This window comes from Streptomyces roseochromogenus subsp. oscitans DS 12.976, assembly GCF_000497445.1.
Classification (GTDB): domain Bacteria; phylum Actinomycetota; class Actinomycetes; order Streptomycetales; family Streptomycetaceae; genus Streptomyces; species Streptomyces oscitans.
In genome coordinates this window covers 6812597-6867973 of sequence record NZ_CM002285.1, presented here as the reverse complement: position 1 = coordinate 6867973, position 55377 = coordinate 6812597, and the positions used below count along the sequence as shown (strand labels likewise).

Below are 55377 nucleotides of genomic sequence, written 5' to 3'. Positions count from 1 at the left end.
GCATCCAGCTCAGCTGGCTCATCGCCCCCGCCTACGCCTGTGGATGCGGGGCGATGGTGCCGGACCCGGCGACGCGGATCTCCGTGGCCGGCGAGCAGTCCGTACTGCGCTGGGACGGGCGCCAGGAGCAGATCGTCATGCGGCTCACGGTGAACGGCGACGCGCGGCACGCCGCCTGGATCATGCCCGTCCCGCACCGCGCCACCGTCGCCCTCGGCGACCCCGCGCTCTTCGACCAGCTGGCCCAGGCCATCCAGCCCGTCCACCGCACCCGGTATCACTTCTGGCCGGAGAACGGCGACTGGCCCTTCGACGACCACGACACGGCCGCCAAGGCCCCCGCACCCGCCGGCGCCGGCGCCGCCGTCGGCGTGGTCGGCCGCCAGCGGCTCGGCCCCTTCGACGTGGCCCGGCTGACCGCCACCGACCCGGCCGCCCTCGGCGACTGGCTGCACACCCACGGCTTCTCGCTGCCCGCCCGCCTGAAAACGGCCCTGCAGCCGTACGTCGACCGGCACTGGGAGTACGTGGCCGTCCGCCTCGCCCCGGACACGGCCGGCACCCCTCTGCACGGCGCGCTGGACCCCCTCCACCTGACCTTCGCCACCGGCAGCCCCGTGTACCCGATGCGGCTGTCCCGCCTGGCGAGCACCCCGCAGTCGCTCGCCCTGTACGTACTCGCCGCGCACCGCATGGCGACGCGCACCGCGATCGGCGGCCTGCCGCCCGGCGTGGTCTTCGCGGGCCGCGTCCACCCGCACGACAGCATCCTCGGCAAGCTGGCCGCCGGCACCCCCTACCTGACCGCACTCACCCAGCAGTTCCCCGAGCCGGCCCGTATCTCCGGCGACCACGAGCTGGTCCGGGCCGCCGCCGACACCCCGGTCCAGCAGGTGATCTACGAGGACCGGCTGCGTGAGGTCGCCGGGATCCCGGCCTGGCTGCTCACGGTGGGCGGTGCACTGGTACTGGCCGTCGCCGTGATCGTCGTACGGCGACGGCGGCGGCCGGTGATTCCGCCGCCGCCCGTGCAGCCCCCGCCGCCTATCGCCCCGTCCGCGCCCGCCAGCTGAGACGATGTCGGCGGGAAGGGCAGACACTCGGGAAAGGCAGCAGGTTCATGAACGACTCCCGGCTCTGGGACGACGTCGACGACTACTTCATCAGCCAACTCGCCCCGGACGACGAGGCGCTGCAGGCGGCCCTGCGGGAGAACGACGCCGCCGGGCTGCCGCACATCGCCGTCACGGCTGCACAGGGCAAGTTCCTCCAGCTGCTCGCCCAGGTGCAGGGCGCGCGGCACATCCTGGAGATCGGCACACTCGGCGGGTACAGCACGATCTGGCTGGCCCGCGCCCTCCCGGAGGACGGCAGACTGGTGTCGCTGGAGTACGACGCCAAGCACGCCGAGGTGGCGACCCGGAACATCGCACGGGCCGGCCTGGACCGGATCGCGGAGGTGCGGGTGGGCCCGGCCCTGGAGACGCTGCCCAAGCTCGCCGACGAGAACCCGGCCCCGTTCGACCTGGTGTTCATCGACGCCGACAAGGCCAACAACGCGCACTACGTGGAGTGGGCGCTGCGGCTCACCCGCACCGGCAGCGTGATCGTCCTGGACAACGTGGTGCGCGACGGCCGGGTCGCCGACGCGAGCAGCACCGAGCCCGACATCGTGGGCACGCGTGCCGCGATCGAGCTGATCGCGTCCCATCCCCGGCTGACCGGCACGGCGATCCAGACGGTCGGCAGCAAGGGCTACGACGGCTTCGCTCTGGCCCGCGTACTGGCGTAACCGGGCGCACGCGGCCCAGGGCGCGGAGGCCGGGTGCGCTCAAACCTCGTGATAGAAGCCGACGTTGACGCTGCGCGGCGCGGTGCGGTCCTGGACGACGATCTCGCCGGACCCGCCGTGCGGCAGCCGTACGGTCGCGCCGTAGCCGAGGGGCTGCGCGTACTCCCCGGCGACCAGCCGCACTTCGGACGACGGCTCGGGCTGGGAACCGCGCAGCCAGGTCAACTGCCAGCCGCCGTCCGGGCCGCAGAGGAACTCCAGGTGCACGCGGGAGACGAACAGCCAGTCCTCCGGCGTGACCAGTCGGCACAGGTTCGCGTCCCGGCCGATCCGGAGCACGGCGCCCGGCTCGCTCGGCGCGTCGGCCATCGTCATCCCGGCCGTGGCCCCCGAGTCGGCCCCGGAGACGGTGGCCATGGTCAGTTCGAGCACGCGCGTTCCCCCTGAATCATCCGGCCGTGACGCCGGTCGGTCTGCCGCCGCATGATAAAACGCCCGGCGGGGCGCCGTCCGGCACAATGGAGTCATGACCGAGCGAAAGCCACCGGGTGTGCCGTTCGACTCGTTCGTCGACAAGCAGATCCGTGACGCGCAGGGGCGCGGTGAATTCGAGCGGCTGCCGGGCGCGGGCGAGCCGCTGCCCACCGAGGTCGACTCGACCTACGACGAACTGTGGTGGATCAAACGGAAGTTGGCGCGCGAGGGCCTGTCCGTGCTGCCGCCCGCCCTCGCCCTGCGCAAGGAGGCCGAGGACGCGCTGGAAGCGGCGTACGCGGCGCCCTCGGAGCGGATCGCACGGAAGATCATCGAGGACGTCAACGTCAAGATCAAGGACATGATGTTCAAGCCACCGCCCGGCCCCCCGCTGGGCAAGAAGCCGTACGACGTCGAGGAGGTCGTACGGGAGTGGCGGCAGCGCAGGGCCGCCACCACGGAGTAGCGGGGACCGGTCAGCCGGCGAATCGGCGCAGACCGGTCACCGACCAGACGGCCGCGATCCGACCGTCGGCCCGGGTGCAACCGTCGCTCGATGCCGACGTTGGCTGCAACTCCCCAGGGGCGCGGGGAACTGCGCGATCAGCCACAACGGACCCGCACCCGGCGAACGGCAGTCACCCCTACGGCGCTTGCCGCTGCACTGCCGTGTCGTGGGGGCGTTCGCGTTCGGTGCCGCAGAGTTCGCCGGTGAGGTCCTTGACGAGCTGGGTCAGGTCGGTGGAGCGGCCGGGCTGCCACCAGTCGCCGAGGAGTTCGGCGAGGGACTCCTCGCGGGCCTGGGCGAGCCGTTCGGCGACCTCGCGGCCGGAGCCGGTCAAGTACAGGTCCAGGCCCCGGCGTTCGGCGAGGCGCCGTTCCTCGACCTGGCGGGCGGCGGCGAGGACGACGTCGAGCGGGACGGGGCTGCGCTCGGCGAGCACCGCCGGCTCGACGGAGCCGTACTTGCGGATGCGCAGCAGCATCCAGCTGGCGGCGGGCAGCAGGTCGTACCCGGCTCTTTCGGTGATCTTCCGGTAGACCTCGCGGCGGCCCTCGCGGGTGCCGAGCAGGGACAGGGCCCGGCTGCACTCGTCGTAGGAGGACCGCTGGACCGGGTTGGGCGCGATGGTCTCGGAGACGTCCGGCGCGGTCACCGAGCCGCGCAGCCGGTCCTCCTTCAGGAACCAGGCCAGCAGGAAACCGAGGAGGGCGACCGGGGCGGCGTAGAGGAAGACGTCCGTGATGGCGGACGCGTACGCGTGCAGGGCCGCGGGACGCAGCACGGGCGGCAGGGCGGCGATGCCGCGCGGGTCGGACTTCAGGGCGTTCGCGGAGACCCCCGGAGGCAGGCTCACCCCCTTGAAGGCGGCGGCCAGCTTGTCGCCCAGGCGGCTGGCGAAGACCGTACCGAAGATCGCCACGCCGAAGGAGGCGCCGATGGAGCGGAAGAAGGTCGCGCCGGACGTGGCGACGCCCAGGTCCTCGTACGACACCGCGTTCTGCACGATGAGTATCAGGACCTGCATGACCAGGCCGAGTCCGAGGCCGAACACGAAGAAGCAGGCGCTCATCTCGGCGGTCGGGCTGTGCTCGTCGAGCCGGTGCAGCAGAAGCAGTCCGAAGGCGGTGACGGCGGTGCCGGTCACCGGGAAGACCTTCCAGCGGCCGGTGCGGCTGACGATCTGCCCGGAGGCCGTGGACGACAGCAGCAGCCCGACGACCATGGGCAGCATGTGCACGCCGGACAGGGTCGGCGAGATGCCGTGCACGACCTGGAGGAAGGTCGGCAGATAGGTCATCGCGCCGAACATGGCGAAGCCGACGATGAAGCTGATGACAGCGGCGAGGGTGAAGGTGCGGATGCCGAACAGCTTCAGCGGCAGCACGGGTTCGGCGGCGCGCCGCTCGACGGCCACGAACGCCACGGCGAGCAGCACGCCCAGCACGGCCAGCCCGATGATCTGCGGCGAGCCCCAGGCCCAGGTCGTACCGCCGAGGGAGGCGACCAGGACCAGGCAGGTGGCGACGGCGGCGATCAGGAAGGTGCCGAGGTAGTCGATGACATGGTGGGCGCTGTGGCGCGGGATGCGCAGGGCGGTGGCGATCACGGCGAGCGCGACCACGCCGACCGGCAGATTGACGTAGAACACCCAGCGCCAGCTCAGCTGCTCGGTGAACACCCCGCCGAGCAGCGGGCCCAGCACACTGGTGGCGCCGAACACGGCCCCGAACAGCCCCTGATAGCGCCCGCGTTCGCGCGGCGGCACGATGTCGCCGACGATCGCCATGGACAGCACCATCAGCCCGCCGCCGCCCAGCCCCTGCAACGCCCGGAACCCGATCAGCTCACCCATGTTCTGCGCCATGCCGCACAGCGCGGAACCGACGAGAAAGATCACGATCGCCGTCTGGAACAGCCTTTTCCGCCCGTACTGGTCGCCGAGCTTGCCCCACAGCGGGGTCACGGCGGTCGAGGCCAGCAGATAGGCGGTGACCACCCAGGACAGATGCTCAAGACCGCCGAGGTCGCTCACTATCGTCGGCAGGGCGGTCGACACGATCGTCTGGTCGAGCGCGGCGAGCAGCAGCCCGAGGAGCAGGGCGCCGATCGAGACGAACACATTGCCGGAGACGTGCTCGGCGGCCTGCGCCTGCTTGTCCGTGCCGTGCGTGTCCAGGGCCATGGAGACCTCCCGGGGCTCGGGTGCACCTTCCATCGTGGTCGGTGTCACCGTTTATGGCCTGTTGAGTCCGGCGTTTCCGGGGGCGGATGCGAAGAAGTTGCGCATAGGCTCGGAAGTTCGTGAGGGGAGGGACGAACAGGTGAGTGATTCCGGAGGCCATACCTGCCCGGAGTGCGGCGCGCCGAGGGGGCCGGACCGCAGCCCGTCCTGCGACTGCGCCGAACGCGCCGCCGAGGCGCTCCGCGAGACGCGTACGGCCGAGGCGGCAGCGGCGGAGGACTTCGATCCCCTGCGGATACGACCGTATGTGCAGGTCGACGAGCCCCACCCCGCCGAGCCACCGGAGGCCCGCTCGACGCCGGGCGCGGCCGCCGAGACCACGCTGCCGTTACGGTCGGCGGCGGGGCCTAGCACGGATGACCTGCGGATATTCGAGGTTGGTGGGACGGACGGCACGGATGGGGCGGACGGCACGGAAGCTCATGACCCGGTCGGCGAGCCGCCCCGCCGCCGAGCACGTCGTACCGTCCCGCTCTCGGTCGCCGGCGCCGGCGTGGCGGTCGTTGCGGCCGCCGGGTTCGCGAGCGGGCTGTTCTCGTACCACACGCCGTCCCGGGACCCGGCGGCCCAGGAGGTCAGGGAGAGCGTCCCGGACGTGAGCGCACCGGGCTCGGCATCATCGACGGCCTCACCCTCCCCCACCGTGTCCCGCCCGCCGGTACCGCCGTCCCGCTTCACCTCGACGCCCCGTCCGAGCCCCCCGCCCGCGACACCGACGTCGGCTTCACCGACCCCGACCCCGACGCCGACCACTTCCGCCGCCACGTCCCACCCGGCCTCCCCCACTCCGGCCACGACGGCCTCCGCCGCGGTCGCCCCGGTACTCCAACGCGGCGACCGCGGCCCGCAAGTGGCTGAACTCCAGTATCGGCTATGGCAGTTGAACCTCTACGACGACCAGATCGACGGCGACTACACACGCCAGGTGGAGGACGCGGTACGCACCTACCAACTGGCCCGCGGCATCCAGGACGACACCCTGGGCGTCTACGGACGGGCGACGCGGAAGAGCCTGGAGGCGGAGACGTCCGCGCCGTGAACGCCGGGCGATCTCAGGCCGACCGGGGTCCAGGAGGCAGCGCCGCCTGACGGGGGCGAACTCACCACCGCGGTCAGCCGATGTACAGCCGAATCGTCCCGTCCCCCACCGCTTCGACCCGCACCTGCGTGAGGTCGGACACGGCCACATCAGGACCGTGCACCCCGGCACGAGGACCGACCCCCACCACGGCCATACCCGCGGAGCGCCCCGCCGCGATGCCGGCCCCGGAGTCCTCGAAGACCACGCAGCCGGCCGGGTCCACCCCCAGCTCGGCCGCGCCCTTCAGGAAGCCCTCGGGATCGGGCTTGCTGGCGCCGACCGACTCGGCGGTGACGCGCACCTCCGGCAGCGGCAGCCCGGCGGCGTTCATGCGGGCGGTGGACAGGGCGACGTCGGCGGAGGTCACCAGCGCGTGCGGCAGACCGCGCAGCGAGGCGAGGAAGGCGCTCGCACCGGGGATCTCGACCACGCCGTCGGTGTCGGAGGTCTCCTCGGCGAGCATGCGGGCGTTGTCGGCGAGGTTCTGCTCCACCGGCCGGTCGGGGAGGAGTACGGCCATGGAGGCGTGGCCCTGCCGGCCGTGGACGACCTTCATCACCTCGTCGCCGTCCAGCCCGTGCTGCCCGGCCCAGCGGCGCCAGATGCGCTCGACGACGGCGTCCGAGTTGACGAGCGTGCCGTCCATGTCGAGAAGGAGGGCACGGGCGGTCAGGACGGTGGGCGCGGCGGTGGCCGTCATCGGCAGCTCCAGGAACGAAAAGACCCCAGGTCGGGAGGGACAAGGCGGCCCCGCCCGCCGGTCAGGGAAAACGGGCGGGAGCCACTTTGTTCCTCCACGGTACAAAACCGGGCCGCTTCCCGCCACCGTCTCCCGAAAGGGTTCACCGAGCGTTCAGCTCGCCCGGACGCGGCCGCCACGGCCCGCCGGACCCGGCCGACCACCGTCCGCCCGGCTCAGCCCGCCACCGCCTCATAGAGGCTCCACACGCCCAGGCCGAGCATCAGCAGGGCCGCGACCCGCGTGATCAGCCGCAGCGGCACCCTCTTCATCAGGGCCTTTCCGCCGACGATGCCGAGTCCGGCGACGGCCCACAGGCCGAGCACGGCGCCGAGGCCGACGGAGATCGGGTCGTTGTAGCGGGCAGCGAGGTTGGCGGTCATGATCTGGGTGAGATCGCCGAACTCGGCGACGAGGATCAGCATGAAGCCTGTACCGGCGACCTTCCAGAAGGACTGGTCGGCGGGCTTCTTGATGTCCTCCTCGTCGTCGTCCTTCTTCATCAGGAGCACGGCGGCGCCACCGAGGAAGAGGACACCGGTGATCGCGGAGACGATCTGCCGCGGCAGCAGGGTCAGCGCACTGCCGGCCGCGACGGCCAGCACGACGTGCAGCAGGAAGGCGGCGGCGACACCCGCGAAGACATAGCTCGCGCGGTAACGGGTGCCGAGGACGAGACCGGCGAGCGCGGTCTTGTCCGGTAGTTCGGCGAGGAAGATGACGCCGAAGACGAGCGCCGTCACGGTGATGCTGATCAAGATTCCTCAATCGGTCGGGGCTGCCCCACCGAGAGTGTGGTACGTCACGCGATGACACCTCGGCATGGCAGCACACTCGGCGTCCATGTCGCGGTCCTTGCCGCGGAACATGGACGTGCACTGCTTGCCGAAGGTCTCGCTGGCGGACCTCGACAAGACTCGGCGGTCCGCCTCCGGGCGCCGGCTCAGGCTCGCTGAGCAGTATGTCGACGGTCCGGCGAAGAGCTACTCCCCTTCTGCGCTCCCCATCGTAAGGGATGCGAAGGTTCAGTCGTATGACGAACTACCTAACGAACTGCTGACAGACCTCGCGGGCCCGCGCGTCACGCGCCCGGCAAGCCGCTCAGGAGGCCGGCCGCCGCACCAGATACCCCGCCACCGCACCCGCGCCGAACAACGCGGCCAAGGAAACGGCCGTAGCGATCCATGTCGCACCGAGCCACTGCGCGCCGTAGTACCCGAGGGCGACGCTATAGGCAGCCCAGGACAGGCCCGCCAGGGCGGACCAGGGGACGAAGTCGCGGGCGCGGCGATGTGCGGCACCCGCGCAGAGGGAGACGACCGAGCGCCCCGCCGGGGCGAAGCGGGCGAGCACGACCAGCGCGCCACCACCCCGGGCCAGCGCATCGCCGAGACGTTCCTGCGCGGTGGTCAGCCGCCGGGATCGGGCTATCGCCCGGTCCAGCCGCTCACCGCCCCGCCAGGCCAGCCGGTAGGCCACGAGATCACCCAGGACCGAGGCGGTCGCCGCCGAGCCGACCAGCGCCAGCAGATCCGGCACCGCGTGCGCGACCCGGCCACCCGCCGCGCCCGACCCCGCCGCCGCTGCCGTACCCGCCATGATGACCAGCACGCCGCTCGGCAACACCGGCACGAACACGTCGAGCAGGACGGACACGGCCACCGCGGCATAGATCCACGGTCCGGCGGCCAGTGACCCCAGACTCTCGAACACGACGACTCCCGTTACTCCCCCGATGACAGCCATAGAGCGTACGCGGGAGGTGTGACAGGAGGGTCTCGGGGGGCTCATTGGACCCATGGGGCTCATGCCACGCATGGGACTTACGGTACACACAGGGCATTACGGAGCGCTTTCACCCGAGCAGCCCATCGTGACCGGCGGGGCCGCCCCGCGTCCCGTAGCAAGGGAGAGGAGGCCCGTCCACGGACATGAGGCCGACATCAAAACAAAACGGCGCATAAGCGCAGAAGGTGGTGCACATCATGGTCGCAGCCGTATACGCGAGCGCTCTCGCCGCAGCCCTGTTCGCGACCGGGAGCGCAAGCGCTCCCGGTGTCTCGCTGGAGACCGTCGGCGAGTTCGCCCCACCGGCCGCATCCGCGACGTCGAAGGCGGTGACGTACGACCAGAACCTGGTCCCGAAGGGCGCGTGGATCCGGGTGCGGCAGCACACCCAGCGGAACGGTGCCACCACCGTCCAGCTGCGGGTGACCGGCGTCAAGCCCGGCCACGTCTTCGGGGTCCACGTCCACCAGAAGGCCTGCGGCGCCGACCCCGCCGCCGCCGGCTCGCACTACCAGGACAAGGCCGGCATGGACGCCGGCCACGTGAACGCCACGAACGAGGTCTGGCTGGACTTCACGTCCGACAGCCACGGCTCGGGCATGGCCACCGCCCAGCACAGCTGGGCCTTCCGGAAGGGCGAGGCCGGCTCGGTGGTGATCCACAGCGAGCCCGGCACCAAGGGCAGCCGGGCGGCCTGCTTCACGGTCCCCTTCGGCGCAAAGTCGTAGGCGGACTCGTAAGCGGACTCGTAGGCGGGAGTGGACCGAAGGCGAGGCGAACGCAAGGCGGTGCCCTCCCCCCTGGTGACAGGGGGGAGGGCACCGCACGCGTCAGGCCGCTATCGGGGCCCGCTCGGTGACCGCCCGGTCGTCCGTGGCGGTGCGGCGGACGACGAGGCGGTCGAGACCGAAGGCGCCGGAGCCGGTGAAGACCAGCAGCAAGAACGCCCAGCAGAACAGGACCGCCAGCTCACCGCCGTTCTGGATGGGCCAGAGCGCGGCCTGCTGGTGGATGTCGAAGTAGGCGTACGCCATCGAGCCGGAGGCGATCAGCGCGGCCCCACGGGTACCGAGGCCGAGGAGCACCAGGGCGCCGGCGACCAGCTGGATCACGGCCGCGTACCAGCCGGGCCAGGTGCCGGTCGGGATGGTGCCGCCCTGGGTGCCGACGGCGCCGCCGAGGACGCCGAAGAGGGACGCGGCGCCGTGCGCGGCGAAGAGCAGGCCCACGACGATGCGGAAGAGCCCGAGGACATAGGGCTGAGCGGAGTTGAGACGTGCGGTCATGAGGGAGTTCTCCTCTTCGGTGTCGGTCGGGCCGGCCGGGGACGTGTGGCGTGCGTGGCCGGTCGTGGGGGACGGCGGGTACCGAATGAGAAACAGAGGCGCTGGAGCGGGAGTGGGGCCCCGGTACGGGCACCGACCCGGGGCCCAGGTTAGGCCCCCCTAACCGTTGCTTGCAAGTTCAACATTTGGCCATACCTTCCGCTCCCGCCCGCGGCTCCGCTTCGGAGACGGCCACCCGCAGGACGGCCCGCGCGACCGCGTCGGCGTCCGACAGCGTGACCGAGTCCACGCCCGGCCGGGCCCCGGCCGCCGTCACCCAGTGCACGCCCTCCGTGGGCACACCGAAGGCGAACCGCCTTGCGTGCACGGCTCCTTGACGATCTATCAGGCGGTACGGCCGGCGCGTCACGTCCAGCCCCCCGGTTTCGTAACCCTCCACCGTGTGCGGCCGGCAGCCTCCGTCCGCGAGCAGCCCGGCGAGCAACTCGTCGGCCGTGTGCCGCAGATCCGGCTCCGGAAGACGTGCCTCTATGAGAGTCGTCACACGAACGCCGGAGCCCGGCACATCCGGCGAGGAGGCCAGCCAGGCTTCCCGCTCGGCCCGCACCTCAAGGCGCGGGCCGATCACCTCCACCACCCCCGCCTCCAGCAGAGCCGCCAGTTCCTCGATACGGCGCCGGGGCGGCCCGATGGACAGGAAGGCGTTGAGCGGTGTGTACCAGTGGTCCAGATGTGTGCGCCGGGAGGCGCCGCTCAGCCCGCCGTGGTCGACCACCAGCCGTATCTCGTTGCGCAGGTCGCGCAGCACGTCGAGGGCCGCCTTGAGCGGGCCGCGCACATTGCCCAGCGCGGCCTGCGCGGCGTCCTCGCGCAGATACCCCAGGAGCCACGCCCGCCACTCCCCCGGATCCGCGAACTCCCGGTCCCCGTACGGCCGCGACACCCGCTTCCAGCACCACCGCTCCCGCGCCCCGACCCCGAACTCGTCGAGCAGCAGCGCCTCTTGGGGATCGCCGTGGGGTACGGCGAGAAAGCGCTCGGCGAAGGCGGAGCACCCGGTGCGGTCCGTACTTTCCGCACGCCCCGTATGCCCCGCGCTCTCGATCAGCGCCCGGTAGTAGACCGTCTCCACCTCCTTCGCGACCAACGGCCATATCTCCGCGAGGAAGTCGGGCGCCTCGCCGGAGTCGGCGCGTTTACGGAAGCCCGCGATCACCTCCGGTGTGAGCAGCAGCGGGGCGTGCCGGCCGTACGGGCCCTTGGCGTTGTCGCCGCGCGCCTGGTACGGCACCCCGCGCCGGGAGCCGGCGTACAGGCGCGGTTCCCGCCCGGAGGGCAGATAGCGCAGGGTGCCGTCGGGTCCGTCCCGGACGAACCGGCCGCCCCGGCCGCTGGTGAAGAGCGCCAGGTAGTCGAAGAAGTTCAGCCCCAGCCCGCGCAGCAGCACGGCCTCGCCCGGCCGTACGTCGCCGAGCTCGACGTCGGCCGGATTGGCGGGCGGGACGTGGGTGAGGCCCGGCCGGGCGGCGTACGCGGCGTTGCGCCGCTGCTCCTCGCCCTCGGCGGTGGGCAGATGCCCCTGAGCCAGCACCACCGCGGCCAGCCCGGACAGCACCCGGCCGTCGTCGAGGGTGAGCACCTGCCGGCCGTCGGCAGCGGCGTCGTCGTCGTCGAACAGCCGTATCGCACGGGCCCGGTGGGTCTCGACGCGTATCTCCTCCGGCGCCTCGCGGAGGGTGCGGGCGAAGACCCACTCCAGGTAGTGGCCGTAGTGCGCGCGGGTCGGATAGTCGTCCGGGCCCACCTCGCCGTCCGCCCACTCGTACAGACTGGGTCCGGGGCGGACGGGGCCCGCGCAGTCCACGCTGTCGTCGGTGAACAGCGTCACCTGGCTCGCCACGGTGTTCATCAGCAGCTCGGCCGGCTGCGCGGTCCGCCAGACCTGCCCGGGGCCGGGGGGCGCCGGGTCGATCACATGGACCGTCAGCCGGACACCGGGCGCGAGCAGCTCCGGCGCGGAGGCGCAGAGGCGTTCCAGCACGCTGGTTCCGCGCGGCCCGGCCCCGACCAGGGCGACGGAGACCATGGGGAATGCGGAGACCGTGGGGGATTCCTGGCTCGGTGCAGACAAAGGAGGGACTCCCGGGCATTGGGGGCGGGACGGCCTCCGCCGGCGTGAGCCGTAAGCGGACGGCGCGCTTCATCATGCCCTGTGCACCCCAACCCCCCTTGTCCGAAATCCGAGTTATCCGTCATGCCGGATTGCGGGAGGTGGCACTTCGCGCCGGCTGGACGCTCCGCACCGACTGGCCCCGCACCTCCAGCCCGCCGAGAAGCTCGGCCGTGGCCTCGGCCACGGCGGCCACCGCACGGTCGAAGACCTCGCGGTTGTGCGCGGCGGGGGCCCGGAATCCCGAGACCTTCCGCACGTACTGCAGCGCGGCGGCGTGGATGTCGTCGTCCGTGGCCTCGTCGGGCAGCACGGGCGGACGCAGCGTCTTGATGCTCCGGCACATGCCCCCAGTCTCACGCACACCACGTCCCGGTGCGACGATCACTGCGAAGGCGGCCACCGATCCCCGGGGCCGACCGACGAAGGGAACAGCCTTATGGCGACCAAGAACACCGTGGCCGTGCTCGGCCCCGGCGGCACCGGCGGCCTCCTCGCCGCCCTGCTCTCCCGCTCCGGCCACCGTGTCATCTGCCTGGCCCGGGACGAGACGGCCGAGACCCTGCGCAGCACCGGGATCCAGGTCCGCAGCGGCCAGTTCGGCGACTTCACGGCCCCCGTCGAGGCGGACACGGAGCTGCGCGAGCCCGTGGACGCCTGTCTGATCGCCGTCAAGCACACCACCCTGGACGCCGCCCTCACCCGGGTCCCGCCCGCCGCGCTCGGCGACGCCCTCGTCGTACCGCTCCTGAACGGCGTCGAACACCCCGCGGCCCTGCGCGGCCGCTACCGCCCCGACCGCGTGGCGCCCGCCGTGATCCGCGTGGAGTCCACCCGTCTCGCCCCGGGCGTGATCCAGCACGGCAGCCCGTTCACGGAGATCGACCTCGCCGGCGACACGGTTCCCCGTCCCCGCCTCGATCAGCTGGCGGCGCTCCTTACGTCCGCCGGTGTGACGGCCCGGGTACGGGAGGACGAGACGGCGGCCCTGTGGGCCAAGATGGCGTTCCTCGCCCCCTTCGCCCTGCTCACCACCCGGTACGGCCTCCCCCTCGGCGAGGTTCGCGCCCGGCATCGTACGGAACTGGAGTCCCTGGTCGCCGAGGCCGCCGCCGTCAGCCGCGCCTGCGGCGCCCCCGCCGACCCGGACCAGGCCCTGGCCCGGTACGACGCCTTCCCGCCCGGGGCCAGGTCCTCCATGCAGCGCGACGCCGAGGCGGGCCGCCCGCTCGAACTCGACGCCATCGGCGGGGCGCTGCTGCGCGCGGCCGGCCGGCACGGCGTACCGGTACCGGTGACGACCCGCCTGCTGGACGAACTGCGGGCCGCCGGCCACTGAGGCCCCCATCGGCTCACCCCCGTCGGCTCAGTGGCCCAACAGCCACTGAGCCGACACCAGATGCACCGCGGCGAGGGCGCCCGCGGTGATCAGCATGCCGGTGTTTGCGGCGGGCGGCGCCGACGGCGGCGTCGCCCGGCTGCGCCAGACCCGCGACGATCAGCACGGGACCGGGGGAGTCCCAGGAGCCGGCGGCGAGCAGCACCAGCACGGCCGCGCTGAGCGGGACGGCCCGGACGGCGTAGGCGCGGGCTGAGAAGACCAGTCTCGGGCCTGAGGTCGTGGCGCTCGATGCGCTGGGCGAAGCGGTCGCCGACCACTGCGCCGTTTCCGCCGTCGTCAGGCCGACCCGGCCCGCGCCGGCGCTCGCGGCGGGAGAGCCCCTCACCTCGGGCGGCGGGCCGCCTCGGCGCACCGCTCCGAGGGACCCTGCGCGACCCGCTCGGCCACCCGTTCGGCTGAACCTCCCGCCAGCCCCACGAACGCACTCGCCACTCAAAATCGAACAGGCGTAGCATTGCCGCGTGGCGACGACCTATGAATTCCCCAGTGACCTCCTCGCCGGTCAGGAGGAGCTGCATCAGGTCCGGTCCGAGCTGTCGGCTCTGCTCAAGCGACTGCCCTGGTCGGTGCAGCCGATGGACGGCATCAGCGACGACACCGGCTGGCGCAAGGTGGAGCGGCCCGCGTCCCCGGGCTGGACGGCGGACGAACAGGCCGAGGTGGAGAAGCTGCGCCGCCGCGAGCACGAGCTGGCGGTGTTCGTCAGCACGCACCGCTTCTGGGCCGAGGTCGCGGCAGCGGACCGCATGGAGGCCCGCACCGGACTGAAGCACGCGCACAAGCGGCAGCCGCGAGGAGAGGGAACAGAAGAGGAATGAGAAGAGCCCCAGCCGTACGGCCGGGGGCTCCATCGGTGGGCGCGGACGGTTTCGAACCGCCGACATCCTGCTTGTAAGGCAGGCGCTCTACCCCTGAGCTACGCACCCGGACACCCGGGCTGTGCGCCCAGGACGAGTCGACAGCCTACCTTGCCGGGACCGGTGCACCGCAAACCTGTGACGCCGGGTCACGGCATACGGGGGTTAACCCCACCCCCGGTCCGGGAGACTGCCGGATCGGGGCACGGGTGATGATCACCTAGGGTCGGCGGAGACCGAGTTGGTCCGGCCGCCGTGACCCGGCGGACCGGTGCAGGGGGAGATCCGTATGGCCCGTTCCGTTCCAGTCCGCGCCGCCGCCATGGCCGTCGTCACCGGCGTGCTCGTCGCGGGGGTGAGCGCCTGCGGCGCCGACGCCAGTGACGACACGCATCCCGACCACCGGTCCTTCGCGCTGCACGGCCGCACCCTCACCGTCGACTCCGACGACTCCGCCCTGGAGGTCGTCGCCGACGGCTCCGCGAAGTCCGGGACCGTCGAGGTGACCCGGTGGTTCCAGGGTTCCGTCGTGCTCGGCGGCAGTCCGGCGGTGCGGTGGTCCTTCAAGGACGACCGGCTGGTGCTGCGCGTGCACTGCTCGGGGTTCATCGCGGACTGCTCGGCCCGGCACCGGATCGTGGTGCCGCGCGGGATCAGCGTGAAGGTCGACGACGCGGACGGCAGCGTACGGGCGCAGGGGTTCCGGGATCCGCTGAGCGTCGACACGGCGGACGGCGCCGTACACGTCACCGACTCCAGCGGGCCGCTCGACCTGAGGTCGGCGGACGGTGCGGTGCACGCCGACGTCTCCTCCCGCCAGGTGAAGGCGGACTCCAGCGACGGTTCCGTGTATGTGCGGCTGTCCGCCGTACCCGACCAGGTGGACGCCTCCAGCGCCGACGGCGCCGTCACGGTCGCCCTGCCCAAGGGCGCGTACCGGCTGTCGGCCGGCTCCGACGACGGCGGGGTGTCGGTGTCCGTGCCCCGCGACGACACCAGCCCGCACCGGGTCTCGGCCCATTCCGCGGACGGGAAAGTGACCGTCAGGACGGGAAAGTGACCGTGCGCAGCGCGAACTGACCGGCCCGTGTGTTCGTCTACAACGGGTGGGAGAATGACACCACCCACGGCGAACCACACCACGGGAGAGGGATGTGACGGCGACACCGGGCACGCCAGCGAAGCGGTCGTACCCGCATCCGCCGTCGACCGTGCGGATCCGGGGCGGGTCCTCGGCTCTGCGCGACACACTCACCCTGATGACCCTGCCGGTGCTGGCCGCGCTCGCCCTGCCCGCCGCGTTCGCCGGCGGGGGCACCCGGCGCTGGTTCGGCGGCCGGGCGGAGAGCCAGCGGGCCGAGGCGCAGGCCGCGAAGGACGCCGCGGCGGCCGCGTTCTACGAACTGGACACCGCCCAGCGGGACCTCAGGATCTCCATCGAGACCATCACGGCCGTGGACGACTCCCCCGCCGCCCGGCGTGCCGCCACGGACTTCGAGACGCTCGGCCGGCGCATCGACGAGGTCAGCCAGCGCTACATCCAGGCCGTCGACGCCCATGATCTCGACCGGGACGACCTGGAGGCCGCGGCGGCCTCCCGGGCGCGCTCGGAGCTGACGTCCGCCAAGGACGAGCTGATCCGGGTCAGGCAGGACCTGGACCGGTTCGGCGGTTCGCTGGGGCCGCTGCTCGGCAAGGCCGAGACCCAGCTGGCCCGGCTGGCACCCGCCGTGGAGCGGGCCCGGCAGGCGCTGCTGGGCGCCAGCAACGCCCTGGACTCCGTACGGGAGAAGGGGCTGCGGGCCGATGACCTGGCCGGCCGGCTCGCCGCACTGTCCCCTGAGCTGACCAAGCTGAACCAGGGCGCCGGGCAGCACGGGGTGCAGCAGACCGTGGAGCGGGCCGAGCGGGTGCAGCGGGAGGCCGGAGCGATCCGGGCCGAGGCCGAGCGGCTGCCGCAGAAGGCCGCCGAGATCGATCACCGGCTGGTCAGCCTGCGCACCCGGGCCCAGGCGCTCACCACCCGGGCCGGGCAGGTGGACCCGGTCCTGAGCGAGCTGCGGCGCCGGTTCGCGGCCGCCTGCTGGCAGGACCTGCAGCAGGTGCCCGAGCAGGCCGCGCGGGACGTACGACAGGCCGAGCTGAAGCTCCGCGAGGCGCAGGCGGCCCGCGACGCCCAGCACTGGCCCGACGCCACCTCGCTGCTGTCGACGGTACGGGCCCTGCTGAACACCACCGACGAGGCCGTGTCGGCCGCCGGCGACCGGCTCACACGGCTGAACGCCGTACAGAAGGATCCGCAGGCCGAGATCGAGCGCACCCGGTTCGCGATCCGGGACGCCCAGCGGCTGGCCATGTCGGGCCGTACGACGCCGGATCCCCGGCATGCGCGGCCGCTGGACGACGCGGTGGGGCGGCTGGAGCGGGCGATCGGGACGCTGGAGGCCGGCCGGCATCCCGACTATTGGCACTTCCTGAGCGAGACGGAGGCCGTCCGGCAGATGGCGGCGCTCGTCGTGGCCCGGATTCGTGAAGAGCGGGGTGGGCCACTGAGCGGGGGCTCGCGCCCCTAGGGGTTGCAGTCCCGTCGGTTGCAGGGCGCCGTCGGGCAGGCGGATAGTTGGGGTGGACGTTTGGCCTCCGCTAGCGCCCGAGGGAGGCGGATATGGCCACACACGCAGCGCAACCACGTCAGCGGCAGCGGATCCGGTTCGATCAGCATCTGCCCGTCGACCACCGGCTGAACACGGTCTACCGGATCAGTGCGGGGCTGATCGGCGCGTTCCTCGTCGCCTTCGGCATCCTGGGTCTGCTCCACAACATCGGCTTCTTCAGCACCGGTGGTGCCGAGGTCGCCGGGCTGAACACCAACGACACGCTGAGCGTGCTGTCGATCGTCGTCGGGGCGATCCTGCTCGCCGGCATGGTGGTCGGCGGAAACGTGGCATCCACGCTGAACATGGTGTTCGGAGTGCTGTTCCTGCTGAGCGGCTTCCTGAACCTCGGCCTGCTGGACACACCACAGAACTTCCTGGCGTTCAAGATCCAGAACGTGTTCTTCAGCTTCGTCGTGGGCCTGCTGCTGATGACCTTCGGCATGTACGGCCGGGTCGGCTCGACCCTGCCGCACGACAACCCGTACTGGCGGGCCCGCCATCCCGAGGCGGCCGAGCGGGAGCATCCCGCGGACGACGGCTAGTCTGTGCCCATGCCTCGCTACGAGTACCGCTGCCGGACCTGCGGCGACACGTTCGAACTCAGCCGGCCGATGGCGGAGTCCGCCGCCCCCGCGCAGTGCCCTGCCGGGCATGACGACACGGTGAAGCTGCTGTCCACCGTGGCGGTGGGGGGCGGTACGAAAAGTGCATCCGCCCCTGCGCCGCAGGCGGGCGGCGGGGGCGGATGCTGTGGTGGAGGGTGCTGCGGGTAGCTCCACTGTGGGCGCCACGAAATGCCGTCGTCTCAGGGTGCTGTCCTGCGCGTCGCTTTCAGGAACTCCCGGAGGATCCGCTCGCCCGCCAAGACCCCCCGCTCCGGCAGTGCCGCGATCTCCGGTGCCGTCCACCCCGTGTCGGCCAGCTCGCCATGTCCCGGGCGCCAGCCCCGGTCGGCGGCAAGGAGGAGGTCGGCGTCGAGCAGGGAATCCCCGGCTGCCAGCGTCAGCTGCGCGCCGGTGCGGCGGGCGACCTCCCGTACCGCCGCGCTCTTGGTGAGCGGCTGCGGGACGGCGTAGATCTTGCGGCCCTGGAGCGAGACGGTCCAGCCCCGGTTCTCCGCCCAGACCGCCAGCTCCTTCACCCAGTCCTCGGGCAGCAGCTCGCGCTCGACCACGAGATAGGCGAACAGGTCCTCGGCGACCCGGTGCTTGCGCACCCACGCCGGATCGGCGGTCCGCGCCAGGTGCTCACGCACCTCCGTCAGCGACGCGCACTCCTCCGCCAGCCGCGCCTGCACACCCGCGTGCCAGTCGGCGTCGGTGACCCCGTCGACCAGCAGATGGCCGCCGTTGGCGCAGATCGCGTACTTCGGAGGCGGTCCGGGCAGGTTGATCCGCTGGTACTGCTTGCGCGTCCGGGTCGTCGTCGGCACGAAGACGGCCGTGTCGCCGAGGTCGGTCAGCAGCTGCGCCGCCGTCTCGGTCATGTAGGAGAGCGGCTTGGCCTCGTGCACCTCCACGCACAGCAGCCGGGGCGCCCGGGCGTCCGGCATGGTCAGCGCGAGGGCCGCCGAGGAGTAGATGAGCGTACGGTCGAGGTCGCTCGCCACCAGCACCGGCATCAGACGTTCACCGCCTTGCCGTCGGCACCCGTGGCACCCCGCGTGTACTGGGGGTGGATCAACCCGACGCAGGTGTACGGCAGTTCGCCGACCTCCTCGACCGGGACGCCCCTTTGTCCGGCGAGCAGGCGGACGTGATCCAGGTCGGCCCCGGCCCCCTTGCGGGCCAGGATCTTCCAGGGCACCCGGCGCAGCAGCACCCGGGTCGTCTCGCCGACGCCGGGCTTGACGAGGTTCACATCATGGATGCCGTACTCCTCGCTGATCCGCTCGACGGCCCGCCAGCCCGCCCAGGTCGGGGTGCGGTCCTCGGCCATCAGATCCTTCACCGCCTCCTCGACGGTGTCGGTGACCTCGGAGAAGCGCGCGGTGACGGCGTCGAGGAAGCCCGCGGAGACATCGGCGCCGGCCAGTTCGCGGTAGAACTTCGCGCCGTGGAAGTCGTCCGGGCCGACCAGGTCGGCACGCAGGACCGTACGCGAAATCAGGCCGGAGACGGTCGAGTTGAGGCAGGCGGAGGGGATGAGGAAGTCCTCACGGGTGCCGTAGGTGCGCACACAGGAGCCCGGGTCGGCGAGTACGGCGATCTCCGGGTCGAAGCCGCTGATACCCTCCGCCTTCTCGAACTCCTCGACGGCCTGGGCGAGTTCACGGGTGATGGCGCCCTTTCCGGTCCAGCCGTCGACGAACACGACGTCACCCGGGTCGTGGTGGGCGGCGAGCCAGCGCAGCGCGTTGGCGTCGATACCGCGGCCGCGCACGATCGACACGGCGTAGTGCGGCAGGTCGAGGCCGTGCCGGAACCGGGCCCAGCGGCGCATGAGGATGCCGACCGGGGTGCCCGCGCGGGCGAGCGAGACCAGCACCGGGCGCGGTGACCGCTCGGCGATGACGGCCTCGGTCACCACGCCGACCGCCTGGGCGAGCCGGGCGGTGGAGACGTCGAGGGCCGTGTGGAACAGCTCCTGGTACTGCTCGCTCGGCTGGTACTCCACCGGCAGCGACTCGGCGTAGTGCGCGCCGCCGCTCTGGATGGCCTCCTCCCGCTCCTCGGTCGGCGCCTCCAGCGTGACGTCGGAGAGGTCCTGGAGCAGCCAGCCGACCTCCTCGGGCGCGTACGAGGAGAATGCGGGGCCACGGAGGGGCTCGGGCAGCATGGCCGGCCTTTCGGGAGCGTGCGGAACGTACGACGGGACGACCGCGAGCAGGACGTGCGGGGTGTGGGCGGCGAGGCGGGCCAGCAGGCCGTCGGGCGCGTGCAGGGCCGGGGTGTCGGCGACGGAGTCGACCACTGCTACGACGGCGTCGAAGCCACCGCCCGCCACGTTGTAGGCGTAGCGCTCGCCGGGGCCGTCCGCCGGGTCGTCATGGGCGGGGAAGGCGAGGCGGGTGCGGATGGCGTAGCCGGGGTCGTCCACCGCGAGGACGGGCGAGCGGGTGGTGGTGGAGAACCGCACCTCCACGTCGGCGCCCTGCTCCAGCTCGTGTGCGAGCCGCAGCGGGGCGTACATCAGCTCTTCGAAGCCGAGGACGAGCACGCGCCGGGCGCCGGGGGGCAGGGCGTCGCGAATTCGGCCGGCCATGGCGGGCAGCGCGGTTTCGAGACGGGCGCGGTGAACGGGGGTGAAGCCGTGGCGCCCGCCGTCGGGAAGGCCGGCCGGCCAGTGCAGGTCGAGCCGACAAGGAGCGCGGTGGACGGCGCGGGCAGCCACCACGGACCGGCACCCGGCGGACTCGTACCGGGCCACCAGTTGCTGCCCCTTCTCCAGCACGCCTTCCGGCAGCCGTACGCCCCCGGACGCGGAGGCGATCAGATCCACCCGCGCCCCGATCTCACCGGCGAACCGTTCCATCCGAGCAGCGTCCTCGGGCGAGCGCATATCAACCAGCGCCACCACCACATACCGCCGCCGCGGATACCGTTCATGCAGGTCGCGAATGGTGTTGAGGACGGTGTTGCCGGTGGAGAACTCATCGTCGACCAGCACAAGCGGACCGTCACCGGCCAGCAGCGCGGGATCCTCCGGCAGCAGCAAGTGAGACGTGGCATGAGAATGCGACTCCTCAAAGCCGCCCGCCCGGGCAACCCCGGCCACCGACCGCCGCGTGGAGTGCAGATACGGCGCCGTACCCAGACCGTCCGCCACCGCATGGCCGAGCCCCGTCGCGGTCTCCGCATACCCGAGGACGACCGCGGCACCGGCCTCCGTCTCGCCGAGCAGCTCGGCGACCCGTCGGCCCAGGCGGTGGCCGTACTCGTAGACCACCGTCGGCGACTGCGGCACGTGCTTGCCGAGGACGTTGGACACCAGCAGATGGGCCCGCCTGGGATTGCGCCGCAGGGCGAGCCCGAGCAGGGCCGGCAGCACCTCGTCACCCATGAGTTCGACACCGAGCCGCTCGGCGACCCAGCTGCCGGTCCAGACCCCGTCGCTGCCGGACCAGACCCCGTCGTTCACCGCGTTCTTCATGCGTTCCTTATTCCGGCAGCAAGCAGCTCCACGAAGCCCACGTCCTCGTGGGCGACGCCGAAGACCTCGGCGCGCAGCAGGGTGCGCTCGGCCCAGGCCCGGTGCGGCTTCACCTCGTTCATCTTGTTCGTGTAGGACGACCGGAGCACACCTCCGCCGCCGCGTTCCGGCCGCAGGATGTCCTGGGCGTCGCTGTACTCCTCGTGGCTGACCACGGACAGCGCGTGGACGGGCAGCACATGGGAGGGGTGGATGCAGGTCTTGCCGAGCAGACCGTTGGCCTGGTCGAGGGAGATCTCCCGCAGCAGTCCGTCCATGGCGTGCTCGATCAGCTTCTCGCGCAACTCCACGGCCTGTACCTCCAGGAAGGGGCTCTGCCTCAGCTGCGGCTTGAACATGCGCTCGGAGACCCGGAAGTACTCCCACACCGGGCCGGTCACGGTGAATCCGGTGCCGTCGGCCCGGCCCAGCATGTTCACGACGTCGGCGATCACGGAGGCGACGATCTGGACGTCGTAGGCGGTCATGTCCGGGGCGCGGCGCAGGCCGTAGGAGGAGCAGAAGTCGGTCACGCCGAGGCGGAGCGCCAGCACCCGGTCGCGGTATTTGTCGACGGCGCGGGCGATGCCTTCCAGGGTCTCCACGCGGGACTCGCGGTAGAGCAGCTCGGGGGACTCCAGGACGGGCATGGCGAACAGCCGGCGGCCGCTCTCGGCCTCGGCGGCCGTCAGGGCCTCCAGGAACGGGATGCCGCGTTCCTCGGTGAACTTCGGCAGCACGAATCCGGACAGCAGCCGGATGGACGGGCCGAGGCGGCGGGCGAGGTCGGGGATCTGCTCGGGGGCGCGGACACGGATGAACAGCAGTGGCGGCTCGGCTCCGGGCCGGGCGGCCAGTTCGGCGAAGTGCCGGACGAGGTTGTCCTCGCCGGCCCCGACGTCCGCGTCGTCGATCGAGTCCTCCAGGCACAGCACCATCGAGACCACGCCGTTCCCGGCCTGTTTGACGATGTCGTCGGCGAGCCACGGCCGGGTGGCCGGGCTGTACAGGGTGGCGCCGAGGGCGGCAGCGAGCAGCCGGGCCGGGGAGTCGGCGGTGAACGCGCCGGGCTCCCGGTGGAAGAGGCGCTGCCGCACCTCGGGGGCGATGTGCCCGAAATGACGCATAGGACTCCCTCAAGGGTGCGAGCCGAGTCTGTGTTCGATACCAGGGTTCGGTAAAAGGTGGCCGGTAATAGTACGTAGAGACCCATGTCAGGGGTTCCCTGCGGGCATGAATTTCTGGTAACTCGCCCGTGTAGGCAGCGCCGTGGGACACCACCCCCCGCATTGTCGTGGCCAAGACCGAGCAGGCAGGATGACCGCATGACGCACGCGATGCTGAAGGGGTCGAACATCCCGCTGGCGGCCGAAACGGTCCGCGCCGAACTGCGCTGGACGCCCGGACAGGGGGTCCCGGACGTGGATGTCTCGGCGCTGCTGCTGGGCCCCGGCGGCCGTGTGCGCTCCGACGAGGACTTCGTCTTCTACAACCAGCCCCGGCACCCCTCCGGGAAGGTGTGGCGGCTCGGCAAGAAGCGCGTCACCGAGGGCCTGACCGACACGATCCAGTCGGATCTGCCCGGTGTCGAGCCGGACGTCGGCCGGATCCTGCTGGTCGCGTCGGCGGACGGGGTCACCTTCGACCAGGTGCCGGCGCTGTGCATCCTGCTGTACGACGCCTCGGCCGTCGACGGGGAGCCGCTGGCCCGGTTCGAGATCAAGCCGGAGACGGGTGCGGAGACCGCGCTGATCTGCGGTGAGCTGTACCGGCGCGGAGAGGGCTGGAAGTTCCGCGCGCTGGGCGAGGGCTACTCCAACGGGCTGAAGGGGCTCGCGACGGACTTCGGTATCTCGGTCGACGAGTCGGATGTGGAGGAGTCGCTGCCTCCGGTTGTGCCGCCATTGCCTCCGGCGGTTCCGCAGCAGCCACCGGCGTACGGGTATCCGCAGCCGGCCTCGGCCCAGCCGGCGTACGGGTATCCGCAGCCTCAGCCGGTTCCGGTGGGGCCGGCGGATCCGAACTTCCGGCTGCCTCCGCAGGGGCCGCAGTTCATCGGGCGGTGAGCAGGGCTGCCCAGGGCGCGGGACTACATCGGCAGTGCGCCCCGAGCCGGTGGGCGACTCAGCGCTCCGCCTTCGTCTTGTAGCCTCGCCCCCACTGCAGCCCCCACCCGTACAGCCGGTCCAGCTCCCCCTGGAACCCGTACACGAACTTCACCTCGCGGCGGACGACCAGCTCGCCCTTCACATTCTCGATCATGACGACCGCGCAGGAGCGGGCCTGGGGGTGGCGTTCGTCGAGGCCTATCTCGATGCGGGGGCCGTTGCTGGGGTACAGCGTGACGATGGCGTGGGTGCGGTCGAAGGCCGGGGTCTGGTCGTAGATGTAGACGAAGACCAGCAGGCGTTTGATGGCGTCGCGGTGGTCGAGGTTGATGTACATCGTCTCGCCGGACGCCGAGCCGAACCGGTCGTCGCCGCTGAGCTTGATGTACGGCGGGGCGTTGACGTCGCCGAGGTAGTTGCCGAGCGGCTGGACGACGCCCTTCGTGCCGTCGGTCAGTTCGTACAGGCAGCCGAGGTCGAGGTCGACGTTGACCATGCTCTGGCCGTGGCCCAGCACCTCCGGCGGCTTGAGGGCCTTGAAGGGGTGCCGGAAGAGGCTGGTGCGCTGGTTCGCGTCGAAGTCGGAGGTGCGCATCCGCCAGGTGAGGTTGACGCGCAGATGGCCGGTGGCCGCGCCCTGTTTGGTGAGCGACACCGTGTGGTGGCGCCCGTTGAGCTGGATGGAGCCGGTCGCGGCTTCGCCCGAGTCGAAGTCGGAGAGCCGCGCGCCCAGCAGTCCGTCGAAGAAACCCATTCCCGCCCCCTGGTCACTCTGGTGAACGCCGTCGGGGCGGCCGGCCCTGTCGGCCGCCCCGCTCAGAGCGTTCCTCACCGGCCGGGGCGTCACACCCCGGAGGAAACCTCGGCCTTCTCGTCGCTGTCCTCGCCGGCGGCCGCCAGTACGCGGTTGCGGCGGACGGAGGACCAGAAGGACCAGGCGATCAGGACGACGCCGACGAGGCCGGTGATGACCTCGTTGATCTCGTACTTGATGGTGACCATGAGGATCACGGCCAGAGCGCCGATGGCGTAGTGGGCGCCGTGCTCCAGGAAGACGTAGTCGTCGAGGGTGCCCTGGCGGACCAGGTAGACCGTGAGGGAGCGGACGTACATCGCGCCGATGCCGAGGCCGAGGGCCATCATCACGATGTCGTTGGTGATGGCGAAGGCGCCGATCACGCCGTCGAAGGAGAAGGACGCGTCCAGGACCTCCAGGTAGAGGAACATGAAGAACGCGGCCTGGCCGGCCAGCAGCACCGCCGACTTCTTCTTGCCGGTGCGGGCAGCCTCTTCCTCCTCCTCGTGCTCGCGCTCCTCCTCTTCCTCCAGCCGGTCCTCGAAGTAACCGGACAGACCTCCGACGATCATGTATGTGATCAAGCCGGCGACGCCGGCGATCAGGACCGTCTGCGCCTTGTCCGCGTGGGCGCCGCCGTGCTGGTGGGCCTGGGTGGCGAAGGTCAAGGAGGTGATCAGCAGGGCGATCAGCGCGATGCAGACCGCCAGCATGTCGACCTTGCCGAGCTTGGCCAGAGGCCGCTCGATCCAGCGCAGCCACTGGATGTCCCGGTCCTCGAAGATGAAGTCCAGGAAGATCATCAACAGGAACATGCCACCGAACGCGGCGATCGCCGGGTGGGCGTCGGTGACCAGCTGCTGGTAGCGGTCCTTGTCGGTGAGGGCCAGATGAACCGCGTCGTACGGGCTGAGCTTGGCGGTGACGGCCACGATGACGACCGGGAACACCAGCCGCATGCCGAAGACCGCGATGAGGACGCCGACCGTGAGGAAGATCTTCTGCCAGAAGGCGTTCATCTTCTTCAGGATCCCGGCGTTGACCACCGCGTTGTCGAACGACAGCGAGATCTCGAGGACGGCGAGGATCGCCACGACGCCGAAGGCCTCCCACCCCCCGTAGAAGACCGCGGCGACCAGGCCTAGCGCGGTCACCGCGAACGACCAGCCGAAGGTTTTCAGAAGCACTGGCTACCCAATCTTGAAGGTACGGGTTTCCCCCGCGCCGTACTCGGCTTTGCGAAACATTGACCCCGAGTCTAGAGGGGCGCCCCACCGGCCGTACCGTCCAGGGCGACTCTCACCGAAAAGCCACAGCACAGGCCCTGGGAGACGCCTTCGGCTACGAGACGTTCACCCCGAAGTCCAGGGCGATGCCGCGCAGGCCCGAGGCGTAGCCCTGGCCCACGGCCCGGAACTTCCACTCCCCCTGGTAGCGGTACAGCTCGCCGAAGATCATGGCGGTCTCGGTGGAGGCGTCCTCGCTCAGGTCGTAGCGGGCCAGTTCCTGGCCGTCGGCCTGGTTCACGACCCGGATGAAGGCGTTGGAGACCTGGCCGAAAGTCTGGCCGCGCTCGTCCGCCATATGGATCGAGACCGGGAAGACGATCTTCTCGCACTGCGCCGGCACCTTGGTGAGGTCGACCAGGATCGATTCGTCATCGCCCTCGCCCTCACCGGTGAGGTTGTCACCGGTGTGCTCGACCGAGCCGTCGGGGCTCTTGAGCTGGTTGTAGAAGACGAACCACTCGTCGCCCATGACGCGGTTGCCCGCGCCGCACAGCAGGGCGCTGGCGTCCAGGTCGAAGGGGGCGCCGGTGGTGGAGCGCGCGTCCCAGCCGAGCCCGATCATGACGTTCGTGAGATTCGGTGCGGCCTTGGAGAGGGAGACATTGCCTCCCTTGGCGAGCGTGACGCCCATGATGCTGGTCCTCCCCTAGTGGTGCTTTCCTGGTTTTCCTGCACGTCCGGCGCCGCCCGTAAACGGTGCGGCGCCGGACGGGATGTGCGGGCTGTCGTACCTCAGACGTTGACGCCGAAGTCCTGCGCGATACCGCGCAGACCGGAGGCGTAGCCCTGGCCGATGGCGCGGAACTTCCACTCCGCCCCGTGCCGGTACAGCTCGCCGAAGACCATCGCGGTCTCGGTGGAGGCGTCCTCGCTCAGGTCGTAGCGGGCGATCTCCTGGCCGCCGGCCTGGTTCACCACGCGGATGTAGGCGTTGCGGACCTGGCCGAAGGACTGCTGGCGGTTCTCGGCGTCGTAGATCGACACCGGGAAGACGATCTTCTCGATGTCGGCCGGGACTCCGGCGAGGTTGACCTTGATCACCTCGTCGTCGCCCTCACCCTCACCGGTGAGGTTGTCACCGGTGTGCTCGACCGAGCCCTCGGGGCTCTTGAGGTTGTTGAAGAAGACGAAGTGCTGGTCGCTCGCGACCTTGCCGGAGTTGTTCAGCAGCAGCGCGCTGGCGTCGAGGTCGAAGTCACTGCCGGTCGTGGTACGGGCGTCCCAGCCCAGACCGACGAGGACCGCGGTCAGACCCGGGGCCTCCTTCGTCAGCGATACGTTGCCGCCCTTGCTGAGGCTGACTCCCACGAGTCCTCCATGTGGTGTCCAGGGGCGGAAAGCCCCGTCGTGCTTCGGATATGGGATCAACGTGCCGATCCTAGTGACGGGTTCCCGCCCCCCGCAGACCCTGGACTCGGAGGACCACAGGTGTCGGCCACGGTCGGCCTACAGGGTGTCGAGCGCCTTCACGTACTCGTTCAGGTCGCGCGCGTCCGGCAGGCCGTTGACCACGGTCCACCGCACGACGCCTTCCTTGTCGATGATGAAGGTGCCCCGGACGGCGCATCCCTTGTCCTCGTCGAAGACGCCGTACGCGCGCGAGACGTTGCCGTGCGGCCAGAAGTCGCTGAGCAGCGGGTACTCCAGGCCCTCCTGCTCCGCGAAGACGCGCAGGGTGTGGATGGAGTCGTTGGAGACGGCGAGCAGCCGGGTGTCGTCGTTGACGAACTTCGGCAGGTTGTCGCGCAGCTCGCACAGCTCACCGGTGCACACACCGGTGAAGGCGAACGGATAGAAGAGGAGGACCACGTTCTTGTCGCCGCGGAGGTCCGAGAGCTTCACGGTGCGGCCGTGGTTGTCCTTGAGCTCGAAGTCAGGGGCCTTGTCGCCGACCTGGATCGCCATCGGGATGCTTCCCTTTCGGTGGGCTGTTCGGAGGAGAACAGCCTACGGCGGCGGGGGCGGCGGTCACCCGGAGGGACCGCCGCCCCCGCATCGCTCACCTGCCGGAGACAGTCACCGCTTGGCGGCGGCCTTCGGGGTCGAAAGCCTGCTGCCGTTCCAGTCCTTGCCCACGCTGACGCTCTTGGTCTGCGACAGGCCGGCCGTCTGCGCCGCGTCACTGATGTCGCTGGGCTCGATGTAGCCGTCCCGGCCGGTCTTCGGCGTCAGGAGGAGGATCTGGCCGCCCTCTTCGAGGTAGCCGATGGCGTCGACCAGCGCATCGGTCAGGTCGCCGTCGTCGTCACGGAACCACAGCAACACGGCATCGGCCACGTCGTCGTAGTCCTCGTCCATCAGCTCATTGCCGATGGCTTCCTCGATGGACTCGCGGAGGTCCTGGTCGACGTCGTCGTCGTAGCCGATCTCCTGGACCACCTGGTCGGGCTGGAACCCCAGCCTGACGGCCAGGCTCGTCTCCGCGTGGTCCGCGGTCGCGCTCACGGTCTGCCTCCTGATCATGTCTTTGGGTAAAACTCAGCCACGCGCGTGCGCGCGTTGCTTGGCCGTAGTCCACACGGGCGGGACGGATCGCGCAAGTACCCGGCCGTTCGGACCGCCGAAACGGTGACGATCCCGGCCTTGTCACCGCAACTCCTGGCACCGTATCCCGATTCAGCGTGACCCACATCGCACGCATTTGCCTGTTTTGCTCCACTCCTCGAACATCTTTGCCAAGCGCGTCACACCCCGGGCGTATCGTTGCGTTTTGACCGACGGAGATGACGTACGCCGCCCCGAGGTAGACGATGGGGAGCGGTGCAGGCAGGTGCGGAAAAACAAGAAACTGCAGAAGACGGCCCTCTGACAGGTAAGGAACAGCGTGGCTTCCGGATCCGATCGCAATCCGATCATCATTGGCGGCCTTCCGAGTCAGGTTCCTGACTTCGACCCCGAAGAGACCCAGGAGTGGCTCGACTCCCTCGACGCCGCCGTGGACGAGCGCGGCCGGGAACGGGCCCGCTATCTCATGCTCCGACTGATCGAGCGGGCCCGCGAGCGGCGCGTGTCCGTGCCCGAGATGCGCAGCACAGACTACGTCAACACGATCGCCACCAAGGACGAGCCGTTCTTCCCGGGCAACGAGGAAATCGAGCGCAAGATCCTCAACGCGACCCGCTGGAACGCGGCCGTGATGGTCTCGCGCGCCCAGCGCCCCGGCATCGGCGTCGGCGGCCACATCGCCACCTTCGCCTCCTCGGCCTCCCTGTACGACGTCGGCTTCAACCACTTCTTCCGCGGCAAGGACGAGGGCGACGGCGGCGACCAGGTCTTCTTCCAGGGCCACGCCTCGCCGGGTATCTACGCACGCGCGTACCTGCTCGACCGGCTCACCGAGAACCAGCTCGACGGATTCCGCCAGGAGAAGTCGAAGTACCCCGACGGCCTGTCCAGCTATCCGCACCCGCGCTCCATGCCGGACTTCTGGGAGTTCCCGACGGTCTCCATGGGCCTCGGTCCGCTCGGCGCGATCTTCCAGGCGCGGATGAACCGCTATATGGAGGCGCGCGGCATCGCCGACACCTCCAAGTCGCACGTATGGGCGTTCCTCGGCGACGGCGAGATGGACGAGCCGGAGTCACTCGGCCAGCTGTCCATCGCGGCCCGGGAGAGCCTGGACAACCTGACCTTCGTGGTCAACTGCAACCTGCAGCGGCTCGACGGCCCGGTGCGTGGCAACGGGAAGATCATCCAGGAGCTGGAGTCGATCTTCCGGGGCGCCGGCTGGAACGTGATCAAGCTGATCTGGGACCGCACCTGGGACCCGCTGCTCGCGCAGGACCGGGACGGCATCCTCGTCAACAAGATGAACACGACCCCGGACGGCCAGTTCCAGACGTACGCCACGGAGTCCGGCGCATACATCCGCGAGCACTTCTTCGGTGACGACCACCGGCTGCGCGCGATGGTCGAGAACATGACCGACGACCAGATCCTGCACCTGGGCCGCGGCGGTCACGACCACCGCAAGATCTACGCGGCCTTCAAGGCGGCCAAGGAGCACAAGGGCCAGCCGACGGTCATCCTGGCCAAGACGATCAAGGGCTGGACGCTGGGCCCCAACTTCGAGGGCCGCAACGCCACGCACCAGATGAAGAAGCTGACGGTCGACGACCTCAAGCGCTTCCGGGACCGTCTGCACCTGCCGATCACGGACCAGCAGCTGGAGTCCGGCCCGCCGCCGTACTACCACCCGGGCCGGGACACCGACGAGATCCAGTACATGCACGACATGCGCAAGCAGTGCGGCGGGTACGTCCCGACGCGCGTCGTGCGCTCCAAGCCGCTCGCACTGCCGGACGACAAGACGTACGCGACGGTGAAGAAAGGCTCGGGCCAGCAGGCCATCGCCACGACGATGGCGTTCGTCCGACTGCTGAAGGATCTCATGCGGGACAAGGAGATCGGCCGCCGGTTCGTGCTGATCGCGCCGGACGAGTACCGCACGTTCGGCATGGACTCCTTCTTCCCGAGCGCGAAGATCTACAACCCGCTCGGGCAGCAGTACGAGGCGGTGGACCGGGACCTGCTCCTCGCCTACAAGGAGTCGCCGACCGGCCAGATGCTGCACGACGGCATCTCCGAGGCGGGCTGCACGGCGTCCCTGATCGCGGCGGGCTCGGCCTACGCCACGCACGGCGAACCGCTGATCCCGGTGTACGTCTTCTACTCGATGTTCGGTTTCCAGCGCACCGGTGACCAGTTCTGGCAGATGGCCGACCAGCTGGCGCGCGGATTCGTCCTGGGCGCGACCGCCGGCCGTACGACGCTGACCGGTGAGGGTCTGCAGCACGCGGACGGCCACTCGCAGCTGCTCGCCTCGACCAACCCGGCGTGCGTGGCCTACGACCCGGCGTACTCGTACGAGATCGCGCACATCGTGCAGGACGGCCTGCGCCGCATGTACGGCGCCGACGCGGACCACCCCCATGGCGAGGACGTCTTCTACTACCTGACCGTCTACAACGAGCCCATCCAGCACCCGGCCGAGCCGGAGAACGTGGACGTCGAGGGCATCCTGAAGGGCGTCCACAAGCTGAGCGAGGGCACGGCGGGCTCGATCCCGGCGCAGATCATGGCGTCGGGCGTGGCCGTCCCGTGGGCGCTGGAGGCGCAGCGGATCCTCGCCGAGGAGTGGAACGTGCGCGCTGGCGTCTGGTCGGCCACCTCCTGGAACGAGCTGCGCCGCGAGGCCGTGGCGTGCGAGGAGCACAACCTGCTGCATCCGGAGGAGGAGCAGCGGGTGCCGTATGTGACGCGGAAGCTCAGCGGCGCCGAGGGTCCGTTCGTGGCCGTGTCCGACTGGATGCGATCGGTTCCGGACCAGATCGCGCGGTGGGTGCCGGGTGCTTATCAGTCGCTGGGGGCGGACGGGTTCGGCTTCGCCGACACCCGGGGGGCGGCTCGGCGGTTCTTCCACATCGACGCGCAGTCGATCGTCGTCGCGGTGCTGACGGAGCTGGCACGGGAGGGGAAGGTGGACCGTTCGGTGCTGAAGCAGGCCATCGACCGGTATCAGTTGCTTGATGTTTCGGCTGCGCATCCGGGGGCGGCGGGAGGAGACGCGTAGACGGCGACTGGGGCGGGGGCAGCGGGTCCATTGCCGGGTGCGCGTCGCATGTGGTCGCTCGCGCAGTTCCCCGCGCCCCTGGGCAGGCGAGCCGCAACTCGCTCAGGGGCGCGGGGAACTGGCGCGACCGGCCCACCACTCACTCGCACCCGGCAAGGGACATCCAGCCCCACCCCCGTTGCCGCCCGGCCCAAGCGCCGCAGGCCGGCGCGCACAGCCCCCTCCGCTGCGCGCGCCGCGGCCCGGCCGTCCTCCCATGCCCTGCGGAGGAGTTGACCCACTGTGACCTGCGGCGCGCGTCCGGTGCGAGGGATCTTTAGCGAAGTCACCCTGATAGGCGAAATCCACGGAAGAGGCCCGGACGGAGCCGGACTCAGATGTGGCCCGCGCCCGCACCCGCCTCCGCGTTCGCACCCCGCTTGGTGAGCAGCGCGACGAGGACGGCGACCGCCGCCACGCCCGCCGCGACCAGGGAGGCGAGGCTCATGCCGGAGACAAAGGTGTGATGGGCGACCTCCGTGATCTTCGCGGCGGTCTGCTCCGGCACCCCCTTCGGCACCGGAGCCACACCGACCTGCACCGCCTCGGACGCCTTGTGCAGCTGATCCGGGGTCAGCTGCGGCAGCCCGGCGCCCGTCCAGTTGCCCGCCAGATCGCCGTCGACCTTGGAGGCCATCACGGCGCCCAGCACCGCCGTACCGAGGCTGCCGCCGATCTGCATGGCCGCCTGCTGGAGACCGCCGGCCACACCGGACAGCTCCATGGGAGCGTTGCCGACGATGACCTCGGTGGCGCCGACCATGACCGGCGCCAGGCCGAGGCCGAGCAGTGCGAACCAGATGGACATGACACCGCTTCCGGTGCCGGCCTTGAGCGTCGACATGCCGTACATGGCGACGGCGGTCGCGGCCATGCCGCCGGCCAGCGGGATGCGCGGGCCGAGCTTGGTGATCGCGGCGCCGGCGAGCGGCGAGCCGACGATCATCATGCCGGTGAGCGGCAGCAGGTGCAGGCCCGCGTTGATCGGGCTCATGCCGTGGACGTTCTGCAGGTAGAACGTCACGAAGAACAGGCCGCCCATGAACGCGATGGCCATGAGGACCATCAGCACGACGCCCGCCGAGAGGGGTATCGAGCGGAAGAGGCCGAGCGGGATCAGCGGTTCCTCCACCCTCGTCTCCCAGAACGAGAACACGGCGAAGAACACCACGGACGCGGCGATGAAGAGCCAGGTCTTACCGTCGCCCCAGCCCCAGGTCGGGGCCTTGATGAGCGCCCACACCAGGCAGAACATCGCGCCGGAGAGCAGCGCGATGCCGAGGAGGTCAAAGGACCGTGGGGCGCTCTCCGCGCGGTGGTCGAGCAGGATCAGCAGGCCCAGCAGCAGCGCCAGCGCACCGACCGGCACGTTGATGAAGAACACCGACTGCCAGTTGACGTGCTCGACGAGGACACCGCCGAGGATCGGGCCGCCCGCGGTGGACGCGCCGATCACCATGCCCCAGATGCCGATGGCCATGTTGAGCTTCTCGGCCGGGAAGGTGGCCCGCAGCAGGCCGAGTGCGGCCGGCATCAGGAGCGCGCCGAACAGGCCCTGGAACACGCGGAAGGTGACGACCGCGGCGATGCTGTGGGACAGGCCGATGGCGCCCGAGGCGGCGGCGAAGCCGGTGACGCCGATGAGGAACGTCTGCCGGTGGCCGAAGCGGTCACCGAGCTTGCCCGCGGTGATCAGGGTGACCGCGAGGGCCAGGAAGTAGCCGTTGGTGATCCACTGGACGTCGGCGAACGTCGCGCCCAGGTCCTCCTTGATGGTCGGGTTGGCGATGGCCACGATGGTGCCGTCGAGGGCCACCATCATGACGCCCACGGCGACGGTGATGAGGGTGAGCCAGGGATGGCCGCGCAGCCCCGCGGCCGGAGGTGACTCGAGCGAGGCTTCCGGCAATGCGTCCCCCGGCCCCGTCGCGTCGATGGTGGTCTGACTAGTCATACGTTCGAGGCTAGTGACAGCCTCTGACAATTGACAATCGATTTCATCCGTCGGTAACTGACACATATGGAAACACTGCGCGAACGCAAGAAGCAGCGCACACGAGAGGCACTGCTGCGGGCCGCTCTGGAGCTGTTCACGACCCACGGGTACGAGCACACCACCGTCGACGAGATCGCCGAGGCCGTCGGCGTCTCCCAGCGCACCTTCTTCCGCTACTTCGCCGGCAAGGAGGACGTGGCCTTCACGGTGCAGGCCATGACGGAGGAGCGATTCGTGGCCGCCGTACGGGCGCGGCCCGCGCAGGAGGCGCCGATGGAGGCGCTGCGGCAGGCGGTCCTGGAGGGCTGGGACGCGATCCGCGGGACCGTCGAGTCGGCCGTCCCGGTCGAGCTGTATCTGCGCATGTACCGGACGATCGAGTCGACACCCGCGCTGCTCGCCGTCCATCTGCGCCGCTCGGCGGCCACGGAGGAGACGATCGCCCGCCTGCTGGCCGAACGCGAGGGTGTGGACGTGGACGCCGACCCGCGGCCGCGACTCGCCGTGGCCGTGTTCGGCGGGGTGATAAGGGTCACCGAACGGCAGTGGTGCACGGGCGACGACTTCAGCCTGGAGGCCATCCGTCAACTCACCGCGTCCTACCTGGATCAGGTGGGTTCGGCGCTCACCGGGAACTGGCGTTCCGAGCGAGATCGTTGACGATGCGTTCGATGATCCACGAAACGTGATCCCTATCACTCGGTTACCCCGAGACCCTCTCGTTCTCCTAGTGTGTCCTCCCAGTGACTTCCTTCGACACCTCCCCGCAACTGAACGTCTGGCGCGCACTCCTGGCGCTGGCCGTGGTGTTCGTGATGCTCGCGACCACCGGCTGGACCGCCCTGCGCACCCACCGGGAGTCGACCGCACTGCAGGCCTCGCTCGCCAAGTGGCGGCACGGCAGCATCCACGGCCTCCATCTGCCGGACCCCGAGGCCGCACCGGCCCGGCTCAGCCGTTTCTTCGCCACCCTCGGCCCCGAGGACCAGAGCCGTCTCGCCCACCGCTACCCGCTCGCGGTCGGCAACATGAACGGCGCGCCCGTCGGCCTGCGCTACCGCGCCAACCACATCGCGCTGGACCAGGCCCGCAAGGTCGAGAAGAAACGCATGCACGACACCCGCCTCAGCGCGGCCGGGCACCAGGACGCGGGCCGTCGTATGCACCGCTACGAGTCCCTGCTGACCCCCGGCCGGCAGATCCTGGCCTTCGACCCCGAGGGCTCGGGCCGTATCGCGGAGGTGTTCGGGGACCTGAACAAGGCCGAGCGGATCTCGGTCGTCGTCCCCGGCGTCGACACCGATCTGCTCACCTTCCAGAAGACCTACCGCCCGTACACCGCCCCGGTCGGCATGGCCAAGGCCCTGTACGCGGCGGAGCGCGCGCAGAGCCCCTCGACCCGTACCGCCGTGATCGCCTGGGCCGACTACACCTCCCCCGACGGACTCGGCGTGGACGCGGCCACCGGACTGCGCGCCGAGGAGGGCGCCGTACGGCTGAACGCCCTGCTGGACAGCCTGCCCGGCCGGGCCCCGGTGGCGATGATCTGCCACAGCTACGGCTCGGTGGTCTGCGGCGTCGCCGCGCACGCCCTGCCGGGCCGGGTGACCGACATAGCGGTGGCCGCGAGCCCCGGTATGCGGGTCTCCGCCGCCTCCCACCTGGACACCAGGGCCCGGGTGTGGGCCATGCGGGACGCCACTGACTGGATCCAGGACGTGCCGTACCTGGAGCTCGGCGGGCTCGGGCACGGCGCCGATCCGGTGTCCTCGGGGTACGGCGCGCGCGTGCTGTCCGCCCGGGACGCGCAGGGTCACGCCGGCTACTTCCAGCCGGGCACGGACAGCCTGCGCAACCTCGCCGACATCGGCGTCGGGGCGTACGACGCGGTGACGTGCGCGCATGAGAACAACGCGTGCCGGACCGGTCTGACTGATGCGTCTATGGCCGGACGCGCGTAGAAACAGCAGGAAGTGCGGTCTGCGCGGGTGGCGACGGAGGAGCACGTGCCGCATACGATGAGCCGCATGGGTGACGTACTGGCGGGTTTTCATGCCGTCTGGGAGTTCGAGTCCGACTCCGTGCTCATCCGTTACGAACGGGGGATTCGAACACCGAAGTTGTTCCAGGCGCTCGGGGAGCGGCGTGTCCCGCTGTCCGCGGTCGAGGGCGTGACGCTCGAACCGGGCAAGCGCGGCACCGTCGTCCTGCGGTTGCTGCCGCGCGCCGGCGCCGATCCGCTGATGGAGGCGGCGGACGGGCAGCTGAAGGAGGGCTCCGATCCATATCGCCTGGTGCTGTCCGCCGAGCGGGAGACGCTCGCCGAGTACTACGCGGACGAGCTGAAGGGGCTGTTGACCGAGTCGGGGCCGGCCGACCGCCATCTGGTGGCCGCGCCCGAGGCGCCACTGCACTTCAAGGCCTACGACGGCAAGGCGAGCTTCGACGGTACGGCCGTGCAGTTCCGCTGGTCCTGGACGGGCGCGTCCTCGGCCAAGTGGAAAGCCGGCGACCAGAGCTTCTCCGTCGCCGATCTCAGCGGGGTGGAGTGGCGGTCGCCGGAGGTGTTCGAGGGGCATCTGCGGCTGATCAGGCGCTCGGCCGACTCGACGGCGGCCGTGCAGGCCGACCAGGATCCGGCGGCGCTGGTGTTCGGGCTGGGGTACGGGCCGGTGCACGAGTCGTTGCCGTTCGCCGCGGCGGTCTTGGCGGCGGTACGCACTCGGGGGCCGGTACCCGCGGTACCGGCCCCGTCCCGGAGGGACCCCGCCGACATCGCCGAACGGATCCGGCACCTCGGGGAGTTGCATCAGGCCGGGCTGGTCACCGACGAGGAGTTCTCCTCCAAGAAGGCCGAGCTGCTGGCAGAGCTGTAGTCACTCCCTGCCCGCAGAGGTGAAGGCCATGTCCGCGTACCTGTCGCCTGCCACCTTGGCCGCGATGGGCTCCAGTTGGGCGAGTTCCCCGGCGGTGAGGATGAGGGCGGTCGCCGCCACGTTCTCCGCCACGCGGTCCGGCTTGCGGGTGCCCGGGATCGGGACCACCGGGAGGGTGTCGATCGTGGCGCGCTGCTGTACCCAGGCCAGGGCGATCTGGCCGGGGGTGGCGTCGCGGGCCGCGGCGATCGTGCGCAGGGGCGCCAGGAGGGCCGCGTTGGAGTCCGCGTTGGCACCGGTGAAACGGGGCTGCTGACGGCGGAAGTCGTCGGCAGTGAGCTCCTGTTCGGCGTGGGTGAAGGAGCCGGTGAGGAAGCCGCGGCCGAGCGGGGAGTACGGCACCAGGGCGACGCCCAGGTCACGCGCGGCCGGTACGACCTTCGCCTCGATGTCCCGGCTGAACAGGGACCACTCCGACTGCACGGCCGCGATCGGGTGCACGGCGTGCGCGGCGCGCAGCTCGTCGGCGGTGACCTCGCTCAGCCCGAGGTGCTTGACCTTGCCCTCGCGGACCAGCTCCGCCATCGTGCCGACGCTCTCCTCGATAGGGACGTCCGGATCGCGGCGGTGCATGTAGTACAGGTCGATCGCGTCGACGTCGAGCCGCTTCAGGCTGGCCTCGACGGCCTGGCGGATGTACGGCGCGTCGTTGCGGATGATCCGCTTGGCCGGGTCGTCCTTCGGGATCGACAGGGCGAACTTGGTGGCGATGACCACCTCGTCGCGGTGCGCCTTGAAGAACGGGGACAGGAAGCGTTCGTTGTCCCCCTCGCCGTAGGCGTCCGCCGTGTCGTACAGCGTCACGCCCAGCTCCAGCGCGCGCTCCAGCGCGGCGCGCGCCTGGCCGGCGTCCGTGGGACCGTAGGCGAAGCTCATGCCCATGCAGCCGAGGCCCTGTACGCCGACCTGCGGTCCGTGCTCGCCGAGCCGTACGGCCGGAATCCTGGCTTCGGTCATCGCGTGGTCCCCTCCGTCGCGTAGAAACTGATCTTGCGGTCGAGTACGGCGAGTGTGTCCCGCAGTTCGGTGATCCTGTTCAGGACGTCCCGGCGGGTCGACTCCAGCAGTTCCCGTCGTTCCCCGTAGGTGCTCTCGCCCTCCCGGACCAGCTCCGCGTACCGGACCATGTCCGCCACCGGCATACCGGTCAGCCGCAGCTTGGTCACGAAGTCCAGCCAGTCCAGGTCCTGGTTGCTGTAGCGCCGCTGGCCGGTGTGCGAGCGGTCGACGTGCGGCATCAGGCCGATCCGCTCGTACCAGCGCAGGGTGTGCGCGGTCAGGCCGGTGAACACGACGACCTCGCTGATCGTGTAGCGGTCCTGGCCGTCGGGGCGTGGATGGCGTCTGGGCGGGGCGGAGCAGATGTCGGCGGGGGCCGTTCGTGCGGTGTCCGCTGGCGTGGTCTGCATCACCGTCATGGCCACAACGCTATGGGGTTGGAGTGCGCTCCAAGCAAGCGGATCCGGTAAGAAATCCGCAGGACGCGGGCTCGGGTGCGGGGTTAGCGTGCCGGGCATGAGTCTTGTGCGCCGGGCCCTGCCCGAGGATGCCGGTGAAGTGCTGCGGCTGCGGCAGATCATGATCGACGCGCTGTGGAGTGCGGGCGGCGGCGGTCCGACCGACTGGCATGCCGAGTCCCTGCCGACGCTGCGGGAGCGGCTCACCGCGGCCGACGGGGACTTCGCGGCCTTCGTCGTGGACCATCCGGACCGGCCGGGGGCGCTGGCCGCGCTGGTGGTCGGGACGCTGGAGTACCGGATCGGGAAGGCCGGCAATCCGCACGGGCGGGTGGGGCATGTGTTCAGCGTGGCGACCGACCCGGACGCCCGGCGCCGGGGATACGCGCGCGCGTGCATGGAGGAGCTGCTGGGCTGGTTCCGGGAGCGGGGCGCCGGGCATGTGCTGCTCAACGCCTCCCCGGAGGCCGAACCGCTGTACGCCTCGCTCGGCTTCACGCGTGACCCGGACCCGTCGATGCGGTTGCTGCTGTGAGCCGCATAGGCTCGGCACCATGTCGTTGAACAGTCTGACGAGCTTGGCGTCGATCGAGAACTGGCCCGTCCCCACCGCCGCGGCGGGCGTCGTACGTGCCGACGGGACCGTCCTCGGGACGCACGGACCCGTCGGGCACCGCTTTCCGCTCGCCTCGGTCACCAAGCCGCTGGCGGCCTACGCGGCGCTCGTCGCGTACGAGGAGGGCGCGATCGAGCTGGACGAGCTCGCCGGGCCGCCCGGTGCGACCGTCCGCCACCTGCTCGCGCACACCTCCGGGCTGGCCTTCGACGAGCACCGGGTGACGGCTCCGCCCGGGGAGCGGCGGCTGTACTCCAACGCCGGGTTCGAGCAGCTCGGCGACCACATCGCCAAGGCCACGGACATTCCCTTCGCGGAGTATCTGCGGCAGGCGGTGCTGGAGCCGCTGGAGATGACGTCCACGTCGCTGGCGGGCTCCCCGGCGAAGGACGGCGTGTCCACGGTGGCCGACCTGCTGCTGTTCGCGGCGGAGGTGCAGATGCCGCGGCTGCTGGATCCGCGGACGGTCGCGGAGGCGATGAGCGTGCAGTACCCGGGCACGAAGGGGGTGCTGCCGGGGTACGGGCACCAGAACCCCAACGACTGGGGGCTGGGGTTCGAGATCCGCGACTCCAAGTCACCGCACTGGACGGGCAGTTCGTCTTCCCCTCGTACCTTCGGTCACTTCGGGCAGTCCGGTACGTTCCTGTGGATCGACCCGGACGCGGGGGTGGCCGGGGTCACGCTGACGGACCGGGCGTTCGGGCCCTGGGCGATCGAGGCGTGGCCGGCCTTCACGGACGCGGTGCTCGCGGAGCTGCGCGGCTGAGGCCGGCCGGGGCCGGCCTCAGGCGGGTTACGCTCCCATCTCCCACATGAGCAGTTCCGCCGGCGTCTCCCCCACCGCCTCCAGCCCTTCCGGATGCGTAAGGCGGGCTGAATCGCCGGGTCCGAGGGTCTCCCCGGCCAGCGCGATCTCGCCCCGGACCATGTGGACGTACACGTGCGCCGCGTCCGGTACCGCCGTGCGCTCCCCCGCCGCCAGGCGGCGTACGTGCAGCATCGCGCCGGACTTCGGGACGGCGTACGGCGTGGAGTCGGCGATGCCCGGGATGATCTCGTACGACGGCACCCCGCCGGGGTCCCGCGGGGCCAGCCACATCTGGATGAAGGTGAGCGGCGACGATCCGTCGTTGCGTTCCACGTGGCGGACGCCCGCCGCCGAGCTGAGGCGCTGGACGTCGCCGGGGCGCACCCTTGTCTCATGGCCGGTGGAGTCGCGGTGGGTCAGCTCGCCCTCGACCACCCATGTGACGATCTCGGTGTGGCTGTGCGGGTGTTCGCCGAACCCGGCGCCGGGCGCGAGCCGCTCCTCGTTGCAGGCGATCACCGCACCGAAGCGCAGGTTGCCGGGGTCGTAGTGCGGGCCGAAGGAGAAGGCATGCCAGGACTCGATTCCGGCCTCGGGGTCACCCCCCGGGTAGCGCTCACCGGCGCGCCGTACGTCCATCACGCGCACCACCGTAGACCCGCGCGACAGCGCGCGGCCCCCTCACCCCTGACCCGGCGGCGCACGTCGGCGTCCGGATAAGGCAGTCTTGTCCCCGTGCCCGAACCCGAATCCCGCAGCAGCGAGCCGCACGCCGGTCACCACGCACACGACGTCCACCCGCACGCCGCGACCCTGAAGCGGCTGGAGAAGTCCTCCGGGTCCCTCGCCGCGCAGGCCATCGCGCGCATGGACGAGACCCTGCCGTGGTACCGGGCCATGCCCCCGGAGAACCGGTCCTGGATCGGGCTCGTGGCCCAGGCGGGCATCGCGGCCTTCACCGAGTGGTTCCGGCACCCCGAGGCCCCGCAGGCGATCTCCACCGACGTGTTTGGGACCGCGCCGCGCGAGCTGACCCGGGCCATCACGCTGCGGCAGACCGTGGAGATGGTGCGGACCACCATCGAGGTCATGGAGTCCGCCATCGATGAAGTGGCGGCTCCCGGGGACGAGGGCGTGCTGCGTGAGGCGCTGCTCGTCTACGCCCGGGAGATCGCCTTCGCCACCGCGCAGGTGTACGCCCAGGCCGCCGAGGCACGCGGTGCCTGGGACGCGCGGCTGGAGTCGCTGGTGGTCAACGCGGTGCTCAGCGGGGAGGCGGACGAAGGTGCCGTCAGCCGGGCCGCGGCGCTCGGGTGGAACTCACCCGAGCATGTGTGTGTCGTGCTCGGGACCGCGCCCGACGGGGACAGTGAGCTGACCGTCGAGGCCATTCGGCGGGCCGCCCGGCATGCCAAGCTGCAGGTGCTCACCGGGGTGCTCGGGGATCGGCTCGTCGTCATCGCGGGCGGCAGTTCCAATCCGCTCGCCGTCGCCAAGTCGCTGATCGGGCCCTTTGCCGCCGGGCCGGTGGTCGCGGGGCCCGTCGTACCGGATCTGCTGGCCGCCACGCGGTCGGCGCAGGCCGCCGCCGCGGGCCTCAAGGCGTGTTCCGCCTGGCAGGACGCGCCGCGGCCGGTGCTGGCGGACGATCTGCTGCCGGAGCGCGCGATCGCGGGCGATCCGAGCGCCCGCGAGCAACTGGTGGAGGAGATCTACAGACCACTGGAGGAGGCGGGCTCGGCGCTCCTTGAGACCCTGAGCGTCTACCTCGAGCAGGCGAGCAGCCTGGAGGGCGCCGCCCGGATGCTCTTCGTTCACCCGAACACCGTGCGCTACCGGCTCCGACGTGTGACTGACGTCACCGGCTGGTCGCCATCGGATGTACGATCCGCGTTCACACTGCGGATCGCGCTCATCCTCGGGCGTCTGGCCGACGGCGAGACCCCGGCATAGGGTTTTGTCGGGGGCCCACAAAAGCCCTTCGTGTTCTTCGTCCCTGTCCTCACGGGCGGCCATGGCCGTCCCCAAGAGAGAGTGTGAGAGTGCTCGTACTCGTCGCTCCCGGCCAGGGCGCCCAGACGCCCGGCTTCCTGACCCCCTGGCTGGATCTGCCCGGTGTCCAGGACCGTCTGCGTGACTGGTCCGCCGCCCTCGACCTAGACCTGTTGCACTACGGCACGAACGCCGACGCGGACGAGATCCGTGACACCGCGATCGCCCAGCCGCTGCTGGTCGCCGCCGGCCTCCTGTCCGGCGCGGCACTCGGTGACATCTCTGAGATCGCGCCGGCCGCGGTCGCCGGTCACAGCGTCGGTGAGATCACCGCCGCCGCCTTCACCGGCGTCCTGGACGACGTGGACGCCCTCCGTCTGGTCCGCAGGCGCGGGCTGGCGATGGCCGATGCCGCCGCGATCACCGAGACGGGCATGTCGGCGCTGCTCGGCGGCGACCCCGAGACCTCCGTGGCACACCTGGAGAAGCTGGGCCTGACCCCGGCGAACATCAACGGCGCGGGCCAGATCGTCGCCGCGGGCACACTGGAGCAGCTCGCCGCGCTGAACGAGGACAAGCCCGAGGGCGTCCGCAAGGTCGTCGCGCTGAAGGTCGCCGGCGCCTTCCACACCCGCCACATGGCTCCCGCCGTCGAGACGCTGGCCAAGGCCGCCGCGGAGCTGACGCCCGCCGACCCGAAGGTCACCTACGTCTCCAACAAGGACGGGCAGGCCGTCGCGACCGGCGCCGAGGTCCTGGAGCGGCTGGTCGGCCAGGTCGCCAACCCGGTGCGCTGGGACCTGTGCATGGAGACGTTCAAGGAGCTGGGCGTCACCGCGCTCATCGAGGTGTGCCCGGGCGGCACGCTGACCGGCCTGGCCAAGCGGGCGCTGCCCGGCGTCAAGACGCTGGCCCTGAAGACCCCCGACGATCTCGACGCGGCCCGTGAGCTCATCTCCGAGCACGCAGGTTCCTAAGGAGCCGTACATGGCGAAGATCAAGCCCAGCAAGGGCGCCCCGTATGCGCGCATCCTCGGCGTCGGCGGCTACCGGCCGACCCGGGTGGTGCCCAACGAGGTGATCCTGGAGAAGATCGACTCGTCCGACGAGTGGATCCGCTCTCGCTCCGGCATCGAGACCCGGCACTGGGCCGGTCCCGAGGAGACCGTGGCCGCGATGGCGATCGAGGCCTCCGGCAAGGCGATCGCGGACGCCGGTATCGGCGCCGAGCAGATCGGCGCGGTCGTCGTCTCGACCGTCTCGCACTTCAGCCAGACCCCGGCCGTCGCCACCGAGATCGCCGACAAGCTGGGCACCGACAAGGCCGCCGCCTTCGACATCTCGGCCGGCTGCGCGGGCTTCGGCTACGGCCTGACCCTCGCCAAGGGCATGGTGGTGGAAGGTTCCGCCGAGTACGTGCTCGTCATCGGCGTGGAGCGGCTGAGCGACCTGACCGACCTGGAGGACCGGGCCACGGCCTTCCTGTTCGGCGACGGCGCCGGCGCGGTCATCGTCGGCCCCTCGCGGGAGCCGGCCATCGGCCCGACCGTGTGGGGCTCCGAGGGCGACAAGGCCGAGACGATCAAGCAGACCATCCCCTGGAACCGGTTCCGGATCGGTGACCTCGGCGAGCTGCCCTTGGACAGCGAGGGCAACATCAAGTTCCCCGCCATCACGCAGGAAGGCCAGGCGGTGTTCCGCTGGGCCGTGTACGAGATGGCGAAGGTCGCCCAGCAGGCGCTGGACGCGGCCGGGATCAGCGCGGACGAACTCGACGTCTTCATCCCGCACCAGGCCAATGTGCGGATCATCGACTCGATGGTGAAGACTCTCAAACTGCCGGAGCATGTCACGGTCGCCCGGGACATCCGCACCACCGGCAACACCTCGGCCGCCTCGATTCCGCTCGCGATGGAGCGGCTCCTGGCGACCGGGGAGGCGAAGAGCGGTGACACCGCGCTCGTCATCGGATTCGGGGCGGGTCTCGTCTACGCCGCGACGGTCGTTACCCTCCCCTAGGCACTCCGTGCCGGATCTTGCGATCGGGCACGGCAGCAATCGCCACAAACCGTCTGAACATCGAAGACACCGAAGAAAACGAAGAAGGAGCGCCAACATGGCCGCCACTCAGGAAGAGATCGTCAAGGGTCTCGCCGAGATCGTGAACGAGATCGCTGGCATCCCGGTTGAGGACGTCCAGTTGGACAAGTCCTTCACCGACGACCTGGACGTCGACTCGCTGTCCATGGTCGAGGTCGTCGTCGCCGCCGAGGAGCGCTTCGACGTGAAGATCCCGGACGAGGACGTCAAGAACCTCAAGACCGTCGGCGACGCCACCTCCTACATCCTCAAGCACCAGGACTGAGCCACCCCTTAGGCCCAGGCTGCAAGGCCCCGCCACCCGGCGGTGGCGCCGTAGAATCCCGTATCCGTTGGAGAAAGAATTCCCGTGAGCCCGACCAATCGCACCGTGGTCGTCACCGGTATCGGCGCAACCACACCGCTGGGTGGCGACGCAGCCTCGACCTGGGAGGCCCTCATCGCCGGCACGTCCGGTGTCAAGCCTCTGGAGCAGGAGTGGGCGGCCGAGCAGGCCGTCCGTATCGCGGCCCCGATCGCCGTGGAGCCCACCGAGGTCATCCCGCGGCCGCAGGCCCGCAGGCTGGACCGTTCGGCGCAGTTCGCGCTGATCGCCGCTCAGGAGGCCTGGAAGGACGCGGGCTTCACCGCCAAGGCCGGGGAGGACGGCACCGTCGACCCGGACCGGCTCGGCGCCGTCATCGCCTCCGGCATCGGCGGCGTGACGACTCTGCTCGACCAGTACGACGTGCTCAAGGAGAAGGGCGTCCGCCGCGTCTCCCCGCACACCGTCCCCATGCTGATGCCGAACGGCCCCTCGGCCAACGTGGGCCTGCTCGTGGGCGCCCGCGCGGGCGTGCACACGCCGGTCTCCGCGTGCGCCTCGGGCGCCGAGGCCATCGGCTACGCCATCGAGATGATCCGCACCGGCCGCGCCGACGTCGTCGTCGCCGGCGGTACGGAGGCCGCCATCCACCCGCTGCCGATCGCCGCGTTCGGCAACATGATGGCGATGTCCAAGAACAACGAGAACCCGCAGGGTGCCTCTCGTCCCTACGACGTCGACCGCGACGGCTTCGTCCTCGGCGAGGGCGCGGGCGTGATCGTCCTGGAGTCCGCCGAGCACGCGGCCAAGCGCGGTGCGCGCGTCTACGCCGAGGCGGTCGGGCAGGGTGTCTCCGCCGACAGCCACGACATCGTGCAGCCGGAGCCCGAGGGCCGCGGCATCTCGCACGCACTGCAGAACCTGATGGACAACAACGACCTGGACCCGGCCGAGATCGTGCACGTCAACGCGCACGCCACCTCGACTCCGGCCGGTGACATCGCCGAGCTGAAGGCGCTGCGGAAGGTGTTCGGCGACGACGCGGACCACATGGCGGTCTCCGCGACCAAGTCGATGACCGGCCATCTGCTCGGTGGCGCGGGCGGCGTGGAGTCGGTCGCGACCGTGCTCGCGCTGTACCACCGGGTGGCGCCGCCGACGATCAACGTCGAGAACATCGACCCCGAGGCGGAGGCCAACGCCGATGTCGTCCGGGGCGAGGCCCGGAAGCTGCCCGTCGAGGGGCGCATCGCCGCGCTGAACGACTCGTTCGGCTTCGGCGGGCACAACGTGGTGCTGGCGTTCCGTAGCGTCTGAGAACGTGCGTGAGGGCCCCTGCCGGTCGGCGGGGGCCCTTTCTCGTACCCGGATACGCAAAGGCTACGGAACCTCACACCACCTGGTGCAGCCAGCGCACCGGCGCGCCCTCGCCCGCGTATCTGAAGGGCTCCAGTTCGTCGTCCCACGGCTTGCCCAGGAGCTTGGCGATCTCCGCTTCCAGGTCGGTCTCCTCGCGCTGAGCGCGGGTCAGGGCCGCCCGGAGGCGGTCCTCGGGGATCAGGATGTCGCCGTGGATGCCGGTGACGGCGTGGAAGATGCCCAGGTCGGGGGTGCAGCTGTAGCGCTCGCCCTCGGCGGTCGGGCAGGGCTCGGCGGTGACCTCGAAGCGCAGGAGGTGCCAACCGCGCAGCGCGGAGGCCAGCTTGGAGGCCGTACCGGCCTGGCCCTGCCAGGAGAACTCGGAGCGCCAGGTGCCGGGGGCCGCGGGCTGCCGGATCCAGTCGAGGCTGACGCGCGTGCCGAGCACCCCGGCGACGGCCCACTCGACGTGCGGGCACAGCGCGCGCGGCGCGGAGTGCACGTACAGAACTCCACGTGTCGTCACCGGAACCTCCGGGCAGAGCGGGACATCTTGCGGACTGGCTCGCGGCTGTGGCGCGACGGCCGCGTTGATGGCGAGGCTACCCTGCGGCGGTGCAAGGAGTGTGACGTACCGTCGGTCCCGCTGCCAGGAAACCTCTGCCATTCACCCAGGGGGACGCTTGTACGGGGGTGGTCCGTTCCAAGGCGCCCGGTCGGGAACCCTCGCACGTTGTTATGGGAGGAAGCACCCGGAACACCGGATTCGACGACGAGGGGATCACCAGGGGATGCGGAAGCGAAGCAGCCGTGGGCAGGCCGCTCTCGCCGTCGTGGCGGCCGCCGTGCTGGGCGTGGCCGGCTGTGACGCCGGGGGCGGGAGCTCGTCCGCGCCCAAAGGCGCCAAGGATCGCGCCTCCAGACCCGCGCCGCTGTGGAACCGCAGCCCGGCCTCGATCGCCGCGGTCGGCGACTCCATCACCCGCGGCTTCGACGCGTGCACGGTGCTGTCGGACTGCCCCGAGGTGTCGTGGGCGACGGGCAGTGACGCGAAGGTCGACAGCCTGGCGGTGCGGCTGCTCGGGGTCGCGGGCGCGGCGGAGCGCAGCTGGAACTACGCGGAGACCGGCGCCCGGGTGGCGGACCTGCCGGAGCAGATGTCCCAGGCGGCGGCGCGCGACCCGGACTTGGTGACGGTGATGGTGGGCGCGAACGACGCCTGCCGGTCCTCGGCGCGGGCGATGACCTCGGTGACCGATTTCCGAGCGGACTTCGAGGAGGCGATGCGCACGCTGCGTACGGCCCGGCCGAAGACGCAGGTGTACGTGGCGAGCGTGCCGAACCTGAAGCGGCTGTGGTCCGAGGGGCGCACCAATCCGCTGGGCAAGCAGGTGTGGAAGCTCGGCATCTGCCCGTCGATGCTGTCCGACGCGGACGATCTGACCAGCGCGGCCGTGGTGCGCCGGGCCAAGGTGCAGCAGCGGGTGGTGGAGTACAACAAGGTGCTGAAGGAGGTCTGCGCCAAGGACCGCCGCTGCCGCTTCGACGGAGGCGCGGTCTACGCCTACCGCTTCGACACGGACCAGCTCAGCCACTGGGACTGGTTCCATCCCAGCAAGGACGGCCAGGCCCGGCTCGCGGCGATCGCGTACCGGACGATCACCGCGGCCCGTCCGGTTGCGTAGGACACCGGTCGCCTACTGTTTTCCAGATGAGCGAACTTTTCGGCACACTTTCCGACGGCACCGAGGTCCATCGCTGGACGCTGGAGCGCGCCGGGACGCGGGTGGAGGTCCTGACGTACGGCGGGATCGTGCGATCGGTGCGGGTGCCGGACCGGGAGGGCCGGACGGCCGACGTCGTGCTGGGCTTCGCCGGCCTGGACGGCTACCTCGCGCACCCGGAGCCGTACTTCGGCGCCCTGGTCGGCCGATACGCCAACCGGATCGCGCACGCCCGCTTCCCGCTGGACGGCGCTGTCTACGCCCTGGAGCCGAACAGCGGCCCGAACTCCCTGCACGGCGGCGGGCACGGTTTCGACAAACGGGTGTGGGCGGCTGAGCCCGCCGGGCAGCACGGGGTGCGGCTGCACCGGGTGAGCCCGCACGGGGAGGAGGGCTTCCCGGGCCGGGTCGAGGTGTCGGCGACGTACTCGCTGGACGCGGCCGGAGCGCTGCGGATCGCCTACGAGGCGGTCACGGACGCGCCGACGGTGATCAACCTCACCAACCACAGCTACTTCAACCTGGCCGGCTCGGGTCATGCGGGCGGGCATGAACTGCGGCTCGCCGCCTCCTGTTTCACCCCGGTCGACGCGGACCTGATTCCGACGGGGGTCCTGGCGGACGTGACCGGCTCCCGGTTCGACTTCCGTACGTCCCGCAAGGTCGGCTCGGGCTACGACCACAACTTCGTCCTGGACAAGGGCGTCACCGCCGCCCCGCAGGAGGTCGCCGAACTCCACGACCCGGCCTCCGGCCGCACTCTGACGGTGTCGACGACCGAACCGGGTCTCCAGCTGTACACGGCCGAGCATCTCGGCGAGCCGTTCGCGCCGGGCGACGGCATCGCCCTGGAGACCCAGCACTTCCCGGACTCCCCGAACCGGCCCGAGTTCCCGGGCACGGTGCTGCGGCCGGGGAAGGTCTACCGTTCGGAGACGGTGTACGCCTTCTCGACACGCTGAGCGGCAACGCCCCAAGGGAGCACGGGGCTGTGCCTGATATGCGGCTACCGCCGCGATGGGGGTACCCCTGCGGCGGATACGGCTGCTGCTGCCATGAGCCCCGGTCCAGGGGTCAGGTCCCGGACCGGGGCTGCTCGTGGGGGACTTGTCCCGGATCAGACGTTAATAGGCGCGCTGAGCCTGCGGTCCTCGATCGAGCGTCCGGCGGCGATCTCGTACGAACCCTTCACAAACGCCCATGCCTTCGCCTTCTCGTCCCAGATCTCGAAGGCGCGGCGGGGCAGGGCGACGGTCACCTCGACGCTCTCGCCGGGAGCGGCCTCGGCGGAGGCGAAGCCGGCCAGCAGCCGGGCCGGGCGCTCGGGGTCGGGCTCGGCCGGGGAGACGTAGACCTGGACGACCTCACGGCCCGGTCGCGCGCCGGTGTTGCGCAGGCGGATCCGCGCGGTGCTGCCGTCGGTCTCCAGGGACTCGTAGGTCCAGTCGGTGTAGCCGAGGCCGTGGCCGAAGGGATACGCCGGGGTGCGACCGGCCTTCTCCCAGGCACGGTATCCGATGAACACGCCTTCGGTGTACGGCAGTTCGCCGTCCGTCGGGGTGACCTGGGTGACCGGGGCGTCGGCGAGGGAGCCCCAGGTGGTGGGGAGCCGGCCGCCGGGCTCATGGGCGCCGGTCAGGACGTCGGCGAGGGCGGCGCCGCCCTCCTGACCGGGGAACCAGCCGAGCAGGACGGCGGCCACGTCCTCGCGCCAGGGCAGTTCCACCGGAGAGCCGGAGTTGACGACCACGACCGTGTTGCGGTTGGCGGCGGCGACCGCGCGGACCAGGTCGTCCTGGCGGCCGGGGAGCCTCAGGTCCGTACGGTCGAAGCCCTCGGACTCGACGCGGTCGGTGGTGGCGACCATGACGACGGCCGTGTCGGCGTTGCGCGCCGCCTCGACGGCCTCGGCGATCAGCTCGTCGGGGTCGCGCTGCGGGGCGGAGTGGGCGAGCGCGAAGGTGATGACCTTCATGGGGATGTCGTCGGGGAGCCGGACGACGTAGGTGAGGGAGACGTCGACCGGTTCGCCGGCGGTGAGTTCGACCTGGGCGCGGGGTACGGGGGCGCCGAAGAAGGCCTCGAAGGGGTCGTCCTTGTCGGGGCGCTGGACGTCGTCGTAGTACGTCGTCCCGTCGACGGTGAGGGTGAAGGCGCCCATGCCCTTGATGCCGAAGGTGTGCGGGCCGGACTCGCGGGGGGTGAAGGTGCCGGTCAGCTCGACGGTGTGGAGGACGTCGTAGGTGACGCCGTCGGGGAGGTCCGAACCCATCCACTGGATCAGCCCGCCCGGGGCGGACCGGGTGCCGATGACGGTGCCGTCGGCGTTCCGGCAGACGGCCTTGAGCGTGAATCCCCGGTCGGCGACGGCGAGTTCGGTGGCCGGGTCGGCGCCGACGGCGTAGGTGAGGGTGCCTTCGGGGAGGGCGGCGGTGAGGCCGTCCAGCGGGGAGACGATCCGGGCCGGGAAGACAGTGGCGGAGCCGCCCCCGAGGACGCGGGCGTCACGGGCGGCGGCGCCGATCAGAGCCACCGTGCCGTTCGGCTTCAGGGGCAGGGCGGCGTTCTCGTTGCGGACGAGGACGAAGGAGCGGCGGGCGATCTCACGGGCGAGGGCCTCGCCGTCGACAGGAGCGGGCGGTTCGGCCACGACGGGTTCGGCACCGTCGAGGATCCCGGCGCGGGCGGCGAGCCGCAGCACGCGTCGTACGGCGGCGTCGACGGTGGCCTCGGCGACCTCGCCGTCCCGGACGGCTTGTGCGAGGGCGGCGCCGTAGACGGTCCGGGGACCGGGCATGGTGACATCCAGACCCCCGTTGATGGCGCCGACGGTGTCCCGGGCGGCCATCCAGTCGGAGACGTTGAACCCGTCGAAGCCCCACTCACCGCGCAGGACTTCGTTGACCAGGTGGTGGTGCTCGGTCATCGTCGTGCCGTTGACCCTGTTGTAGGCGGTCATGACGCCCCAGGGACGGGCGTTCTCGACGATGGCCTCGAAGGGGGCCAGATACAGCTCGCGCAGGGCGCGTTCGGAGACCAGGTTGTTCACGGTGAAGCGGTCGGTCTCGGCGTCGTTGGCGACGAAGTGCTTGACGGTGGTGCCGACTCCGCCGGACTGGACGCCGGTGACATAGCCGCTGCCGATCGCCCCGGTCAGATACGGGTCCTCGCTGTAGCACTCGAAGTGCCGGCCGCCGAGCGGGGAGCGGTGCAGGTTGACCGTGGGCGCGAGCAGCACATGGACACCCTTGCGCCGGGCTTCCTGGGCGAGCAGCACGCCTGCCCGGCGGGCGAGTTCGGGGTCCCAGGTGGCGGCGAGCGCGGTCGGCGAGGGCAGGGCGACAGAGGGGTCGTCCGCGGTCCAGCGCACACCCCGTACCCCGATCGGGCCGTCGGACATCACGAGAGACTTCAGGCCGATCTCGGGCAGGGCGGGCAGGGTCCACATGTCCTGCCCGGCCAGCAGCCGCGCCTTGGCGTCCAGGTCGAGCGTGCCGAGAGCGGCCTCGACGACCGCCTCGCGGGCCGTGTCGGCCGGGGTGGGCTGGGATCCCGCCATCGGGTGTCTCCTCGCTGAAGTCCGTTGCAGTCCGTTGCAGTCCATGCAGTCCGTGCAGGTGCCTTCCATCGTGCATCCGCTACCTGTAGAGCGGTAGGTTTCGTTATGTTGCCGTTATGTTCAGAGGGAGGGGATGCCGTAGGTTGATGTCATGAACGCGAGGGTCAGGAGCGAGGAACGGCGGGCGGAGATCGTCGGGGCCGCGCTGGAGGTGATCGCCGAGCGCGGTTACCGGGGGGCGAGCCTGGCCGCCGTGGCCGAGCGCGTCGGTCTCACCCAGCAGGGACTCCTGCACTACTTCCCCACCAAGGACGCGCTACTGGTGGCCGTGCTGCAGGAGCGGGACCGGTGGGACGCCGTGCCGGACACGCAATGGCGGGTGGACCTGCTGGCCTCGCTGGTGGAGTACAACGCGATGCGCCCGGCGATCATCCAGACCTTCTCGGCGCTGCTCGGGGAGAGCGTGACGGAGGATCATCCGGCGCGGGGGTACTTCAGGGAGCGGTACGCCCGTGTCCGGGAGTCCATGGCGACGGTGCTGCGCACCGAGTACGGCAACCGCTTGCCGAACGGCCTCACTCCCGAGCGGACCGCTCCCCTGCTCGTCGCGGTGATGGACGGGTTGCAGTATCAGTGGCTCTTGGATCCCGAGTCCGTCGACATGCCTGGTGCGTTCCGGGACTTCCTACGACTGTTGGGCGAGCCGGTGGACTGAGGGGCCCCGGGCTGTGGCTGGGGCTGAGGCGCTTACCGGCGCTGGCAGGGTGCCGCTGCCTGTGGGACGCGTGCCGCACTGCGGCACGACTGCCCGCAGCTACGGCACGGTGTCGCCGGCGTCGGACGCCGAGTCGTCCCCGGCGCCCTCCCCCAGCAGCTCGCGCGTCAGCAGTGTCGCGCCCGCGACCGCCCCCGGCATCAGGAACACCGCGGCGAAGGGGATGAGGAAGGCCAGGGCGAGAGGGGTGCCGAAGCCCCAGGTCAGGGGTTTGCGGGTGCGGAGGAGGGTGAGGCGGGGGCGTAGTTCGATGCCGCGGCGCTGGAGGGCGACGGCGGCCAGTTCCTCGGTGAGGAAGAAGCCGGTGACGAAGAAGCCGAGCACCGGGACGGCGGTCTGGCCGACGAAGGGAAGGAAGCCGAGGACGAAGAGCAGCACGCCCCACAGCGCGGCCCGCACCAGGACGCGCAGGCTGTCCCGGGCCGAGATCCACAGGTCGCGCCAGAGCGGCAACGAGGACTGCGGGGCGGTGCCGTCGGGCGAGACGTCGGCGTCGACCTTCTCCGACAGGTGCTCGTAGAAGGGCTGGCCGACCAGCAGGGTGACCGCCGTGAACGTCAGGACCGACAGCAGCAGGCCCAGGGCGAAGAGGACAGCGGTCAGAAATCCGCGGAACAGGCCCTGCCAGGGGCTGGACCAGTCGTCCGCGAACGGGGTCGCCCAGGTGACCGCGTCCTCGCCCCATACCGCGAGCGCGACCAGTGCCGCCGCGTAGAGGACCAGGGCGATCAGACCGGGCAGCAGCCCGAAGCCGTACTGACGGCCGTGCCGGGCCATCCAGCGCTGACCCTCCAGCAGACAACGGAATCCCACCCCAAGATCGCTCATCGGGAAAACTTTACCGACGCTCAGCCGGCCAGCATGCGGCGCAGCAGATCACGCAGGGAGCTGCGCTCCTCCGCCGAGAGGCCGGCGAGCGGCTCACGGGCGAAATGCAGGCCTTCGCGCAGGTCACGGGCGACACTCAGGCCCTCTTCGGTGGCGGCGGCCACCTTCACCCGGCGGTCCGCCGGGTCGGGACGGCGCTCGACCAGCCCTCGGGACTCCAGTCGGTCCACTATCCCGGTGACGTTCGACGGCTCGCACTTCAGCTTGTGCGCCAGCTTCCGCATCGGCAGCGGCTCCACCGAGAGCAGGCTGAGCAGCCGGGCCTGCGGTCCGGTCAGCGCGTGCTCGCCCGCCGCCTCCTCGTAGTCCGCGTAGAAGCGGGCCACGACGTCCCCGATGAGTTCGACGACCTCCATCGTGAGGGCGTCGGGGCGGTGGGTCTTCGGTGGTGTGGCCATACCCGCCAGGATACCCGCTTACTTGACATCCTGAAATATTGAAGCGCATGGTTGTTTCAGGTTCTGAAGTAATAGGAAAGGCGTCGCCATGATCAACCGCGAGTGGCACCTGCTCAGCCGCCCCGTCGGCTGGCCCAAGCCCGAGGACTTCGCTCTCGTCGAGACCCCGGTCCCGACCCCCGGTGAGGGCCAGGTGCTGGTGCGCAACAAGTACCTCTCCGTCGACCCGTACATGCGCGGCCGCATGAGCGCCGCGAAGTCGTACGCCGCCCCCTTCGAGCTGGGCAAGGTCATGCAGGGCGGCGCGGTCGGCGAGGTGATCGAGTCCAACGCCGACGGCATCGAGGCCGGCGACCACGTCCTGCACTTCTTCGGCTGGCGCGAGTACGCGGCCCTGGACGCGAAGCACGCCGTCAAGGTGGGCCCGACGGCCACGCCGTCCGCGAAGGCCGAGATGCAGGACGTGCCGCTGTCGGCGTACCTCGGCGTCCTCGGCATGACCGGCCTGACCGCCTACGCCGGCCTGCTGCGCACCGCCTCCTTCAAGGAGGGCGACATCGTGTTCGTCTCCGGCGCCGCGGGCGCCGTGGGCAGCGAGGTCGGCCAGCTCGCCAAGCTGCTGGGCGCCTCGCGGGTCATCGGCTCGGCCGGCTCCGACGAGAAGGTCAAGCTGCTGGTCGAGGAGTACGGCTTCGACGCCGCGTTCAACTACAAGAACGGCCCGGTCGCCGAGCAGCTGCGCGAGGCCGCGCCCGACGGCATCGACGTCTACTTCGACAACGTCGGCGGGGACCATCTGGAGGCGGCCATCGGGTCGCTCCGCGAGGGTGGCCGTATCGCCATCTGCGGCATGATCTCGGTCTACAACAACACCGAGCCCGCGCCCGGTCCGCGGAACCTCGCCCGGCTGATCCAGACCCGGGGCCGCATGGAGGGCTTCCTGGTCGGCGACCACTACGACCTGCAGCCGGAGTTCGTCCGGAAGGTCGCGCCGTGGGTCGCCTCGGGCGAGCTGAAGTACCGCGAGACCGTCGTCGAGGGCATCGAGAACAACCTGGAGGCGTTCCTCGGGGTCCTGCGCGGCGACAACATCGGAAAGATGATCGTCAAGCTCTGAAGCCCGGCGGTCTTCCCCGTTGTTTCCGGCATGCGGTAACTTCTTTCCGAAATCCGTCGTCGATCGTGGGCGCGAGTCGCGGCGGACCGAGGAGGAAGAAACCGCATGCCCATCACGCAGTCCGATGTCCTGTACACCGCCGTCGCCACCGCCGAGAACGGCCGTGACGGCCGGGTCGCCACGGATGACGGCCGACTCGACGTCGTAGTCAACCCGCCGAAGGAGATGGGCGGCAGCGGGTCCGGGACCAACCCGGAGCAGCTGTTCGCCGCGGGGTACTCCGCCTGCTTCCAGGGGGCGCTGGGCGTTGTCGCCCGGGCCGAGGGGGCCGATGTCTCCGGGTCGGCCGTCACCGCGAAGGTCGGTATCGGCAAGAACGACGACGGTTTCGGGATCATCGTGGAGATCTCGGCGAGCATTCCGAACGTTTCCGCCGAGGTGGCTCGGGAGCTGGTCGAGAAGGCGCACCAGGTGTGCCCGTACTCGAAGGCGACGCGGGGGAACATCACCGTGACGCTGGTCTGACAAGCCTCGTTTCAGACTGTGGAGGCCGCACCCTTGGACGTGGGGTGCGGTCTCTTTTCTGGCCGGGGCGGGTGCCGCGCCCCTCAGGGTGCCAGCGCCGCACGGTGTACCGAGCGCACGAACCTTTCGTTCTCCGGTGCCGCTCCGCCCGGGAACGCCATCCGTCGGCGTGTGTAGCCGTAGGCCAGGCCGCTGCGCGGGTCCGCGAAGGCCTGGCTGCCGCCTGCGCCGCTGTGTCCGAAGGTGCCGGCGCCCAGGATCGGGTGCCACATGTCCGCGGTCGCCTGGAAGCCCAGGCCGTACGACTTGTGGGCGCGGGCCACCAGGTCGTAGCCCACGGAGTGGATCTGGCCCACCTCGGCCACCGTGTCCGGCTTCAGCAGGGGCGGCCGCTCGTCCAGTTCGCTGATCGCCGCCGCGTACATCGTCGCGAGCCCCCGTGCGGAGGCGACGCCGCCCGCCGATGCCGGGCCCTTGGCCCGTACGAGGCGGGAGTTGGCGTAGTCCGCCAGGGTGCCCGGCTCCGGGACGTGGGTGTTGAAGGCGATCGAGCTCAGGGTGTGCGGGCCGGTCGGCTCGGCTGCCAGCACGGCCTGCTGCTCGGGGGCCGGGAGCATCGGCTGCACCGAGCGGAAGCGGGGTTCCTCGGACTCGGGCAGGCCGAGGAAGAAGTCCGTCCCGTACGGCGCGCGCACCCGCTCCTCGTAGACCTCCTGGAGTGTGTGGCCCGTGGCCCGGCGGACCACCTCTCCGGTGAGCGCGCCGATGACCAGCGCGTGATAGCCGAAGGCGGTTCCCGGGCGCCAGAACGGCTTCTGGTCGGCGAGCCGTTCGGCCATCGCGCGGTCGTCGGCCATCTCCTCGGCGGAGAACCCGGCGTCGATCCCGACGAGGCCCGCCCGGTGTGCCAGCAGCTCCCGGAGGGTCACCGCGCCCTTGCCCTCGGCGCCGAACTCCGGCCAGTAGTACGTCACTTTGCGGTCCAGCTCCAGCGTGCCGTCCTGCACCAGGAGCGCGACCACCAGGTGCGCGGCTCCCTTGGTGGACGAGAACACGCCGTACAGCGAGTCCGCCTCAGCGCCCGCCCACAGGTCGACGACCCGCCGCCCGCGCACATAGGCGCACAACTGGCCCTCGTAGTCCTCGCGTTCCCCGGCCACGAAGGCGGCGAACTCCTCGCGCACCGTCTCGAAGCCCTCGGCGACCGCGCCGTGGACGGTGATCTGCTGCGTCATCCGCTCTCCTCAACTGAGCCGCTCTCGCTGCTCCCCCTCAGCACAACGCCCGTTCCCGCTCCGGACGTTCCCGAGACCGGTACGGCGCGATGTACCTGTTCGACTCAACCACCGCGAGCGCCTCGGGGTGTCATCACTTCCCCGGATGGCGGATGGCGCGGGGTGGCGCGCGGACGGCGCACGGCAGGGCTCAGGTGCACCACCAGAGGAATGGGGTGCAGGTCTTCGTGGGAGAGGGCCTCGGGGACGGAGCGGATGTCGTCGGGGCGCTGGACGGGGTGTGGGCCGGACGGGACGTGGGCGGGGGCACCGGGGCCTGGGGGGTGGTGCCGGAGCCCGTCGTGGCGGCCTGCCGCGTCGTGCCGGTTTCCTTGGCGGACGGCGACTTGGAGTGCTTGTCCTTCGGGGACTTGGTGGCGGAGCCCGAGGCGTCCGGGGAGGCGGAGCCGGAGGCGCCCCGGTTCGCGCCGGAGGTGTCGGAGGCCGGGTCGGCCGTCGTACCGGGGGACGCGGAGGACGTGCCGCCGTCGGCCGCGGTGCCCACCGGCGTGCCCGGCTGTCCGCCGGAGAAGGGCGAGAAGGGTGCGTCCGTGCCGAGTTCGGCCAGGCTGAGACCGCTCGCGGCCAGTATGAAGCCAGCGGTGAGCACGACGGTAC

Annotated in this window: 55 protein-coding genes, 1 tRNA gene and 1 pseudogene (1 of these 57 running past the window's edge); 29 read left to right on the top strand and 28 right to left on the bottom strand. The window is 70.7% G+C overall.

The window, feature by feature from the left end; all coding sequences use genetic code 11:
• Positions 1-1073, top strand: partial view of a DUF2330 domain-containing protein gene (locus M878_RS79405; protein ID WP_023551126.1) — the 3' portion only. Its footprint begins 49 nt before the window's first position; only the last 1073 of its 1122 coding nucleotides appear in the window; the start codon falls outside the window, past its left edge; its stop codon occupies positions 1071-1073.
• Between the two features lie 47 nt (positions 1074-1120).
• On the top strand, positions 1121-1792 hold the full coding sequence (locus M878_RS79400) for an O-methyltransferase (protein ID WP_023551125.1): 672 nt from the start codon (positions 1121-1123) through the stop codon (positions 1790-1792).
• A 39-nt stretch (positions 1793-1831) separates the two neighbouring features.
• Here M878_RS79400 and M878_RS79395 read toward each other — a convergent pair whose 3' ends face one another.
• Positions 1832-2224: an FHA domain-containing protein gene (locus M878_RS79395; RefSeq protein WP_023551124.1), complete on the bottom strand. Its 393-nt coding sequence runs from the start codon at positions 2222-2224 to the stop codon at positions 1832-1834.
• A gap of 94 nt (positions 2225-2318) precedes the next feature.
• On the opposite strand from M878_RS79395, the gene M878_RS79390 reads away from it, so the two are divergent.
• Positions 2319-2732: a DnaJ family domain-containing protein gene (locus tag M878_RS79390; protein WP_023551123.1), complete on the top strand. Its 414-nt coding sequence runs from the start codon at positions 2319-2321 to the stop codon at positions 2730-2732.
• A 178-nt stretch (positions 2733-2910) separates the two neighbouring features.
• Here M878_RS79390 and M878_RS79385 read toward each other — a convergent pair whose 3' ends face one another.
• Complete coding sequence (locus M878_RS79385) at positions 2911-4986, bottom strand: MDR family MFS transporter (RefSeq protein ID WP_078630433.1); 2076 nt, start codon at positions 4984-4986, stop codon at positions 2911-2913.
• A gap of 106 nt (positions 4987-5092) precedes the next feature.
• Here M878_RS79385 and M878_RS49300 point away from each other — a divergent pair, with 106 nt between their 5' ends.
• Positions 5093-6052: a peptidoglycan-binding domain-containing protein gene (locus M878_RS49300; protein ID WP_031226245.1), complete on the top strand. Its 960-nt coding sequence runs from the start codon at positions 5093-5095 to the stop codon at positions 6050-6052.
• A gap of 73 nt (positions 6053-6125) precedes the next feature.
• Here the strand turns inward: M878_RS49300 and M878_RS79380 are convergent, their stop codons facing one another.
• The 3 genes from M878_RS79380 to M878_RS79370 form a co-directional block, all read right to left on the bottom strand.
• Positions 6126-6794, bottom strand: coding sequence for an HAD family hydrolase (locus M878_RS79380; protein ID WP_023551119.1), 669 nt, complete (start codon positions 6792-6794; stop codon positions 6126-6128).
• Between the two features lie 215 nt (positions 6795-7009).
• Positions 7010-7591: a TMEM165/GDT1 family protein gene (locus tag M878_RS79375; protein ID WP_023551118.1), complete on the bottom strand. Its 582-nt coding sequence runs from the start codon at positions 7589-7591 to the stop codon at positions 7010-7012.
• Positions 7592-7934: 343 nt separating this feature from the next.
• Positions 7935-8546: a DedA family protein gene (locus tag M878_RS79370; protein ID WP_023551116.1), complete on the bottom strand. Its 612-nt coding sequence runs from the start codon at positions 8544-8546 to the stop codon at positions 7935-7937.
• Between the two features lie 272 nt (positions 8547-8818).
• Here M878_RS79370 and M878_RS79365 point away from each other — a divergent pair, with 272 nt between their 5' ends.
• Positions 8819-9349 carry a superoxide dismutase family protein gene (locus M878_RS79365; RefSeq protein ID WP_023551115.1) on the top strand — a complete coding sequence of 177 codons (531 nt, stop codon included), beginning with the start codon at positions 8819-8821 and terminating at the stop codon, positions 9347-9349.
• Between the two features lie 102 nt (positions 9350-9451).
• Here the strand turns inward: M878_RS79365 and M878_RS79360 are convergent, their stop codons facing one another.
• The 3 genes from M878_RS79360 to M878_RS79350 all read right to left on the bottom strand — a co-directional run bounded on the left by M878_RS79360 (position 9452) and on the right by M878_RS79350 (position 12423).
• On the bottom strand, positions 9452-9907 hold the full coding sequence (locus M878_RS79360; RefSeq protein ID WP_023551114.1) for a DoxX family protein: 456 nt from the start codon (positions 9905-9907) through the stop codon (positions 9452-9454).
• A gap of 178 nt (positions 9908-10085) precedes the next feature.
• Entirely contained in the window at positions 10086-11993 is a 1908-nt protein-coding gene (locus M878_RS79355; RefSeq protein WP_023551113.1) for an FAD/NAD(P)-binding protein, read from the bottom strand.
• A 166-nt stretch (positions 11994-12159) separates the two neighbouring features.
• Positions 12160-12423 carry a DUF2277 domain-containing protein gene (locus tag M878_RS79350; protein WP_023551112.1) on the bottom strand — a complete coding sequence of 88 codons (264 nt, stop codon included), beginning with the start codon at positions 12421-12423 and terminating at the stop codon, positions 12160-12162.
• Positions 12424-12516: 93 nt separating this feature from the next.
• On the opposite strand from M878_RS79350, the gene M878_RS79345 reads away from it, so the two are divergent.
• The 3 genes from M878_RS79345 (at position 12517) to M878_RS79340 (ending at position 14297) form a co-directional block, all read left to right on the top strand.
• A complete protein-coding gene (locus M878_RS79345; protein ID WP_023551111.1) occupies positions 12517-13416 on the top strand; it encodes a ketopantoate reductase family protein in 900 nt (299 codons plus the stop codon).
• 94 nt (positions 13417-13510) lie between these two features.
• Positions 13511-13672, top strand: a complete 162-nt coding sequence (locus M878_RS97820) for a hypothetical protein (RefSeq protein ID WP_158692808.1) — start codon at positions 13511-13513, stop codon at positions 13670-13672.
• A 268-nt stretch (positions 13673-13940) separates the two neighbouring features.
• Entirely contained in the window at positions 13941-14297 is a 357-nt protein-coding gene (locus M878_RS79340; RefSeq protein ID WP_023551109.1) for a hypothetical protein, read from the top strand.
• A 36-nt stretch (positions 14298-14333) separates the two neighbouring features.
• Here the strand turns inward: M878_RS79340 and M878_RS79335 are convergent.
• Positions 14334-14405: transfer RNA gene (locus M878_RS79335), tRNA-Val, on the bottom strand.
• Between the two features lie 220 nt (positions 14406-14625).
• Between M878_RS79335 and M878_RS79330 the strand changes: the two genes are divergently transcribed.
• The 4 genes from M878_RS79330 to M878_RS95060 all read left to right on the top strand — a co-directional run bounded on the left by M878_RS79330 (position 14626) and on the right by M878_RS95060 (position 17766).
• Positions 14626-15396 (top strand): DUF4097 family beta strand repeat-containing protein, encoded by a 771-nt coding sequence (locus M878_RS79330; protein ID WP_023551108.1) that lies wholly within the window; start codon positions 14626-14628, stop codon positions 15394-15396.
• Between the two features lie 94 nt (positions 15397-15490).
• Positions 15491-16909, top strand: a complete 1419-nt coding sequence (locus tag M878_RS79325; protein ID WP_023551107.1) for a hypothetical protein — start codon at positions 15491-15493, stop codon at positions 16907-16909.
• A 92-nt stretch (positions 16910-17001) separates the two neighbouring features.
• Complete coding sequence (locus M878_RS79320; protein ID WP_023551106.1) at positions 17002-17535, top strand: DUF4383 domain-containing protein; 534 nt, start codon at positions 17002-17004, stop codon at positions 17533-17535.
• 9 nt (positions 17536-17544) lie between these two features.
• Positions 17545-17766 carry an FmdB family zinc ribbon protein gene (locus M878_RS95060; RefSeq protein WP_031226240.1) on the top strand — a complete coding sequence of 74 codons (222 nt, stop codon included), beginning with the start codon at positions 17545-17547 and terminating at the stop codon, positions 17764-17766.
• 32 nt (positions 17767-17798) lie between these two features.
• On the opposite strand, the gene M878_RS79315 is transcribed toward M878_RS95060, so the two are convergent.
• The 3 genes from M878_RS79315 to M878_RS79305 are packed head-to-tail and all read right to left on the bottom strand — an operon-like array spanning position 17799 to position 22251.
• Positions 17799-18614 carry an HAD family hydrolase gene (locus M878_RS79315; RefSeq protein WP_023551105.1) on the bottom strand — a complete coding sequence of 272 codons (816 nt, stop codon included), beginning with the start codon at positions 18612-18614 and terminating at the stop codon, positions 17799-17801.
• Complete coding sequence (locus M878_RS79310; protein ID WP_023551104.1) at positions 18614-21085, bottom strand: phosphoribosyltransferase; 2472 nt, start codon at positions 21083-21085, stop codon at positions 18614-18616. The genes M878_RS79315 and M878_RS79310 overlap by 1 nt, the downstream gene beginning before the upstream one ends.
• Complete coding sequence (locus M878_RS79305) at positions 21082-22251, bottom strand: HpcH/HpaI aldolase/citrate lyase family protein (protein WP_023551103.1); 1170 nt, start codon at positions 22249-22251, stop codon at positions 21082-21084. Before M878_RS79305 ends, M878_RS79310 begins: the two co-directional genes overlap by 4 nt.
• Before the next feature lie 198 nt (positions 22252-22449).
• On the opposite strand from M878_RS79305, the gene M878_RS79300 reads away from it, so the two are divergent.
• Positions 22450-23190: a TerD family protein gene (locus tag M878_RS79300; RefSeq protein ID WP_023551102.1), complete on the top strand. Its 741-nt coding sequence runs from the start codon at positions 22450-22452 to the stop codon at positions 23188-23190.
• A gap of 58 nt (positions 23191-23248) precedes the next feature.
• Here M878_RS79300 and M878_RS79295 read toward each other — a convergent pair whose 3' ends face one another.
• The 6 genes from M878_RS79295 to M878_RS79270 all read right to left on the bottom strand — a co-directional run bounded on the left by M878_RS79295 (position 23249) and on the right by M878_RS79270 (position 27762).
• Complete coding sequence (locus M878_RS79295; protein WP_023551101.1) at positions 23249-23986, bottom strand: TerD family protein; 738 nt, start codon at positions 23984-23986, stop codon at positions 23249-23251.
• 89 nt (positions 23987-24075) lie between these two features.
• Positions 24076-25215 (bottom strand): DUF475 domain-containing protein, encoded by a 1140-nt coding sequence (locus M878_RS79290; protein ID WP_023551100.1) that lies wholly within the window; start codon positions 25213-25215, stop codon positions 24076-24078.
• Positions 25216-25369: 154 nt separating this feature from the next.
• Positions 25370-25948, bottom strand: coding sequence for a TerD family protein (locus M878_RS79285; protein ID WP_023551099.1), 579 nt, complete (start codon positions 25946-25948; stop codon positions 25370-25372).
• Between the two features lie 101 nt (positions 25949-26049).
• Entirely contained in the window at positions 26050-26625 is a 576-nt protein-coding gene (locus M878_RS79280) for a TerD family protein (RefSeq protein ID WP_023551098.1), read from the bottom strand.
• A gap of 138 nt (positions 26626-26763) precedes the next feature.
• Positions 26764-27222 (bottom strand): peroxiredoxin, encoded by a 459-nt coding sequence (locus M878_RS79275; protein WP_023551097.1) that lies wholly within the window; start codon positions 27220-27222, stop codon positions 26764-26766.
• A 111-nt stretch (positions 27223-27333) separates the two neighbouring features.
• On the bottom strand, positions 27334-27762 hold the full coding sequence (locus M878_RS79270; RefSeq protein WP_023551096.1) for a DUF3052 domain-containing protein: 429 nt from the start codon (positions 27760-27762) through the stop codon (positions 27334-27336).
• 379 nt (positions 27763-28141) lie between these two features.
• On the opposite strand from M878_RS79270, the gene aceE reads away from it, so the two are divergent.
• Positions 28142-30889, top strand: a complete 2748-nt coding sequence (gene aceE / locus M878_RS79265; protein ID WP_023551095.1) for a pyruvate dehydrogenase (acetyl-transferring), homodimeric type — start codon at positions 28142-28144, stop codon at positions 30887-30889.
• A 373-nt stretch (positions 30890-31262) separates the two neighbouring features.
• On the opposite strand, the gene M878_RS79260 is transcribed toward aceE, so the two are convergent.
• Positions 31263-32882 carry an MFS transporter gene (locus M878_RS79260; RefSeq protein WP_031226238.1) on the bottom strand — a complete coding sequence of 540 codons (1620 nt, stop codon included), beginning with the start codon at positions 32880-32882 and terminating at the stop codon, positions 31263-31265.
• 66 nt (positions 32883-32948) lie between these two features.
• On the opposite strand from M878_RS79260, the gene M878_RS79255 reads away from it, so the two are divergent.
• The 3 genes from M878_RS79255 (at position 32949) to M878_RS79245 (ending at position 35800) form a co-directional block, all read left to right on the top strand.
• Positions 32949-33584, top strand: coding sequence for a TetR family transcriptional regulator (locus M878_RS79255; protein WP_023551093.1), 636 nt, complete (start codon positions 32949-32951; stop codon positions 33582-33584).
• 83 nt (positions 33585-33667) lie between these two features.
• Entirely contained in the window at positions 33668-34885 is a 1218-nt protein-coding gene (locus M878_RS79250) for an alpha/beta hydrolase (protein ID WP_023551092.1), read from the top strand.
• A 66-nt stretch (positions 34886-34951) separates the two neighbouring features.
• On the top strand, positions 34952-35800 hold the full coding sequence (locus tag M878_RS79245) for a DUF4429 domain-containing protein (RefSeq protein WP_031226236.1): 849 nt from the start codon (positions 34952-34954) through the stop codon (positions 35798-35800).
• Here the strand turns inward: M878_RS79245 and M878_RS79240 are convergent, their stop codons facing one another.
• Positions 35801-36817: an aldo/keto reductase gene (locus tag M878_RS79240; RefSeq protein WP_023551090.1), complete on the bottom strand. Its 1017-nt coding sequence runs from the start codon at positions 36815-36817 to the stop codon at positions 35801-35803. It lies immediately after the preceding gene.
• Positions 36814-37278, bottom strand: coding sequence for a MerR family transcriptional regulator (locus tag M878_RS79235; RefSeq protein WP_023551089.1), 465 nt, complete (start codon positions 37276-37278; stop codon positions 36814-36816). The genes M878_RS79240 and M878_RS79235 overlap by 4 nt, the downstream gene beginning before the upstream one ends.
• 97 nt (positions 37279-37375) lie before the next feature.
• Here M878_RS79235 and M878_RS79230 point away from each other — a divergent pair, with 97 nt between their 5' ends.
• A complete protein-coding gene (locus M878_RS79230; RefSeq protein ID WP_031226233.1) occupies positions 37376-37852 on the top strand; it encodes a GNAT family N-acetyltransferase in 477 nt (158 codons plus the stop codon).
• A gap of 19 nt (positions 37853-37871) precedes the next feature.
• The gene (locus M878_RS79225; protein ID WP_031226231.1) at positions 37872-38702 is read left to right on the top strand and encodes a serine hydrolase domain-containing protein; all 831 of its coding nucleotides are present in this window, start codon (positions 37872-37874) and stop codon (positions 38700-38702) included.
• A 27-nt stretch (positions 38703-38729) separates the two neighbouring features.
• On the opposite strand, the gene M878_RS79220 is transcribed toward M878_RS79225, so the two are convergent.
• Positions 38730-39383: a pirin family protein gene (locus tag M878_RS79220; RefSeq protein WP_031226230.1), complete on the bottom strand. Its 654-nt coding sequence runs from the start codon at positions 39381-39383 to the stop codon at positions 38730-38732.
• A 96-nt stretch (positions 39384-39479) separates the two neighbouring features.
• Here M878_RS79220 and M878_RS79215 point away from each other — a divergent pair, with 96 nt between their 5' ends.
• The 5 genes from M878_RS79215 (at position 39480) to M878_RS79195 (ending at position 44457) form a co-directional block, all read left to right on the top strand.
• On the top strand, positions 39480-40697 hold the full coding sequence (locus M878_RS79215) for a PucR family transcriptional regulator (protein WP_023551085.1): 1218 nt from the start codon (positions 39480-39482) through the stop codon (positions 40695-40697).
• Between the two features lie 89 nt (positions 40698-40786).
• Positions 40787-41713 carry an ACP S-malonyltransferase gene (locus M878_RS79210; protein WP_023551084.1) on the top strand — a complete coding sequence of 309 codons (927 nt, stop codon included), beginning with the start codon at positions 40787-40789 and terminating at the stop codon, positions 41711-41713.
• Positions 41714-41723: 10 nt separating this feature from the next.
• On the top strand, positions 41724-42755 hold the full coding sequence (locus M878_RS79205; RefSeq protein ID WP_023551083.1) for a ketoacyl-ACP synthase III: 1032 nt from the start codon (positions 41724-41726) through the stop codon (positions 42753-42755).
• A gap of 97 nt (positions 42756-42852) precedes the next feature.
• Positions 42853-43101, top strand: a complete 249-nt coding sequence (locus M878_RS79200; RefSeq protein WP_023551082.1) for an acyl carrier protein — start codon at positions 42853-42855, stop codon at positions 43099-43101.
• Positions 43102-43185: 84 nt separating this feature from the next.
• Positions 43186-44457, top strand: coding sequence for a beta-ketoacyl-[acyl-carrier-protein] synthase family protein (locus M878_RS79195; protein WP_031226228.1), 1272 nt, complete (start codon positions 43186-43188; stop codon positions 44455-44457).
• A gap of 73 nt (positions 44458-44530) precedes the next feature.
• On the opposite strand, the gene M878_RS79190 is transcribed toward M878_RS79195, so the two are convergent.
• A complete protein-coding gene (locus M878_RS79190; RefSeq protein ID WP_031226227.1) occupies positions 44531-45025 on the bottom strand; it encodes a DUF3145 domain-containing protein in 495 nt (164 codons plus the stop codon).
• A 265-nt stretch (positions 45026-45290) separates the two neighbouring features.
• On the opposite strand from M878_RS79190, the gene M878_RS79185 reads away from it, so the two are divergent.
• Both M878_RS79185 and M878_RS79180 read left to right on the top strand, forming a co-directional pair.
• A complete protein-coding gene (locus M878_RS79185; RefSeq protein WP_023551079.1) occupies positions 45291-46184 on the top strand; it encodes an SGNH/GDSL hydrolase family protein in 894 nt (297 codons plus the stop codon).
• A gap of 26 nt (positions 46185-46210) precedes the next feature.
• Positions 46211-47185, top strand: coding sequence for an aldose epimerase family protein (locus M878_RS79180; protein WP_023551078.1), 975 nt, complete (start codon positions 46211-46213; stop codon positions 47183-47185).
• A 155-nt stretch (positions 47186-47340) separates the two neighbouring features.
• Here the strand turns inward: M878_RS79180 and M878_RS79175 are convergent, their stop codons facing one another.
• Positions 47341-49782, bottom strand: a complete 2442-nt coding sequence (locus M878_RS79175; RefSeq protein WP_023551077.1) for a beta-glucosidase H — start codon at positions 49780-49782, stop codon at positions 47341-47343.
• 151 nt (positions 49783-49933) lie between these two features.
• On the opposite strand from M878_RS79175, the gene M878_RS79170 reads away from it, so the two are divergent.
• Positions 49934-50497 (top strand): TetR/AcrR family transcriptional regulator, encoded by a 564-nt coding sequence (locus tag M878_RS79170; RefSeq protein ID WP_023551076.1) that lies wholly within the window; start codon positions 49934-49936, stop codon positions 50495-50497.
• Positions 50498-50596: 99 nt separating this feature from the next.
• Here M878_RS79170 and M878_RS79165 read toward each other — a convergent pair whose 3' ends face one another.
• Both M878_RS79165 and M878_RS79160 read right to left on the bottom strand, forming a co-directional pair.
• Entirely contained in the window at positions 50597-51385 is a 789-nt protein-coding gene (locus M878_RS79165) for an EI24 domain-containing protein (RefSeq protein WP_031226226.1), read from the bottom strand.
• A gap of 20 nt (positions 51386-51405) precedes the next feature.
• Positions 51406-51843, bottom strand: coding sequence for a MarR family winged helix-turn-helix transcriptional regulator (locus tag M878_RS79160; RefSeq protein ID WP_023551074.1), 438 nt, complete (start codon positions 51841-51843; stop codon positions 51406-51408).
• A gap of 88 nt (positions 51844-51931) precedes the next feature.
• Here M878_RS79160 and M878_RS79155 point away from each other — a divergent pair, with 88 nt between their 5' ends.
• Both M878_RS79155 and M878_RS79150 read left to right on the top strand, forming a co-directional pair.
• Positions 51932-52960 carry an NADP-dependent oxidoreductase gene (locus M878_RS79155; protein ID WP_023551073.1) on the top strand — a complete coding sequence of 343 codons (1029 nt, stop codon included), beginning with the start codon at positions 51932-51934 and terminating at the stop codon, positions 52958-52960.
• 105 nt (positions 52961-53065) lie between these two features.
• Positions 53066-53485 (top strand): organic hydroperoxide resistance protein, encoded by a 420-nt coding sequence (locus M878_RS79150; RefSeq protein WP_023551072.1) that lies wholly within the window; start codon positions 53066-53068, stop codon positions 53483-53485.
• A gap of 83 nt (positions 53486-53568) precedes the next feature.
• On the opposite strand, the gene M878_RS79145 is transcribed toward M878_RS79150, so the two are convergent.
• Both M878_RS79145 and M878_RS79140 read right to left on the bottom strand, forming a co-directional pair.
• Entirely contained in the window at positions 53569-54720 is a 1152-nt protein-coding gene (locus M878_RS79145; RefSeq protein WP_023551071.1) for an EstA family serine hydrolase, read from the bottom strand.
• Between the two features lie 190 nt (positions 54721-54910).
• A pseudogene (locus M878_RS79140) lies at positions 54911-55377 on the bottom strand (SCO2400 family protein); the annotation flags it as partial.

What these genes read in the sequence shown, in the direction of transcription:
- M878_RS79400 (WP_023551125.1), top strand. Translation starts at nt 1,121, where the DNA reads ATGAACGACTCCCGGCTCTGGGACGACGTCGACGACTACTTCATCAGC.
- M878_RS79390 (WP_023551123.1), top strand. Translation starts at nt 2,319, where the DNA reads ATGACCGAGCGAAAGCCACCGGGTGTGCCGTTCGACTCGTTCGTCGAC.
- M878_RS79385 (WP_078630433.1), bottom strand. Translation starts at nt 4,986, where the DNA reads ATGGAAGGTGCACCCGAGCCCCGGGAGGTCTCCATGGCCCTGGACACG.
- M878_RS79380 (WP_023551119.1), bottom strand. Translation starts at nt 6,794, where the DNA reads ATGACGGCCACCGCCGCGCCCACCGTCCTGACCGCCCGTGCCCTCCTT.
- M878_RS79365 (WP_023551115.1), top strand. Translation starts at nt 8,819, where the DNA reads ATGGTCGCAGCCGTATACGCGAGCGCTCTCGCCGCAGCCCTGTTCGCG.
- M878_RS79360 (WP_023551114.1), bottom strand. Translation starts at nt 9,907, where the DNA reads ATGACCGCACGTCTCAACTCCGCTCAGCCCTATGTCCTCGGGCTCTTC.
- M878_RS79355 (WP_023551113.1), bottom strand. Translation starts at nt 11,993, where the DNA reads ATGGTCTCCGTCGCCCTGGTCGGGGCCGGGCCGCGCGGAACCAGCGTG.
- M878_RS79350 (WP_023551112.1), bottom strand. Translation starts at nt 12,423, where the DNA reads ATGTGCCGGAGCATCAAGACGCTGCGTCCGCCCGTGCTGCCCGACGAG.
- M878_RS79345 (WP_023551111.1), top strand. Translation starts at nt 12,517, where the DNA reads ATGGCGACCAAGAACACCGTGGCCGTGCTCGGCCCCGGCGGCACCGGC.
- M878_RS97820 (WP_158692808.1), top strand. Translation starts at nt 13,511, where the DNA reads ATGCCGGTGTTTGCGGCGGGCGGCGCCGACGGCGGCGTCGCCCGGCTG.
- M878_RS79330 (WP_023551108.1), top strand. Translation starts at nt 14,626, where the DNA reads ATGGCCCGTTCCGTTCCAGTCCGCGCCGCCGCCATGGCCGTCGTCACC.
- M878_RS79320 (WP_023551106.1), top strand. Translation starts at nt 17,002, where the DNA reads ATGGCCACACACGCAGCGCAACCACGTCAGCGGCAGCGGATCCGGTTC.
- M878_RS95060 (WP_031226240.1), top strand. Translation starts at nt 17,545, where the DNA reads ATGCCTCGCTACGAGTACCGCTGCCGGACCTGCGGCGACACGTTCGAA.
- M878_RS79315 (WP_023551105.1), bottom strand. Translation starts at nt 18,614, where the DNA reads ATGCCGGTGCTGGTGGCGAGCGACCTCGACCGTACGCTCATCTACTCC.
- M878_RS79310 (WP_023551104.1), bottom strand. Translation starts at nt 21,085, where the DNA reads ATGAAGAACGCGGTGAACGACGGGGTCTGGTCCGGCAGCGACGGGGTC.
- M878_RS79305 (WP_023551103.1), bottom strand. Translation starts at nt 22,251, where the DNA reads ATGCGTCATTTCGGGCACATCGCCCCCGAGGTGCGGCAGCGCCTCTTC.
- M878_RS79300 (WP_023551102.1), top strand. Translation starts at nt 22,450, where the DNA reads ATGACGCACGCGATGCTGAAGGGGTCGAACATCCCGCTGGCGGCCGAA.
- M878_RS79295 (WP_023551101.1), bottom strand. Translation starts at nt 23,986, where the DNA reads ATGGGTTTCTTCGACGGACTGCTGGGCGCGCGGCTCTCCGACTTCGAC.
- M878_RS79285 (WP_023551099.1), bottom strand. Translation starts at nt 25,948, where the DNA reads ATGGGCGTCACGCTCGCCAAGGGAGGCAATGTCTCCCTCTCCAAGGCC.
- M878_RS79275 (WP_023551097.1), bottom strand. Translation starts at nt 27,222, where the DNA reads ATGGCGATCCAGGTCGGCGACAAGGCCCCTGACTTCGAGCTCAAGGAC.
- M878_RS79260 (WP_031226238.1), bottom strand. Translation starts at nt 32,882, where the DNA reads ATGACTAGTCAGACCACCATCGACGCGACGGGGCCGGGGGACGCATTG.
- M878_RS79255 (WP_023551093.1), top strand. Translation starts at nt 32,949, where the DNA reads ATGGAAACACTGCGCGAACGCAAGAAGCAGCGCACACGAGAGGCACTG.
- M878_RS79245 (WP_031226236.1), top strand. Translation starts at nt 34,952, where the DNA reads ATGGGTGACGTACTGGCGGGTTTTCATGCCGTCTGGGAGTTCGAGTCC.
- M878_RS79240 (WP_023551090.1), bottom strand. Translation starts at nt 36,817, where the DNA reads ATGACCGAAGCCAGGATTCCGGCCGTACGGCTCGGCGAGCACGGACCG.
- M878_RS79235 (WP_023551089.1), bottom strand. Translation starts at nt 37,278, where the DNA reads ATGACGGTGATGCAGACCACGCCAGCGGACACCGCACGAACGGCCCCC.
- M878_RS79230 (WP_031226233.1), top strand. Translation starts at nt 37,376, where the DNA reads ATGAGTCTTGTGCGCCGGGCCCTGCCCGAGGATGCCGGTGAAGTGCTG.
- M878_RS79225 (WP_031226231.1), top strand. Translation starts at nt 37,872, where the DNA reads ATGTCGTTGAACAGTCTGACGAGCTTGGCGTCGATCGAGAACTGGCCC.
- M878_RS79220 (WP_031226230.1), bottom strand. Translation starts at nt 39,383, where the DNA reads ATGGACGTACGGCGCGCCGGTGAGCGCTACCCGGGGGGTGACCCCGAG.
- M878_RS79205 (WP_023551083.1), top strand. Translation starts at nt 41,724, where the DNA reads ATGGCGAAGATCAAGCCCAGCAAGGGCGCCCCGTATGCGCGCATCCTC.
- M878_RS79200 (WP_023551082.1), top strand. Translation starts at nt 42,853, where the DNA reads ATGGCCGCCACTCAGGAAGAGATCGTCAAGGGTCTCGCCGAGATCGTG.
- M878_RS79185 (WP_023551079.1), top strand. Translation starts at nt 45,291, where the DNA reads ATGCGGAAGCGAAGCAGCCGTGGGCAGGCCGCTCTCGCCGTCGTGGCG.
- M878_RS79180 (WP_023551078.1), top strand. Translation starts at nt 46,211, where the DNA reads ATGAGCGAACTTTTCGGCACACTTTCCGACGGCACCGAGGTCCATCGC.
- M878_RS79175 (WP_023551077.1), bottom strand. Translation starts at nt 49,782, where the DNA reads ATGGCGGGATCCCAGCCCACCCCGGCCGACACGGCCCGCGAGGCGGTC.
- M878_RS79170 (WP_023551076.1), top strand. Translation starts at nt 49,934, where the DNA reads ATGAACGCGAGGGTCAGGAGCGAGGAACGGCGGGCGGAGATCGTCGGG.
- M878_RS79165 (WP_031226226.1), bottom strand. Translation starts at nt 51,385, where the DNA reads ATGAGCGATCTTGGGGTGGGATTCCGTTGTCTGCTGGAGGGTCAGCGC.
- M878_RS79160 (WP_023551074.1), bottom strand. Translation starts at nt 51,843, where the DNA reads ATGGCCACACCACCGAAGACCCACCGCCCCGACGCCCTCACGATGGAG.
- M878_RS79155 (WP_023551073.1), top strand. Translation starts at nt 51,932, where the DNA reads ATGATCAACCGCGAGTGGCACCTGCTCAGCCGCCCCGTCGGCTGGCCC.
- M878_RS79150 (WP_023551072.1), top strand. Translation starts at nt 53,066, where the DNA reads ATGCCCATCACGCAGTCCGATGTCCTGTACACCGCCGTCGCCACCGCC.
- M878_RS79145 (WP_023551071.1), bottom strand. Translation starts at nt 54,720, where the DNA reads ATGACGCAGCAGATCACCGTCCACGGCGCGGTCGCCGAGGGCTTCGAG.